Raw genomic sequence first — 41,072 nt, 5'->3', positions numbered from 1 at the left:
TATTTCAGCCATCTTCCTTGTGGATATTCCCTTTGAATACATGGATACAACAAGATCATCAATACCAGCATTCCTCTGGTATTTCTCAAATAGAGCTGTCTGGAATTCGTTATTTCGATCCCTTGGAATTCTCAGATCATTGATCTTTCCGTATCTTGTTCCAAGATCCCTTTCGTAATATCCATTCCTCGATCCCTTATTCTCTTCAAGGAATGCCTCTATCTCTCCCTTCATGAGAGATTCCATGAACTCCTTCACTGTCTTCCTTACAATCTCCGATATCTTTTTATCAAACTCTTCCATTATTCATTGCCTCCTGTGGTTGTTCTTAGGAGGCATCCTTTTATGTTTCATGAAATTTATCCATTGTTGATGGAGTTATTTCATTTGTTCTTACACAAGATTTGGGATACTATCTTTTTATATTTTTTGGAATACTTTAACATACACTAAATTAAACATATTATGATTTTTTAAGGAGAATATGAAACAAAATAAATTCAATTAAAAATCTATGAGGAACTTAAAAACCATTAAAATTTTTACTTTTTGACTGTCCTGAGAATTAATTATGCTAATAATAAAATGGGTTTTTGAATCATTTTATTTTAAGACAGTGCGAAAATATTTTATTATTTGTGAATTATTATAAATAAGTTCATTTAAGTCCATTTTCTTTCATTTCCTCTATTAACCTTTCACTGAGAACTTCAAGTTCTCTGATTAGAAATTCCATTCCGGGACTTTTGATTTCAGATAAGAGTTTTAAGGTTGAAATTTTTTCGGAGCTTGGTTTAACTTTGGGTGCATCTGACACTATGAATTCTAACACAACTCCAATAATATTAAAGAGTTTATTCCAAGGAATCTTATTAACCTGCTCTTTCAAATATTCGAAGTCCACAGAGGATAAAATTTTATTCAAGATCTCTAAAATGGTTAAAAATGTTGAAAATGCCTGCAATAATTCCATGTTGCTGGAATAATTGAATATCATATCCGATTGTTCGGATAAGGCATCAATGATTGCAAGAATCCCTGATTCTTGAAGTTTTTTCACTGTGATTATTGCCGGTTCAACTTCAGATAGTTTTTGAAGCAAATTTCTTATTCTTTCGTTTTGATTTTCATCCATCAATACCAACCCCCATATATGGAAGCAAGAAAATATTTTTCATAGATTGCATGTGCCATCTTCATCAATCTGTTTTTTCCCATTGATCTGCAATCTGGAAATGGAACGTTAGGCATTGTTATCTTATTCCTGAAATCACAGTAGGCTATCCAACCCGCATCTCCCGTATCGGATGCACACAATCCAACTGTATTGTAAGGAACTGGTTCATAGGAACCCAGAATGTCAGAGGCAACCATTGATGCAACAGTATCAGCCTGAAAATGAGCAAAAACTCCTGCCATTCCAAGACCGATGGTTGGTGAGATTGCATCCCCAATTCCATAAATATCGTCATATTTTCTCGTTCTGAAATTGTTAATGTTGGAGTCAAGCCATCCGTTCTTTGAGACAATTTCAGGGTTCTTGTTAATAAAATCATGAGGTTTGTGAGGAGGTGCAACAATTCCAAGATCATAATCAATTTGTTCCCCTGATTCTCCAATTAATTTTTTTGACTCACCTCTTATTTCAGATAGCTTGAATCCATTTATTGTATGGATGTCCCTCTCTGAAAGCCACTTTGTTACAGGATCTGAAATCACAGGGCCAAACATTGCCATTGGCTTTGGAGCCCAATGCGCCACAGTTATTTCTATATTTTTTCTAAGGCCCTTCTGTCTGAAATAATCATCAAGCATTAAAGCCATCTCCCATGGTACCGGAGGACATTTATACATCTGTGTCGTAACTCCTATAACGATTTTCCCAGATTTGAATTCTGAAATTTTTTTTCTTAATTTCATTGCATTGTCCATGTCCCAAAAATGATATACATTTTCATAACCTGGAAACGATGTAACATCAAATTTAACACCTGGTGAAAGAACAAGAATATCGTATGAAATTGTTTTTCCAGATACAACAATGGTTCGATTTTTTGCATCTATACTGGTTACTTCCCCCTTAATTGCATTAATTCCTGAGTTTGAAAAATTTTCTATACTCACACTTATCTGATTTGGTTCTCTGTTTCCAAGTGCCACAAGAGTATAGGAAGGTTGGAAGTCTGTTTTACCGTATTTATCTATTACCGTTATTTTTACATCTTGATTTTTCAGCAATTTATTGATTCTACTGGCTGCAATTCCGCCACCAGCTCCTGCTCCCACCACAACAATGTTTTTTACCATACTTAAAATAGTACAACTCAATTAATAAGATTTATCCATTACATATTCGTATTTATATGAAAAAGAATTAAAGTTAAAATATAGATTAATAAAATTTTAACCAGTTTATCTGGAAGTTTCTTCTGGCAGATCCTCATGGAATTTTTTAAGTTCTTCTAGCATTTGTCCTATTGCATAATCCAGCTGTGGGTCTTTTCCATTGTAATAATCAATTGGTGTAAAAAGAACCTCCTCATCAGGCTCTGCTCCCCAGTTTTCCACCCCCCATCCCACATCCTTGAACCAGTATGAAAATTCAGGCTGAGTTAGTGTTGTGCCATCAATAAGCTTCCTCTTTGGATATATTCCCACAACTCCTCCCCAGGTTCTTTCACCTATTAGCTTTCCCAGCTTCATCAACTTGAATGAATGACTGAAAATATCACCATCAGAAGCAGCATACTCGTTTGTTATGGCAATCATTGGACCCTTGACTGAATTTGCAGGATACGGTGACAATATGCCCCTTCTGGGTTTGTCATAGCCTATTCTTCCCTTATGTAGTTGTCTTAAAACCAGTTGAGATACGAATCCTCCTCCATTGTATCTGACATCTATTATTATTGCATCCTTTGATATTTCGCTAACAAAAAGCCTGAAAAATTCACGAAGACCGTTGATCCCCATATCAGGAATGTGAATGTACCCAACTCTTCCACCCGTCTTTTCATGAACATATCTTCTGTTGTTCTCAACCCAGCTTCTATATCTTATGAATTTATCGTCCTCCATTGGCTTGACAAAAACCCTTTTGGATTCTCCATTGCCATCCCTGAAAGTCATCTGAAGCATCTGATTATTCCTGTTAGAAAATATCTCATACATTTTTGAAAGAGAGGTTACCCTTTCACCCTCAACTGATTCAAGTACCCATCCTTCCTCAGGTATAATATTTGAGAGATAGAATGGACTCTTTTCATTCTCATTGGATGGATCACCCATGTGCAATTTTTTCAGAACACACTTTCCATTTTCCATAGTGAAGTCTGCACCAAACCTTCCAAATTTCAAAGGATTTATGGTTGTGTAAAAACCGTCATTTTCATATGAGTGGGAAGTGCCATATTCCCCCTGCATCTCCTGTATTACATTACTCAACTCAAATCTGGTGGAGCACCTTTCAGCAAGCTTTCTGTACTTTTCATAAATCCTTTCTGAGACGTTGTTTGCCTTTTTCTCATTCCAATAATTATCTCTTGCAAGCTGCCAAGCTTCATCGTACATTTGCAAAAAGTCTTCTCTCATATTGCTTGATATCAGTATTTTGTCCACATCAACACTTTCCTTTTCCTCTTTTTCAATGCTTCTAATGAAGTATCTTTTTTCTCCTGTTGAAAAGAATATGTCCTTTTTATCATATGAGAATTCCAATCTTGTTATGTCTCCCTCAACCTTTTTCATCTTTCTCTCTTTCAGATCATATTTGTAAAGTGTTCCTGGGTCACCCTTTGCTGATGAAAGAAATTCATTCTGATAATCTCTCTTTAATATGTAAATACCGGATTCATAAGATATAATTGATGCATAATCTCCGTTGTCCAGAGGTAGGGGTGAAGCTCTAAATATTGCATTACTCAGATCATATTCCTCTGCTTTTACATTTAATTCTGCTAATCCTGTAAATGGGTTCACATCATTTTTTTTCAATGGAATAACAAATGGCTTGGATATTGAATTAAATGCAAAATTAAAATTAAGATCGTCTCTTACAGGATCGAGAGACCTTTCAGAAAGATAATACAAATATCTGCCAGATGGATCAATTTCAGGTGAAAAATCTCTTCCTGTATCAGATGACAGATCGTATGTCTTTCTCTCAGAAATATTGAATATTCTGATCTTTGAGAATGAATAATTGGAATCTATCGCTTGTGCATGATGATAGGAGTAGGTAATGAATTTTTCGTCATCAGATATTGAGAAGTCGTTTAGGTATGAAACTCTGCTTCTGTCAACCATCACAGTGTTTCCGTTTTCAGTATTAATCATCATAAGCTCAAATCTGTCATTTGAAAAAACAATATACTTCCCCGATTTGGATATCTTAATTTTGTATATGTTTCCGAAATCGCCCCTGTATTCTTTACTTTCATGATTCTTGAGACTGAATGATTTCACCATATCTCCCTTTGTTGAGCCAAGAATGTAATATACCATATCACCAGAGATGACACTATTTCTAATCCTCAATTTTTCATCAATCTTAATTCTTGATTCCACCCTGTAATCTGTTACAAAACTCTGACCCCTTGAAACTATGGAAAGTTTTGATCTGTCATAGAAGTTAATATTCTCCAGAAATTCACTTGCCTTAAAGCTCAATCGCGCATCATCGGGTTCACCCATAGGAATATCGAGTTTCTTGCATTCTGAAGTTTTTACATTCATTAAATATATGTTTCCTTCCATGGAAAACACTATTAGGTCCCCATATGAATTGAGATGCCTTGGGTAATAATTGTGGAATGATGTGTGCCTTTTGAGATCCTTTCCCTCCAAATCAGTTGAATATATCTCACCAGAGCCCTCCAAATCTGTAACAAAATATAGTCTATCGTTGCATATAACAGGACTTGAAACATGTGTCCTAATATCAACAATTTTCCTGAAACCGGCGGAAATATTACCCCTCCATATTTTTCCTCTCTGTCCACCTTTATATCCCTTGAAGTGATAAAGCTCAATTGTGTTTCGTCCGATGAAGATGTCTCCATCCTTCTCCATATAATGGTTCACGGCACCAAGGGGCAGCTCTTTAAAATTTGTTTCTTCATTGTCGAAAACGTATGGAAATACCATCCAGGTAAATGGCTTGAACAAATCTGTAGAAAACACAATTTTACCATCGGAGGTGAATCCTGCGATATCAGTGAACATTCTTCTATTCACAGATTTTCCACCGAGATATGTGAGCCTTTTCTCTTTTCTCTCAGTAATGTCATATGTATATAGATCTGCAGAACTTATATCCCTACCTGATAATACTCTGTAAACTATTCTTTTTCCATTTTTGTAATATCTTACATTTGATGGTACACCTTCAGGCTTAACCAACAATGATAATTTTCCATAAGATATATCATATTCCCATATGCTGTCTTTTGATATGAAAACAACTTTGTTTTCATATATATCAGGATTCATCAGATATGATTGCATAGATCGTTATTTCATATTTATATAAAAACAATGAGTGATTTATATGCTGAATTCATCATTCAATACAACAACTCATCCTGTTTATATCTCTTATAAGGGACTGGGCTGCTGTTTTAATTATTTCCCCCCTTGTAGGGAAAGCAAATGGTGTGTCAATCAGTGATCTGTAAGTCTGATTTTCTGCAATTAGATGAGAAAGAATTGGTGCAAATTCTGAAGCACCCTCCATACATATCTCAGCCCCAAGTAACCTTCCATCACTTTGGGAGACAAAAATTGATGCATGCCCTTTTTCATTCATCATTGAAGATCTTACATTGGCTGACGCTGTAACAAATCCTTTTCTATAATCTATTTTTCTTTCTATTAGTTGCTTCTCTGAAAAACCTACAAGCAAAATATTTGGTCTGGTAAATATAACCTCAGGATAGGAAAGATGATTTATTTTAAAATTCCCTCCCATTATATTTTCAGCGGCAATCATACCCTCCCTTGCAGCAGTTGTCTCCAGGTATCTTTCCTTGCGTATGCAATCACCTGCCCCATATATATGGGAATTCGTTGTTTTCATTCCATCATCAACAATTATGTAACCATTACTGTCCAATTTAACTGATACTTTTTCAAGGTTTAGATTCTCAGTGTTTGGAATTCTCCCGGTTGCTACCATCACTGATTGTGTCTCAATGATATGATTCTTTCCTTCTTTTAAAATGTGTATTTTAGAAAGATCTTCCTGCTCCTCCACATATCTTATGGTGGAATTTTCATGAATTTTTATACCACACTGTTCCAGTGACTCCTTTATTGTGTTTCTGGTCTCATCTGAAAATTTCCCTAGTATTGTTCCTCTAGTAATAATTTGAACTTCAACACCTAGCAATGAGAGTGCCTGACCAATTTCACATGCAATATATCCACCACCCAATATAACCAAACTCTCTGGAAACCTTTTCAAATTCCATATGGTATCGCTTGTTATGAATTTCGAAAGGCCTTCAATTAGAGGAATTTTTGGGTGTGATCCAGTTGCAACAACATAATTTTCAGCTTTAATTGTGAATTCCTCATCATGATTATTAATTCTCAGACTTTCATTGTAATCAAATTTCCCAATACCTTCAATGTATGTAACATTACCATAATACTTCAAAACTTCCTCATATTTTGTAATTCTTGATCTCTCCTTAAAATCCTTAATTCTTTCCATTATCTCCTTAAGAGAAATTTCTGAATCCACCTTATTGACATTTGTCAAATTTGAATTTCGAAAACTATCTGCAAACGCAAGCAGATGTTTTGAGGGAACACACCCCCTGTTAACACATGTTCCTCCTATTTGACCATTTCCTATCATTGCTACCTCAATCTGGTTTTTAGTGATTTCAGAGATGTGAATTGCTGCTGAGAAGGCTGAAGCTCCGTTTCCAATTATTGCAACGTCAAAAATCTTCATATTATAATTCCCTCATTTTCATTGCCCTGTATCCTGTTTTTTCAGAAAAAACCGGATTCATTAGTATTTCATTTTCCCCTACTGTTTTATCATCATAGTATACCAAAGCCTCTCTTTTTTCATAGTTCACTTTTGCATTTACACCTTTCATAGAATTGAGTGACCTTTCAATGGTGATTGCACAATCATTGCAGTTCATTCCAAAAATTTTTAATTTCATTTCACTCATGAAAAATGATTTTCTTTATTTATAAAAAGAAATTGTTAATAAAAATTAACCACTTATAATTTCATGGACGGTATGTTTATTTCACCGGATGAATGATCGAAATATATATTCTTGATTTTAAGATATTCACTTATGCCATAATTACTACCTTCACCAGCCTGGCCAGTTAGACGGAAACCTGTGTGATACCCCTGACTTGCCTCTGGTCCAGGCATGTTTATATAAAGTTCACCAAACCTTATCCTCTGAGCTGCCTTCAATGCGTTTGTCACGTTTGATGTAAAAAGGTAGGAAGCAAGACCGTATTTTGAGTCGTTTGCTCTTTCCAGCATTTCATCAAAATTATTTACCTTCTGGGTTCCTATTATTGGCCCGAATATTTCTTCCTGAAATATTGGTGAATTCTGTGGAACATCTTCTATGATTGTTGGCTCATAGAAAAATCCTGAAGAAAAGGGTTTTTCCATTTCAGGTACCTTTCCACCCATGATTATTTTGAGGTTTTCCTTCTTTGCTATTTCCACATATCTGTTCATGTTTGTTACTGCACCTTTATTTATCAGTGGCCCCATCTGTGAATTCTCAGGATTTCCTGTTTTCATCTCAGCAACTAACTTTGTCCATATCTTCATAAATTTTTCATAGATTTCCTCGTGTACATAGAGACGTTCAGATGCTATGCAAGATTGACCCGCATTCCAGAACTTTGCCCACATCAATGATTTTGCAGCTCTCTCAAGATCCGCATCCTTCCAGATCATAAAAGGTGCTTTTCCTCCCAGCTCAAGTATAAGCTTAGCCATATTTGATGAACTCTTTTCCATGATTCTCTGACCAGTTTCAGTTGACCCTGTCATTGTTACAAGTGCTACATTCTTGTGTGAAACCAGATAGTCCCCTATTTCTGATCCTTTTCCGGTGATAAGATTCAAAACACCCTTAGGAATGCCGGCCTCTATGAATTTTTTTACTATCCATTCTGCAGTCTTTGGTGTGTCTGAGCTTGGTTTCAACACTACAGTATTACCGGTGATCAAAGCGGGAGCAAGTTTTCTTGCAACCATTCCTGCAGGAAAATTCCATGGGGTCAGGGCAAGTACAACACCATATGGTTCCCTGTACTGAAATATTATCCTATCTGAATTTGAACCTTCCACAACGTCTCCCGTGAGCTTCCGTTCAAAACCACAGTAATAAAAAATCTGATCAAGAACACCGTCAACCTCTTCTTTCGCCTGAGGTTTAACCTTTCCGCACTCCTCAAGTAATATTTTCTCGAGTTCTGACCTGTTCTTTTCTATAAGTTCTCCTGCCCTTCTTATTATTGCGGATCTTTCCTTTGAGCCGAGACGGTTCCATGCCTCAAATGCATCAAGTGCGGCATCTATGGCCCTTGAAGCATCTTCTTTGGTAGATGCTGGAAATTTGTCGTATATCTGTCCAGTTGATGGATTCAGATCGTCAAGTGTTTCACCATTGGAAGAATCCACCCATTGTCCATCTATAAAATTCTTCATGGATGAGGACTACTAAATAGAATTTATTTTTTTCCTATTTATTGAGGTAATTTTACACCCATTGTCTTCACATTGTAGGAACGAGCCACAAGGTCTCTTATCATCTTTATGTTTTTTCCGTCCTTTCCTATTGCCTTTCCTATCTCTGCAGGATCAACACTAACCTGTACGTCCATACCAGTTTCTCTCCATGTTACATGAATTTCATTTACCTTATATCTGAAAAATATGTTCCTAACGTATGTTATAAGGTCTGTGGAATATTCTGCTATGAGTATGCTTTTTTTCACCTTTTCCCTGAGCTCAGCCACCACGTTTTTATTTTTCCTGAACATCTCTGCCATTCGGTGTTCATTCACAATGAATATTACAAGGTCATCATTTTCTATTAGATCCTTAATGTCAACCCTGCTTATTTTTTCAAAAACCTTTCTGTATTCCATCAATTTGTTGTCTATTATAATTTCTCCAGAAGACATCTTAACACCCTAAGTTCATTCTTTTTTTATGTGTCCTTTGTACACAAGGTCTACTGCACCGGTCCCCAGAGTGATTGGCTGACCCACAATTATATTCTCTGCTACACCCCTCAGGCTGTCAGTCTCACCTATTATGCCAGCCCTGAACAGATGTTTTGTAGTTATTTCAAATGCGGCCCTTGCCAGAACACTGCTTTTAGTTCCTGAAATTCCCTGTCTTCCAACAGATTTTACATATCCCTCAAATGTCATCATGTCAGCAACAAGCATAAGATGTCTATCATCCACCTCAAGTGATTGCTCTGAAAGTGTTTTCTTTGATTCTATGTATATGGCATTTCTTGCTGCCTCTATACCCAGAACACTGGCTATTTCAATTATGTCATTTGTTATTGTTCTTGTTGCATCCACACCTTCAATTTCAAAAACCTGTTTCAGATTTGATCCCTGTGTCTGAATCACATATTTTCCATCTTTCTTAACTGCAACAGCCCTTTTAATTCCTGGCAGTCCCTTTATTGTCTTGTTTCTTATTTCCTCCAGATTTGAATAGAGTTTTTTGTATTTCTGTTCCGAGGCTCTAACTTCAATTGTTCCATCATCATTTTCAATTATTGTTGCTCCTTTGATTGTTGAAAGCGATCTTAATATGTCATCCCTTTTAATTCTTCTTCTCTCCATTTGTTCCTTTGATGGTTCAATTATTACCGTTAGTTCCTCAGGGTTTACAGATATGGTTGATATATCCCCTATTGTTATATTTTCAATCTCCTTTATTACCCTCTCCACCTCTGCCTCATTGTTTTCAATCTCCTTTTCCATATAAATTTCCATTGATGGGGTTGAGGGTGTTTTTCTTGCATCCACAATCTCAATTAGTCTGGGCAAACCTACTGTTACATCCACTTCCTTAACTCCAGCAAAGTGGAAAGTTCTCATGGTCATCTGAGTGCCTGGTTCACCTATGCTCTGTGCAGCTATAATACCTACAGCCTCATAAGGATCAATTTTTCTTTTATCAATTTCCTGCTCTACTCTCTTTAGAACCATTTCAAAAAAATTCTTTCCCTTTTCATTCTTAACTTTTAAAAGTTTTCTTGCATCTTCAATTGTTATGAAATAACCCTTTTCTCTTTCCTTCATTATAAGGTTGAAAACTTCATCATCGATTTCAGTCTCAAATTTTTCCTTGTGGGATGCAATTACTTTTTCATATTCTGCAACATAATTTGATACCACTTCAAGGAGTGGGTGCCCGTTCACATAGAATTCCCTGGGTGAAAGGTGAGGTGAAAGTTCATCTATTGAACTTATGAGAATTAATGATTTAAGAGTATTCTGCTTATCCTTGCTTTTCACCTTTTTAAAAATGTTTTCTACATCCTTGAATACCTCAACCCCATCTATTTTTACGTGATATCTGACCTTTGATTTTTCAACGCTTATGTATCCATCCCCAACGCCATCACTTACCTCAAAATCCACAGCATATTTTATTGGAACCATTTCTTTTAATTTTTTAACGTTTTGTGTGCTATCTTTCCATACAAGAACTTTCAAGATGAATCAGCCTCCATATCGAATATTATATGATCTATATCAATTGGTTCACCCTTATCACTTCTTGTTGGATCTATGGAATCTTCACCATAAGTAAATTGTACAACACTCCCTGTTGTATCAGTAACTTTTCTTTGTCTATCCACCTTAAGATCCTCAAAAGCATTTATGAGTCTTCTCTGCATGTAACCACTTCTTGATGTTCTTACAGCGGTATCCACAAGACCTTCCCTTCCACCAATACTGTGTAGAAAATATTCAAGTGGATTGAGACCGGTTTTATAAGAAGATGTAACAAATCCTCTGGAGTTTGCCCCAAGATCTCCCCTCTTAAAGTGAGGGAGAGTCCTCCCCTCGAAACCCCTGTTTATTCTCTGACCTCTTACTGACTGCTGCCCTACAATACCAGCCACCTGGGAAATGTTAAGCATCTTTGCCCTTGCTCCTGATCTTGCCATTATCACAGATGAGTTATTAAGTCCAAGGTACTGGGATGCTATTTTTCCTGTATTATCTCTTGCTTCTCCTGTCTCTTTCATTATTTCCTCTTCAAGTGTGTCCTCTACAGATTTGCCTTCCTTTGGTTGCAATGTTTTATTGTTGTAAGATTGAACGATTTCATTTATTTTACCCTGTGTTTTTTCTATAATTTCCTTTATATCTATGACTGCAGACTCAGGTATATCATAATCACCTATACCTGTGGAAAAACCTCTGTATGAGATGTATCCAACCGCAAGCCTGGTCATATTATCAATAAACCTCGCGGTCTCATCGGAACCGTATTTTCTGTAAATTTTATCAATTATTGCCCCCTCAAATGGGGAAATAGCATTTTCATCGATTGTACCATGAATCATTCTTCCCTTCACTATTACAACGTCAACATCCTCAGGAGTATCTTCGAATTCAGAGTGGTATTTTCCGTCTTCCCCTAGTTTTGCTCCTGAACAGAGCTTACTTCTGAATTTTACATTGAAACCCTCAGGCAATATAGCTGAGAAAATATCCCTTCCACTGTATAATTTAACGCCCTTTTCAATCTTCGTTGGTTTTATTGATATATTTTCAGGAAGGTATGAAGTTATGTGTATCATATCCTCCTCTGAAAACATGGGGTTGCCATGTGTTAGGAGGAAAAGAGCAGTAACATGATCGTGAATCCCGCCAATAATAGGTCCTCCATACCTGGGTGACATTATCTGTTCCTGTACCTTCATAATAATTCTTGCCTCTGCCTGACTTTCCTCTTTTTGCAGAACATGGAGATTCATTTCATCTCCATCAAAATCCGCGTTGTATGGTGTACATACTGCAAGATTGAACCTAAATGTCTGTTGATCAAGTATTCTCACTGTATGCCCCATCATTGACATCCTGTGCAACGATGGCTGTCTGTTAAAAAGTACAATATCACCTTCCTTGATCTGCCTTTCAACAATCCAGCCTATATCCAGTTTAAGGCTGTTGTCCTTTGCATTTTCCCTTGTAATTTTAATTCTTCTACCATCAGGTCTCAATATATAATTTACACCTGGTATATACTTTCCAAATTCGTCTACAGGATCTGGCCCTTTTTCAACCAACTCCCTCATAGCTTCCAGATTGAACTGGTTAACATTGACTGGTACTGTTAGCTCCCTTGCTGCCTTAACAGGAATGCCCACCTCATTTATTGACAGGAATGGTTCTGGAGAGATCACTGTTCTGGCTGAGAAATTTACCCTTTTACCAGATAGGTTTGATCTGAATCTGCCTTCTTTTCCTTTCATTCTCTGAACAAGAGTTTTCAATGGTCTTCCTGACCTATGCCTAGCAGGGGGAATTCCAGCTGTCTGATTATCAAAATAGGTAGTTACATGGAATTGCAGGAGATCCCACAGATCCTCTATTATCAATTGTGGAGAGCCATTATCCCTGTTTTCCCTTAGTCTCTGTGAGATTCTTATGATATCCACAAGCTTGTGTGTCAGATCGTCCTCACTTCTTTCACCGGTTTCCAAAGTGATTGATGGCCTTACATTTATTGGTGGAACGGGCAACACACTTAGGACCATCCACTCTGGTCTTGCATAATCTTTGTTCATTCCAAAAAATATTAGATCCTCATCCGGAATTTTTTCTAGTCTCTCTCTTATCTCCTTTGGCGTTATCTTTTTCTCTGCGGCCGCATTTTTCTGGGAAGCTTCTCTGAATGTTGTAGGCTTGTCCAGTACTATTTTCTTACTCTTCTCACCACAATAGGGGCATATCTCCCTTTTTGCAGCCTGATCTGTTATCCTTTTTATTGTAATTGTTAAAAGCTCCGGATCAAATTCCTCCAACTTTCTCTCCGTTAACTTTTCATAGAATACTCTTTTCTCATCTTCCGTTAGTTTTATTTTTCCACAATTCTGGCAGGAAGCTTCAATGAATGTTTTTATGTCTTTTACAAAACCCACATGTATAACTGGCATTGCAAGTTCGATATGGCCAAAATGTCCAGGGCATTCATCCACCCTCCCACCACAGGTTGCACATTTTAGACCGGGTTCAATAACACCCATGTGAAGATCCATCAAACCTTTTTCTATTGGATATCCATCATCATCATAGGTGTCAGGAGTTATTACCTTTACCTGAGAAATTTTCCTGATTTCATCAGGAGAAAGCAGGGCAAACTGAATATTCTTAATTATCTTAGATATATTATTACTCATTTTAAATCACCCAGAATTAATCTCATCATAACACCAAGAGACATAAGTTCGTCCCTCATCAGTTTAAATGCATAACTAGTTTCAACAGGATGTATGTTTCCCGTATTTCCACATACAGGGCATCTCATTGTACCCTTTTTCCTGTCAACTATTGCAAGATGACCACAATTGGGATTTCCACACACATAAAGAATGGTTCCATCGCTCTGATCAAGAAGCCTGTCTTTTATAACCATAGACGCACCATGAGCAATCAGTGTGTCTCTTTCCATTTCTCCGAATCTGAGACCACCCTGTCTGGATCTTCCCTCCGTTGGCTGTCTGGTGAGTATCTGAACAGGCCCTCTAGATCTTGCATGGAACTTTCCCGCAACCATATGGTGCAGTTTCTGATAATATATGACGCCTGTAAATATATCTGCCTTCAGTTTCTTACCTGTAATACCATCATACATCACTTCAGTACTGTCATAGGAAAAACCGTTATTGAGGAGATCCTCACGAAGGGCCTTTTCCGTCTCCCCCTTAAATATGGTTCCGTCTACAAAAGAGCCTCTTGCAGATGCTACTTTTCCACCGATCATTTCAAGTATATGTCCTATGGTCATTCTTGATGGAATTGCGTGTGGGTTGATTATAATGTCAGGTATTATCCCATCCTCTGTAAATGGCATGTCTTCTTGAGGTACTATTGCTCCTATAACACCCTTCTGTCCATGTCTTGATGCAAATTTATCTCCAAGTTCAGGAATTCTGTCGGATCTTACTTTTACCTTTATTATCTTACTGTTACTCTCACTTACGGTAATTATAACGTTGTCAACGTATCCCTTCTCATTGGGTCTCATTGTAAGTGATGATTCCCTTCTTCTCTGTGGACCCAGACGTTCTCCACCCTCCTCAAGAAACCTTGGAGGAGATGTCTTACCAACCAGCACATCTGAACCCTCAACATATGATTCTGGAGAAATTATACCCTCTGAATTCAGATTCTTATAATATGATTCCATCCTCGTTCCAAGAACGTCATGTGTTGGTATTTCAAATCTATCTTCCTGACCTCCTGGATATCTTCTCTCTTCAGTGCTGTATGTTCTGAAGAAGTTTGAACGCCCCAGACCTCTCTCTACAGCAGCCTTGTTGAAAATGATTGCGTCCTGAATATTGTAACCCTGATAGGAAAGTATGGCAACAACAAAATTCTGACCGGCCGGTCTTTTACCAAAACTTATATAATCCATTACCTGAGTTTTAACAAGGGGCATCTGAGGGTAATGTAGGAAATGACCTCTGGTATCTGTTCTCAATCTAAAGTTTGTTGATGACAACCCAAGGGACTGTTTCACCATTGCCGATGCCATTGTTATCCTTGGAGATGAATTGTGCTCTGGATAAGGTATCATGGAGGCAGTTACACCAAGTATCAAAGATGGATCTATCTCAAGATGTGTGTATTCCTTGTTCAATAAAGACTTGCCTTCAAACTCCTTTCCGCATTTATTGCACATTAAAATTGTGTTTTCTTCACCTGGGTTTAACCACTGTACAATTCCTCTGTACAGAAGAGTGTTACATCTTGGGCATCTTTCAGGGATTTCATACGCATAAAGGGCTATGTAAAGATTTTCCTCCTCCTCCGCATCTATCCATTCAAGATAACCCTTTGTGAAAAGCTCATCAAACTGCATCTCCTTTAATCTAATTTTTTCCAGAATCTTTGAATTGATTTTGGGTTTCCCATTTTCAAGAACGATAAGCGGTCTTCTTAGTCGTCCCATGTCACAGTTTATCCAGACCTCGTTTGTCATTTCTTCATATCTTATGTTCATCTCTGTGGAGATTTCACCTGATCTTCTTGCTTTTCTCAATTTTTTTACAAGTTCAACAGGATTTTCGTGATATCCCACTAGATCACCGTTGATATAAACTCTGCTTTTATCTCTCTCTTCCATTGTTGGTTCAATTAAACCTTCTGCAACGGCCCTATCCAGTATCTCTTCTGAATCGGTACCAATTGAAACAGACATGAGCAGGGAGGCATTTTTAACAAGTCCGCAGTTCTGACCTTCAGGCGTCTCGTTTGGACAAATCCTGCCCCATTGAGTTGGATGCAGGTCTCTTGCTTCGAAGTGAGGTTGTGATCTTGTAAGCGGGGAAATTATACGCCTCAGATGACTCAGTGTGCTTATGTTCGATACTCTGTCAAGAAGCTGTGAAACACCTGTTCTCCCACCTATCCAGTTACCAGTAGCCATGGCATGTAGGAATTTTTGTGTCATAAGATCCTGCCTGATAGATGGTTTTAAGTTTATTGTCCCTTTTTTCCTGTTAAACCTTTTTTCAACCTCTGATTTAAGATCCTTTACCACGGATTGGAAGGCATTTCTGAAAAGTTCATCCATAAGGTCCCCTGCCAGTTTTATTCTCTTATTTGACAGATGATCCTTATCATCCTCCTTTCTCATGCCAAGGTTAAGTTCAAGAACGGCCCTGGCCATCCTTCCCAGATACAGTGCTTTTTTATAGCGGTCCTCAACCGTATCTCCGAGATGTGGTAAAAGTGATTTATCAATTATCTGTGATATTTTCTTTTCCCTGAACTCCTTTGCCTGACCAGATGCAAATCTCCTCTCAAGGTAATTTATAGCGTCCTCTGTGTTAATAATTCCTGCCTTGGATGCCGATGAGGAATGCTGTTCCTGTATTTCCCTTGCATTTTCCAAATTATAATAAATTATTGGGATCATTCCATCAGAAGAATATATGGCATTGAAAATATCGTTATCCTTCTCCATCCCCAGAGCTTTCATTATAATGACTAGGGGTATATTTCCAGGAACTGTAGGTATTGAAACGGTCAATAACCCATCTCTTCCCTTTTCCACAGAGGTCATTGCCCTGTAACCATTTGATTGTGAGAATACTTTGGCTATTTCAATGAATGTTTCATATTTTTCCTCTTTTTCAACAAGTATTTTGTTTGGTGCCAGATCCTCCAGTGACACTATTACTCTTTCACTGCCCCCAATTATAAAATAACCTCCTGAATCTGTGGGATCCTCTCCCACAAATCTCAGTTTTTCAATTCTGCTTCCATTAACAGGTCCACCGTTTCTTGCAACATAATTGTCAAGATTTGATCCGTAAAGTGTACATCTGTTTGACCTTACCATTATCGGGATTTCACCAATCTTTATTGTCTGTGGTTCCCTTTCAATTCCATCTTCCACTATCCTTACCTTAAGAAAGATTGGTGCCATGTAATTGAGATCTCTCAATCTCGCCTCCTGAGGTGTAATTTGGTTTGTTGCTCCTGAAGCTTCTTTTATTTCAGGATCTCCTATTTTGATTGTAGGTTCTCCTATGTACCTCCCTTTTTCCTTTTGTCTACCAAAATATATACGAATGTCCCTTCCTCCGGTTTTTGTTTTATCAAGAATAATTACTCCCGGCTCATCTTCATCTGAAACTCTTGTTTCATCAACTATTCTCTGTATCTGGCTTTCGTTTTTATCAGGATAACCCATGAAGGAATTCATTGAATCTATCTGGTGCTGTACTATACTATTATTCTCAAAAAAAGCATCTATTATTTCTTTCATCTTAAAACCTCATTACTTACAACTCTATAATATTCCACAGGACCTATTTTTTCGTTTCTTCTCACTATTTTAATAATTCTACCCGGCTGTATTTCACCATAAATCTCCATTAAAGCCTTTATTGCTGGATCATTTATGCTAATCTTGGGTAGAAGATCTTTCGTAACATTCAATTTTAAAAGAATCTTGTTTTCCTCTTTTACTTCAACCAAATAATGTTCGGGAACCACATTATGATGTAATATATCAAATTTACCCATATTTTTCACCTTTTTTGCGGGCCCAAGGGGATTCGAACCCCTGACCCTCTGGTTAAAAGCCAGATGCTCTACCTAGCTGAGCTATGGGCCCATTATGCCGGCAGTAGTTATGTTTTCAACATTAATAAATATTGTTTTAATTGAATTTTTCCAGTTATACAAAGATAAATCATAACAACTTCAATCAGTTATATCAATTGGGTTACACTTTAATTTGAAAGATAACATACAGGATGAAAACTTTTTTTCAAGTTAATTGATAATATGATTTCTAAAAAAATGATGTGTTAATGTAATATAAAATAGTGAAAGTAATATTTTTAAAATTTTTTATAATAATGAAGATTGATCATGTTTCATTTCATTTTTAATAATATAATTTTTTTATTTTCTAAAAAATATTGTTCGCACAGGTAATTTGAAATAACTTTGTGATTTACGGCAAGATTTTGGTTACAATTTTTAATTAAAAAGTTCTTTCTCATGTTTATAAAAATCAAATTTAATTAATAAATGAAAATTACTGAGTGATTGTCATGAAATATAATGTTGATGGGAATGAAAGAAAACTAAGAGCAGTATGGTTTGAGAACAAGACGGTAAGGATGATAGATCAGAGGAAATTACCTGAAGAGATGATAATTTTCGATGCAAAAAATACTGACGATGTATGCTACGCCATAAAAGAAATGGTGGTAAGAGGGGCCCCTGCAATAGGAATCACAGCTGCATATGGACTCGCAATGGCAAAAATGAACAATGAGGATATGAATAAGGCTGTTGAAAAAATAAGAAGTACAAGGCCCACAGCATATGATCTTTTCAGAGCGATAGAGTATATGAAAAACAATTCTTTCCTGATCAATTCTGCAGAAAGATATGCACAGGAAATTACAGGAAGATGCAAGAAAATAGGTGAATACGGCAACTCCCTAATATCCAATGGAAGTGGAATACTAACTCATTGTAATGCAGGCGCACTAGCAGTGGCTGAATGGGGTACTGCCCTGGCCCCAATGAGGTATGCCAAAATGGAGGGAAAAAATATATTTGTATATGTGGATGAAACAAGACCTAGATTGCAGGGTGCAAAGTTAACGGCATGGGAACTTTCACAGGAGGGCATAGATCACGCCATAATAGCAGATAATGCGGCTGGATACTTCATGAGGAAAGGTGCAGTTAATATTGCAATAGTAGGGGCTGACAGGATCTGTGCAAACGGAGATTTTGCTAACAAGATAGGCACATATGAAAAAGCAGTTCTTGCCAAGGAAAATGAAATACCTTTCTATGTTGCAGCCCCGGCAACAACATTTGATTTCAATCTTAAAACTGGCGATGACATTCCTATTGAAGAAAGAGGGGAGGATGAAGTACTGATTGTAAATGGAAGGAGAATAGGCCCTGAGAACAGCAAAGCCAGAAACCCAGCCTTTGATGTAACACCAAATAAGTATGTTACAGGATTCATAACTGAGTATGGAATTTTCAGACCAAACGAATTGAACGAACTCAGAAAAAAAATGTCAATTGATCTTTTTATGAGATAAAATTTTTTTAGAATTAAAAATATTAGAATTCAGAAACTAGTTCTGAATTTTCTATATTTCCCTCTTCTTTAACTTTTCCGGTTGCCATGAAAATTGCGTGTATGACTAGAACAACAAGAATATTCAATAGGAGACCGGCTATGCCTACGTATATGAAGTCAAATGGCTTGTATAAAGAACCACTGAATTTTAACTCAAAGAGCATGTACAATGTAAGAAGAAGCCCAGCAAACCATCCCAAACCAATTGAGTATTTATTGAATTTTCTTGTGTAGAGTGAGAAGTAAACAGCAGGAAGTGTCTGGAGAATGAATGCACCTCCGAATGTCTGAAGGTATATTATTTCACCAGAAGCTGCTGGTGTAAGGGCAAATATTAGGGATGCTGCAATTACTACGATTACAAGCACTCTCGAAAGCAAGGATTGTGATCTTGAGCTTGCATTGGGATTTATATACTCCACGTAAACGTTCCTTGTGAGAAGATTTGCGGAAGCTATTGCCATGATTGATGCTGGTACAACACTGGCAACCACTATTGCAGCATATGCAAAAGCAGAAAAGGTAGATGGGAAGAGATCCTTTATTAAAAGTGGAATTGCTTCAGATGAATTTGCACTTGTGAAAACTCCGTTGTTTGCAACAACTGCAGCTATTCCAAGGATAGCAACAAATAACAACAGAACATTGTATATAGGAAGAATGGAGGCGTTTCTTTTTATTGTTCTTACATCCTTGGATCCAAGAGTTCCAGTAATTGCATGTGGATAAAGGAACAATGCAAGGGCTGAACCCAAAGCCAGGGTTGTATAACCCAGGAATAGAGTAGGTGACTCAAATAGTGGTGTGTTTGGACTTCCACCTTTGACAGATGCAAACAATGATGATGCTTTTGAAAATACATTACCGTATCCTCCAAAGTGTATTGGAATGTATATAACCAGAGTGAGAACTACCAGCCATATGAGGGCATCCTTTAATATTGCAGTAAGGGCTGGCCCTCTCAGACCACTTACGAATGTGAATATTGCGACCAAAGCAAAGGCGATTATCAAAACAAGAGAAACTGGAAGTGTTAATTCCTTCAGAACATATTCTATACCTGTAATCTGAAGGGCGATGTACGGAAGTTCTGCAACGACTCCTGTTAATGCAATCAATAATGCCAAAAATCTGGAATTAAATCTGTCCTTTACATAATCTCCAGCAGTAACATAATTTCTCTTTTTTGATATGGTATAAAGCCTGGGCATTGTGGCATAAACAATTGGGTAAATCATTATACCATATGTTATGGCAAACATTGCGAGGGCTCCAGAACTTGATGCTGCCCCTGGAACCGCTATCACAGTGTATGCTGTGTAAAGATCACCCCCAAGAAGAAACCAAACCACTACTGTACCGAATTTTCTTCCTCCAACTCCCCATTCCTGGATATCAGACATGGTTTCAGGCTTTCTCCACAGATATGCAATAAACCCTATGAAAAGAGCAATAACAACCACTATGAAGAACACAACCACATCAAGGGTAGAAAAGTATCCCATTATTGACCAGCCCCCTTCTTATTGTATTCTGATCTTTCGATCATGTATACAGAGAATGTCAGTGCCGCAGCCACGAATATCCACACCAGCTGATACCAATAAAAAAACGGGAATCCGCCAAGTGTGGGACTATTTCTGTCATATATTGGATACCCAACCACCATGAAAATATATGGAAGGGCAAGCAATATAAATTTCAAAATGCTATTCATTATCATATCAATAATTAATTATATTTAAATTTTTTTAAAGTACTTATTTAAAAAATAATAGCATGAATGAAATAAAATAGAAATAAAATTTTAACGATATAATTTAGAAAATAGAAATTGTAAAAATAGGTAAAAGTTATCATTAAAAATATGATGGATAATTATTTATTTAGTAATATAACGTCCTTCAATTTCTAAATCACCCATATCATCATAGGATGGGATAATTTCTCTCTAAAAGCCATTTAGTCTTTTTATAAAACGATTTTCAATAATATCTTTAACCATAATTATAACCAATAAATGTGACAGTTAATCACGCTTCCCATCCCCTCGCGGAAGATAGTACACACGTGAAACGTGCCGGGCTTGACCGTTGGGTTCGGAATGAGACCAGGTATTACCCCGGTACTATGACCGTCACGAAAGGATATTTATGTGATTTATTTAAATTTTTATCTATATGCATATTAAGTTTAAAAATAAGATTTCTGCTTAAAGCAGGAAAAAGTGTTTATTCCATTAATATATAAAAAGATATGACGTCTTTGATCATGGTGACAAGCAGAGGCCCTTATTCATATGAAAGGGGTAGAACTGGAACAGTAAAAAAATTTAATGTTGGAGGCGTTGCAACAGGATTAAAGGCAGTGATGGAGAAATATGGAGGAGTCTGGGTGTTCTGGGGAGATGGTTCCATGGACAAGGAGCATCTTGACGAAATGGATGGAAATTACAGAATAAAAAGAATAATGCTGGATCTTAAGGAGAGAAGAGGGTATTATGATGCATATTCAAACAGTACACTCTGGCCTCTTTTTCATTACTTCAGGGAGAAAATAAAGTACAATTCATCCTCATTCAAGGACTATAAAAGAGTGAATAGGAAGTTCTGTGACGAGGTATTGAGCACAATAGAGGATAAGGCTCAGGTGATCTGGATACATGATTATCAACTTTCATTACTCCCGGGAATGCTCAGGGAAAGAGGTGTAGAAAACAAAATAATATTTACTTGGCATATACCATGGGTGTCATCGGAATTTTACTCCAATTTACCTGAGAGGAATGAAATAGTGAGAAGTATTTCAATGTCAGACTCCGTCACGTTCCATACGGAAGAATATGTTAAAAACTTTAAAGAGTCCTATTTCAGGATAGTGGGCAGAGATAAAAATATAGAAAATAAAGTTCATGCTATTCCATTGGGAATAGATTTTATGGATTTTCAAAATTTTAATGAAAAGAAAGAAAATTTAAAGGGTCAAATGAGAATAATATTTTCCATAGATCGGCTGGATTATACGAAGGGATTAATTCAGAGGCTTCTTGCCATTGAACATTTTATTATAAATTATCCTGAATTTAAAGGTAAGTTTACATATGTAATGATAGTGACACCAAGCAGATCAAATATAGAAGGATACGCTGAACTTAAGGATGAACTTGAAAAAAATGTTGGGAGAATAAATGGACTTTATGGAAGTGTGGAGTGGGTACCAATCATATACATGTATAGAAAAATAAACAGGAGGCAGCTTCTTTCATACTATTCAAGCTGTGACATAGCACTGATCACTCCTCTAAAGGATGGCCTAAACCTGGTTGCTGAGGAATTTATAGCTTCAACAAAAAATGGAGTTCTAATAATATCTGAATTCACAGGTGTTAGCAACTATTTGGATGGAGTTTTAAAGGTGAATCCAAACTCACCTGAAGATGTTGCTGAAAAGATTTGGAGAGCAATGCATATGGATGATTCTGAAAGACAGGAAAGATTGCAGTCCATGAAAAAATTTTTAAAGAGACATGATTATGAGTGGTGGGTAAAAAAGGTGCTCAGCACAGTGGGAATTAAAGATGTTAATTTATAATATCTTAAAAGAGTATTTAACCGATGACACAGTATTTTTTATTGATTATGACGGAACCCTGGTAAATTTATCAAATGATCCTGAGAAAACATTTCTTGATGAGAATGGAAAAAAACTGCTTTTCCTTCTTGATAAAAAATACAAACTATACATAGTTTCAGGGAGAACAATAGAGGATCTTAATAAATTTATTGACCTTGATTTAAATTACATAGGTTTACATGGTGCCGTATTAAAAATGAAGGGAAAAGAACCGGAATACCTAATCGATAAGAATGAATATGCAAAAATTGCAGAGGAAATAATTGAAAAATCGAAATTTATAAATGATCCTTGTCTAAGGATTTATAACAAAGGGCTCGCTGTTGTTTTCCACTTTGGTAATTGCAAGGAAAACAGTATTACTGAAATTAAAAAGTTCATAGATAATTTAATTGTTAATTATGAAGATAGAATGGAGGTTTACAACGGAATAAATCTTTACGAAATAAGACCGAGAGGGATAAATAAAGGTCTTACAATAAAGAGGCTTTTAAATAAGGAAAAATGTGTAATAGCAGGGGATGAGAAGACAGATGAGGATGCATTCATTCAATGCAATAATTGCCTGACAATAAAGGTGGGTAGTGGCCATACTTCTGCCATGTTAAGGGTCAGTACTCCCGAGGAGTTTAAAAAAATATTGTGGGAACTTGTATCATAAACCCATCACATCATAAACATCCAGGCGTCTTGATTTTAGAACTGGTACTGTTTTTCTGTATTCTTCAATTAATTTTAGATCGATTGATGCATTTATTATGCCCTCTTCATCTCCAAGACTCTCCATTATGGTTCCATCAGGAGAAATTATCATTGAGTTCCCGACAAATTCTTCACCCGGCTGGTTACAGGCAACCACGAAAACCCCGTTTTCCATTGCCCTTGCTCTTAGTAGTGTTGACCATGTTTCCTTCTTCCCTTTTCCAGAATAAAATGCTGCATTTACAAATATTATGTTTGCTCCCTGAAGTGCATATCTTCTTGAAAGTTCAGGGAACCTGATATCATAACAAATCTCCATTGCAGATTTTACCCCCCTCACCATAAACGTATCTGGATCTCTCATTCCCTTCTCAAACAGGGAACTCTCCCTGTAACCATAACTATCGAAAAGATGAAGTTTAGAATATGTTCCTGAAATCATACCAAATTCATTTATGTAAACTGATGTGTTAAATGGTTTTTCAGCCTTACCTCTTCTCTCCGTAAAGTTGATAATTATTCCAGTTTTTTTTTCAAAGGCGGCCTTCTTTATAGTGGAAATAAATTCACCATCCATTTCCTCTGATATATCATTTATTTTTTTTGGATTTGAATAGTCTGGTTTGAACATTGAATACTCTGGAAATATAATTAAGTCTGTATTTTTTCCATGGTTTTCCACAACTTCAGTTATCTTAGAAAGGTTTTCTTTGACGTCACTTACAGTTTTAATCTGAGCCAGAGTAATTTTCATAGATAATTGTTCATCCATATTACCGTTTCCTCATTGATTTTAGAATTATATTTTTTTTCATAATATCATTGCCTATAGATTTAGCTTCTCTGGCAGATATGTATCCGTTACAAAATTTAAACCATATTTCGCAAGTGCCTGCTGCTCTGCCTTTTTTCCTATCTTTAACATTGTCTCTATTTCTGAAATCCAGAATTCAGAGTTGAATCTCGGATCGGAAAGTTCTGCCTTAAGTGCTGCAATATCCTTATCATTCAATTTGTCCGTTGGCAGGTCATAATTGAGTATATCTGATGCTGAAATACCCACAAATTCTGCTGTTGGAACTGCGAGCCACTGTGAAATGTGGGCTGTTTTTATTGCTCCATATGCGATGGAACCAAATATTCTAAATGACCAGGGATCGCCATCTGTGAATACATATACTGGGAGATTGAGTTCCTCGTTCATTCTTTTAAGCAGCCTTCTTGTACTCCTTGCAGGTTGTCCTTTTAGATGTACTAAAATTGTATCATAATTTTCATCAAACTTGTTTTCAACAAGCCTATCAAACATTCCTCCCGTTTCAAGTGCCAGTATTCTTTTTGCATTATGAGATACAAACCTGAGTTTTTCATTCTCTACGTTATAAGGTATTGTGTAACCGGCGTCTCCAACATCATCCTTGCAATTAATTTTTTTAAATTCATTCTTCCTGTTTTTTTCCTCTATTGTTATGTCTCCGATAATACTTGCTCCATTCTCTTCAGGTCTGAGATGAAAATCCTCTCTCATAAGATTGGTTATTATCTCCATGTCCTCTGTCAGCATATTTGATTCGTCCTGGGTCTGAAATTTAAAATCGGCCCATCCTTCTGATATATAATACATCTCTCTTAATGTTGATGATTTATTCTGTGAAAGCATCTCATTTATAAAATCAATGGTGTAAAGATATTTCGCTATAAACATTGCTCCGTCAATTTTTTTTGAAGATCTGGTTGTTAACTGTTCTCCATATTTCCAAACTCCGTAAAAATCATCCATCACTATATTTTCCTTTGTCCTTGATTTAAGGCTTATTTCCGGAGGTAGTCCTTCCTTAAGCATATTGTATATTTTCAAAACCTCATTTTTTAAGGTTTCCTGAATATCAACCTTCTCATTCATTTTTCTCACCTTTTTTTACATCCCAATCTGCAGGGAGTTCATCTGCACCCTGGATGAATACTGGATTTATTCCCGTAAAATAGTACTCTGCTCCAGGATACTCTTTTATTGAAGTTTCAATGGTAACATCTATCCTCTCAGAGTTCGCCGGCTTTAAATTGCTGATTGTATAGTCATTTTCAAAATCAGGGAATACAATCTTTAGTTTGAACGATACCGGTTCCGATCTGTAATTGAATATTTCAGTTATTGAAAGAGTCTTTCCCTCACGATTTTCAATTCTCTCCTGGATGAATACAACATTTGCAATGGCACTCATTACACTGTTTATATCAGGTTCCGGTAATTTTAGAATTTCTGAACACTTTTTTGAAATCTGTGGGATTATTGTGTTTACGAGTCTGAATCTTTCACCCATCTTCCTGTTTCTCTCAACCCTGTTATTGAATTTTCTTAACTGTCTAAGCTGACCTTTTATGACATCCTTAATTTCCTCAACAATTTCATCAACCTGAGCTATTGCCTCCTTTGATTCAGAGGTGTAAGGTATCTTCGGTCCAAAAACGTGCACAAGAATGATTGCAGGCCCTATTGGAATCCCCTTTCCCAATTTTTGATCAAAATTATATGGCCTCCAGTCTAAATCCCCAATGGCCTTTGTTATTGCGCATGATCCAGCCTGAAACAATAGAGGGACCTTATTAGCATATCTCACCACCCTTATCTGTTCCATTGCCTCAAGTTCTCCACCATAGACCATTACCGCTTCAACTGAAAACGGATTTCCCTTGTATATCCTGACCTTTCCTCTCGTTGGTTTACCAAAAAAGGCAGGTCTGAGATCATCGTATTGTGAATATACTCCAAGTCTTAGAAAATTTTCACCAATTGGAGAAATTGAATCCGGGGGAGGAGGTAAAATTTGAACTTTGTAGAATGACTGAAGTATTTTTTCCCCTTCTTCTCTTGTGATACTGGAAGACTTTTTGTCCACGGGTATTCCAGAATTCTCAAGTATTTTTTCTGCAGTTCCCATACTCATTCGGGAGAAACCCTGAAAAAGGGTTTTGTTTATAGGTTCGTCTCCACCTGAATAAATTATATCCAGTAGCTCCCCAAGTTCTATTCCATGGGGATGAGGTTTCATCACTTTAGGAGGCTCCGGAGCCTCTTCAGTTTTTCTTTCCCATATTTTATACGTTCCGTCAGGTGCATTAAATGTAATTCTTGCATCTGGATTTATTATAGATATCTGGTTTAAATATTCAAAAACTGACTGCTTCCCTGAAATATATTTACCCTTAGCTTTTATTTTTATAGATGTGCCGTTTTCCCTGTCCCAAATATATGGTTCTTCATTTTTAATATCGGCTTCATTGCTTTTTACATTAATTCCCAACACTATTCTGTAGGCAGTAAGATCGCCATTTCTTTTTGTAATGATTTCACTTGGTTCTCCAGTGGTTATCTGTCCGTAAAGAACGGCAGCAGTAATCCCAATACCCTGTTGACCTCTGCTCTGTCTGATTACATGAAATCTTGACCCATATAAGAGTGAGCCGAATACCTTTGGAACCTCCTTTCTTTCTATCCCCGGACCATTATCCTGCACCGTTATCTCATACACATCATCTCTTATCTTTTCTATATTTACGCTGATATCTGGAAGTATACCAGATTCCTCACAAGCATCAAGTGAATTATCAACCGCCTCCTTAACTATCATGAAAAGTGATTTTTGTGGTGAGTCAAAACCCAGCATATGCCTGTTTTTTTCAAAGAATTCTGAAATAGATGTCTGCCTGTACTTTTCAACTTTTTTCTGCTGAGCCATTGATTACATAAAGGTAATTTTTATTTAAACGTTAAAATGAATGCAAAACTTAAAAATGATTGGAAAATAAATTTTAATATTAACCATTTATTGGATTACATTAATTTTACCCTGAATTTAGAAAAGAATGATATTTAGTTTTAAAAAAACATGGATTGGTTTTCAATTCATTATATAAGTTTTTATACAAAACATATTAAATTGATTAATAATACATGCTATTATGGAAAATGGAAATATCAAGAATAAAGATGCAGATATTGAAGACGATCAAAACGTAAGAGTTATTCTACCAAACAAGAAAAAAGGTGAGATGTTTGGAATTGTGGAAAAACTTTCTGGAGGGAATCATCTGACTGTTATGTGTGAGGATGGTTATACTAGGTTTTCCAGAATTCCAGGAAAAATGAAAAAAAGGATGTGGATAAGGGAGAATGATCTGGTTATCGTTAAACCATGGCAAATACAGAATGAAAAGGCTGATATTGTTTACAGGTATACTCAGACACAGGTGAATAACCTGAGCAGAAACGGGATGCTTCCTGAGATCATAAACATATTTAAATGATAAATTATGGAAAAAGACGAGCAAAGTGCTTTAAAGAAACTCATTGAAATGGATGAATTCAGATTCTCAGAGAGTTTGGATAAAAAAACAGAATCACTTGTTTTTGACAGAAGGACTGTTTCTACTGTTTATGAAATGATGAAACAGTGGAATATACGAATGATTGATTTTCCAATATCAACTGGGAAGGAGGCCAGTGTTTTCAGGGCATCTGGAAATGGTAAGTTTTACATATTCAAGATATACAAGACTGCAACACTCAAATTCAATAAGATTTATGATTACATTAATGGTGACCCAAGATTTGAGAATGAGAAAAAATCCAGGAATAATATAATCAATATTTGGGTAAGAAAAGAGTTTGTAAATCTTAGGACTGCAAGGGAAGGGAAGGTTAATGTCCCGGAACCATTCAAGGCTTTCAGGAATGTAATAATGATGTCATATGTAGGTACAAGTAAAAAAGCAGCTCCTATCCTCAAGGATGTAAAAAAAGATGTTGAACAATATTTTTTTTCTGCAATTGACCAGTACATAAAACTTGTTTTTAAATGCGGAATAGTTCATGCAGACCTAAGCGAATATAACATATTATGCCACAGAAAAAAGGCATATCTAATAGATCTTGGCCAGGGATTGTCAATAAAGCATCCAAATGCAAAATATTTCTATGAGAGAGATATTATTAATATGAAAAATTTTGCAAGAAAAAATGAAATAGATTTGAAGGAAAACACTTTCCCAAAATTTGAGGAAGCCATGTTTACCGGTGATGAAGATGGGAGATAGGAATATCACGGTTATAAGAATACCAAAGGAAAGAATTGGAGTTCTTGTTGGTAAAAATGGAGAGGTAAAGAGAGCCATAGAGGAGAAAAGTGGGACATTTCTCACCATAGATTCGGAGCAGGGAGATGTTATAATAGGAGAAAATCCAGAAGACGCACTTCTTTCACTGAGAACCACAGAGGTTGTAAAAGCAATAGGAAGAGGATTCAATCCTGAAAAGGCAATGAAGCTTTTTAATGAAAATTATGAACTGATAGTGATTTCTCTTAGGGATATAGCAAAGAAAGGATCTAATAGAATAAATGAGATAAAAGGCAGAATAATAGGAAGAGAGGGAAAAACAAGAAGAATAATAGAAGAAATAACTGAGACGGATGTGTGCATTTATGGTGATACGGTTGGCGTTATAGGTGATTTTATCTCAATAAGGTATTCTCTTCAGGCACTACAGATGCTCATTGGTGGAAAAAAACACAGGACGGTTTACAGCTTCCTGGAAAGCAAGGCAAAAGAGCTAAGAGAGCAGAAATTTGCTGCGGAATTTGGAGATTAATTAATATCCACTAGTTTTTTTATTAGTAAGGTGAAATCACTCTCCCCTTCCATTATGATGTTCTTATAGCCCAATAGTTCCAAAGTTTCACGGGTTGGCCTTCCTATTGCCACTACACGTGATTTCAAATATCTGGACTCTGTGTTTTTTTTAAATACTTTCACCTGTAGGCTTGAACTAAAAATAAATATGGTATCATCGGGATCAAAGTTATTCAATTTCCCATGGACATCCAGCTCCTCATAACAATAAATATTGTAAGAAAAAAAAGGTATTGATCTTGAACTAAGTTCATTGTCAATAATTTTATTATGGATTTCGCTTCTCAGTAGGAATAATCTTTTGTAAATTTCCCTCTTATCCAATATTAGTTCAACAAGACCCCTAGAATCCTTAATGTCAGGGATCATCACTTTCAATCCTTTTTTTATCAATGGTTCTGCAGTCTTATCCCCTATGGCAAAAAAAAATAAACCATGGGTTTCACCATTGAATCTTTCTGTGAAATCTCTGCTTCCCTCTGAACTTGTGAAAACAAGTGCATCTCCTGGTCTTAAATTCAAAGAGTTATAATTGAAATTGTTTTTCCTTATTTTCACAAGAGGAATGTTAATTATGTCTGAATAGGAAATGATCTTTTCTGAGGGTCTGAAAGAAACAATTTTTACCATTTTAATCCTTCCAGAAATGATTTAGCTTCGTTCACTGCATTTTCCATTGAATCTACAATAGTCTTTTTAAAACCTACTTTTCCATTCCTTTCAAGAAACATGTATAATATCTTTTTTTCAGGCTCGTAGAGTATACCTGATGGTTCACTGCAACCTGAGGCAATTAATTTTCCGATCTCCCTCTCAATATTAAATCGTTCTCTTGCAAGTTTATCTTCAGCCAAAATAATTTTCTTTTTCGTCAGCTCATTCGTATCTTTTCTGGAAACAACAGCTATCATACCCTGATTTGGACTTGGAACTGATATCTCTGGCCTAAGTACCTCAAAATCTTCATTAATATTCAAGCGTTTAATGGCAGCTTCCGAAAGAACAATGCAATCATATTGTCCATCCTTTAGCTTTTTTATTCTGGTCTCTATGTTTCCCCTTAAATTTTTAATTATACATTTTCTGTAAATAAGCTTCATCAATGCCTCCCTTCTTGGAGATGAAGTTCCTATTACCGGATTTTCAATATAATCAAAATTACTATTCTTTATCAAAACGTCATGATAATATTTCCAGTCAAAAACTGCCGATACTTCAAGCTCTTCTGGTATTATAGAAGGAAGGTCCTTGGCACTATGAACAGCACAATCCAGATAACCGGATATGACCATTTCATTTAATCTAGAAGTGAAAATGCCTGTACCACCGTAATCTCTCAAAGATCCTTCCGTGTTAATATCACCAGCACTTTCAACACCTATTATATCATTTTTGCCACCAGTGATTGATGAGAATAATTCAGCCTGAATCATTGCAAGGTTACTTTTCCTTGATCCAATCCTCATTCATGTCATACTCCATAACATAGGCCATCTTAAAAATTGCCGACTCAACCTCCTCAGGTGTGTGAGAAAAACCTATAAAGGATGCCTCAAAAGGTCCAGGAGAAAGAAATATCCCCTTTCTTATGCAATGCCTGAAGAATTTCATGAATTTTTCCCTGTCTGAAGAGGCTGCTGTTGAGTAATCTGTTATGTTTGTGCTGTTAAAAAATGGAGTGAACATGTTGTAAAATCTATTAATCTTCAAGCCAATATCACTGTATGCACCCAGCTTATCCTCGATCCATGAAGCCATTTTGAATGTGTAATCATAATCCTTTCGCCTCAGAAAGTTAAGTGTGGAAATTCCATAGGCCATTGTGTAAGGGTTTCCAGAGAAAGTTCCTGCTTCATATATGTTCCCTTCCGGTGATATCTTTTTCATTATTTCTGCCCTGCCTCCAAATAGACCTACTGGCATTCCTCCTCCTATTATCTTTCCTAATGTAATTATATCTGGAATGACACCCTCCATATCTGAGTAAATTCCAAATTTGAATCTGAAACCTGTTATAACTTCATCCATTATCAGCAAAGCACCATATTGATCACATATCTCCCTCAAAAATTTTAGGAATCCAGGTTTGGGGGGGATTACCCCCATGTTTCCAAAAACAGGTTCTGTTATTACAGCCGCTATTTCATTTCCAAATTTTTTAAAAATTTCTGATATGCTTTCCTCGTGGTTGAATTCTCCCACAAGCACTGTATTTGATATTTCCTTAGGAATTCCTGCACTTGTTGGAACTCCAAAATTTTCTGCCCCACTTCCGGCGTTTACCAGAAGATAGTCGTGTGCACCATGGTAACCTCCATTCATTTTTAGTATGTATTTTCTATTGGTATATCCCCTTGCCAGACGAATTGCATGCATCGTTGCTTCTGTTCCTGAATTAGTGAACCTCATCATTTCAATTGAAGGTGCAGCCTTATTTATGATCTGTCCAAGCTCAACCTCAAGTTCTGATGGAACGCCCTCAGGAACTGACCTCGATATGTATGAAAATGTTTCCTCAACTATTTCAGAATTTGAATATCCGGCTATAATGGCACCGAATCCAGTATTAAAATCCAGATATTCATTTCCGTCTACATCAAAAAGCCTTGATCCATTAGCACTTGAAAAATAAATCGGATAAGGTTTATAATATCTTACAGGTGAATTAACACCTGAGGGAAATAAATTCTTTGCTTTATTAAAAATTTCCTCTGATTTCACATTACTAAATTTCAACCACTCTTTTATTTTTTTCAATTTTTTAATTCTCTGATACCTGAAAATTAAAAATTTTAAATATAGTTTATATTTTTATTATTTATAAAAATTATGATTTCTTATTAAAATATCTGAAATTCTAATCCTAAACTATGACGTATGAAATTATTATTTTTTACTATGAAAATATTTAATTTTATCTCAAAATACGTTTGCATTAAGTTGAGTATCACTTGATAATATGAGAAGAAAAAGAAAAATGTTTGAATTTTATCAATTTAAATTTCACTTTTTTCATAAAAATTAATTCTTTTTATTTAAAAGCACGTTAAGAAATTCAAATCCATAAGAATGTTGTTGAAAATTACTATTAATTCACAAGTCAATTAAACTTTAACATAAAATATTTCATTTAATAACAACTTTTGTTAAAAATATGAAAAATCATTTAAAATTAATATCAATCAGTGATTGTGAGCTCGATAAATCTGGTGAGTTTTTTAAAATCAACTCTCAATGAGAAGGATTACAAAAAAGGATGGCATAAAATTGGTGATGCCATAATTTTTCCTGAAAATTTTAAAAACTCATTAGAAATTGGCGACAATATTGTTAAAACTGGCCTGGCTGGCCAAGTATATGTGAAACTTGAAAAAATTGAAGGTAGGGAAAGAAAACCTTCACTTTTATTGATAGGTGGTAATCCACACATCACTTATTATAAAGAAAACGGAATTTACTATGCAATTAACCCTACTAAAGTTATGATCAGCAAGGGGAATATAAATGAAAGAGCATACCCCACAAAAAAATTGGAAAAAATTACCAGTATCCTTGATCTATTTTCCGGCATAGGATACTTTACATTTCCGTTACTAAAGAAGTTTTCAGATGCAAAGGCAACCTGTGTAGATATAAACGCTGAGGCTTTGAAATTCCTTAAACTTGGAGCAGAAAAGAATGGCTTTGCCAAAAGAGTTAGTATTAAATGCCAAGACGCAAGGAAATACAAGGGTCCAGATATTTACGATTTGATATTAATGGGAAATTTCAAATCCATGAATTATTTACATTCTGCAATAAAGAATTCAAGGGAAGGAACAATGATTAATTTGCACGTCCTGAGTGATACCGGTGGTATCCAGGGCCTCACAGATCAGATATTTTTAAGGTTCAGGGAGATGGGCGCCTTAATTGACATCATGGATTTCCATAAAGTTAAGTCCTATTCACCCCACATGTGGCATTATTCTATTATTATAGAGATAATTAAATTAATCTGATTATAAGAAAATTTATAGAACATAAAGGAATACAATAATGAAAATATAAATGAATAATGGTGGAAATAAGTATAGAGGGAGAAATTTTAACAACAGAAAATATGATAGAAGAGATAACAGATATGATAATCAGGAAGAGCGCAAAAAAAGGGTTAAAAAGCTTGACATGAAAAGAAGTGAGGAGTTTAATTTTATGCTTAATAAGGCACTGACAAACGTAGCTGAAAGCTTGAGAGGTTCACTTGCGGGCAGCATATATTCAATGTCCAGCAGACACGGTATTAACATGGCGAAGGAATTTGTTATAAAAAAGAAAGAAGAGGGTCTCCTTAACGAGGAAAATGTAAGGAAAATAATGAATCTTTTAAATGAATATTCTATTTACAGGTAATGAACCTTGAGGAAAAACTAACTGAAAAAGTCCAGAAATACATAGAGATTGAAAGAAAGGCGCTTGAAGCCATATCAATTCTTCCAGATAATGGAACTTTTTTAAGTGATTTTGGAAAAAATGCCATGGAAATGATTACTGCGTATTATAATGATGCAATTCATTTCAAAGAAAGTGGTGATTTAATAAACGCATTGTCCGCACTTAACTACTCTTACGGCTGGATAGATTGCTGTGCAAGACTTGGGATAATAAGGACAGATAGGGACGGTGAAAAATTTACCCTGTGAGTGAAAAATAGCAAAAAGACTATATATATTTTTAAAATGATCGGAGACCTGATTTCATTAAAGGATGTGGGTATTGATGCCTGAAGAAAAAAATGATGAGAATTTCCAGTACATTGTAAGGATTGGTAACAAAGACCTGAATGGAGAAAGGAACATAGTGTTAGCCCTTTCTGATCTAAAAGGTGTAGGATTACGACTTGCTGAGTCTATAGTGAAAAAGCTTAACTTTGACAAAAGCAAAAAATTGGGAGAACTTTCTGAGGATGAGATTGACGAATTGAGAGATTACATAGAAAGTTACGAGTTAGAGGGATTACCAGATTGGATGAAGAACAACAGAAACGATCCCGTAACAGGAAAATCATTGAATCCTGTGAACAATGATTTGGAGGTACAGATACAAGATAATATTAACCTGATGAAGAAGATCAGGTCTTATAAAGGTATAAGACATGAGACACGACACAAAGTCAGAGGACAGAGAACAAGAAGCAATGGAAGAAAAGGTCTGACTGTGGGAGTTCAGAGAAAGAAGGAGTGATGATTTAACATGGGAGATCCTAAATTTCAGAAGAAATTATACTCAACGCCAAGGCATCCTTGGGAAAAAGTTAGAATTGATGCTGAGAGAGAGATAATAAATAAATATGGTTTAAAGAATAAGAGAGAGCTTTGGAAGAGCGAGACTTTTCTCAAATCAATAAGGGCTCAGGCACGGGACCTTCAGGCTAAAATTAGAAGGAATGATGAAAACGCCATCAAACAGCTGAATCTTCTTGTTAACAGGTTGAACAGATATAAGATTATATCAGGGAATCCTACATTAGACGACATATTGTCATTAAGCATTGAAAATGTACTTGAAAGGAGACTGCAGACAGTTGTTTTTAGAAAAAATATGGCGGTGACAATAAAACAGGCCAGGCAGTTGATAGTTCATGGACATATCAAGATAGGAGATACAAGAGTTACCATACCATCATATATGGTTGAGGAGAAGGATGAGGAAAACATAACATATACAGAAAAATCCCCCTTAAGCGATGAAAAGCATCCGGTGAGGATTTTACTTGAAGGAAAGGAACAGAAAGAAGAGGAGGCTGAGGTAGTTGAATAAGACAGGTATTGCCCATATTTATTCATCCCAGAACAATACAATTATTCTGGTTACAGACCAAACAGGTGCTGAAACATTAGCTAAGGCAACCGGAGGAATGGTTGTAAAAAATGACAGGGAGGAATCAAGTCCATACGCTGCAATGAAGGCAGCGGATCTTGTTTCAGAAAAGCTAAGAGAGAAGGAAATAACAGATCTCATAATCAGGGTAAGAGCGCCAGGTGGAAGCAAATCAAAGATACCCGGACCAGGAGCACAGTCAGCAATCAGGGCACTTTCAAGGGCTGGTTTTAAGATTGTTAGAATTGAAGAGGTCACTCCAATACCCCACGACGGTACAAAGAAAAAAGGCGGAAAGAGGGGAAGGAGAGTCTGAAGATGGAAGAGCCTAAAATAGAGATTATTGAAACTAGGGAAAAATTTTTAAGATTTAAGATTAAAAACATAACTGAGGGAGTTGCAAACGCAATAAGAAGAACTTTAATAAATGACATTCCAAAACTTGCAATTGATAAGGTAATATTCAGACATGGACAGATAAGAGATGCTTCTGGTAACACATATGATTCTTCTCTCCCGTTATTTGATGAAATTGTAGCTCACAGGATTGGTCTTATACCAATAAAATCCGACCTAGGAATGAATTTTAGGGAAGAGTGCCAGTGTGGAGGGAAGGGCTGCTCTCTATGCACAGTTTCATACAATCTAAATAAAACAGGTCCTTGTGAGGTTGTTAGTGGTGACCTCATAGTTTTTGCAGGAAATCCGGAGCTCGTTCCAGCTGACAAAAACATCCCAATAGTAAAGCTGGGCCCAAACCAGGCACTACTCATTTCAGCAGAAGCATATCTCGGAAGGGGTATGGAACATGCAAAATTTCAGGCTACTTCTGGAGTTTCCTATAAATATCACAGAACATATACAATAAACAAAGAGATCCACGGACATGTGGATGAAATTTTAAATCACGGTGGAAAGTCCATAATATCCAGTGATGACAAAAACATAACAGTAACTGATGATTATGGAAACAGAGAATTAAAGAAAATTATTAACATAATTAACAAGGAATCTGTGGATAAAAATGTTGAACCTCCATTGATGAAAGAGGAGAAAAACACGTTTGTTTTTAAATTTGAAACTGACGGCTCTCTTGATCCTCTTGATATACTAAAGTATGCTTTGAAAAGAATACCTGAGAGATTCAATGAACTTGTAGAAACGATGAGTGCTCAGGAATAAAAAAATTGCATATTTTATTATAATTATTTATCATTGTTTTTTTGAATGTTGTCTCTGGAAATTTTTATTGAAACTGGATTACGAATTAAGAAAAAACTTGAGTTAATAACAGACCAGGTTGATAGAACTGGTATAATTGGTATAGGCGCAGATGGTACCGCAACATCAAAACTGGATGAACTATGTGAAAAAGAGATATTCAAAACTATTGAGGAAAAATCGTTCAAAGCGAACATAATAAGTGAGGAGGCAGGTTTTATTGATAGAGGATTTAAAGAAAACCTATACATTGATCCTCTGGATGGCACATTCAACGCGGAGCATAACATTCCAGCATTCACCTTTTCAATAGCATTGGGAAATGAAAATACAAACAGTATAAGAGAATCCATTGTTTATAATCTTGCCACAGGGAATTATTTTCATGCCATCAGAGGTGGAGGAATTTTCAGAAATGGAAAGATTGTGAAGCCATATGCAGAAAGAAGTTATGCGGGTGTAGTTTATTCACTTGAAAATAGTGTGATGGCTGAAAAGCTTGAAAGGACAGTCACAAGAAAAAGAATTATGGGTTGTGCATCATTTGAAATGGCCCTTGTATCAATAAATTCCATTGACTTTGTTGCCTATTTGGGGGAAGGAAAAAAATTAAGAAACATAGATGTTGCCGCAGGTCTACTTCTTATAAGAGAGAGCGGGGGAGAGGTGTATGAACCAGACGGCAGAATATTTTCAATGGAAATGGATGTTAAGGAAAGAAAAAATATGCTTGCAATTGGGAGAAATTACAGGGATGAGCTGGAGATGATCATGAAATGAGGGTTGCTTTTATAATCAAGAAAAACTGCCCAAGATGCGCCAAGATTGTGGAAAGAATTGATGCAATTCTTCCAGAAAACTGGGAAAGAATATATGAGAGAGAACTGTCAAATTACATAAATAGAAATTCTTTTGCTGATCTTGAAAAGATCAAGGCAGATATACTAATAACCATAGGAGGAGATGGTACAGTTCTGCTTGCAGCTCAGAAGGCCGAGGGAGCAATATTGGGCATAAACATGGGTTCCCTAGGATTCCTTAGTGAGGTTGAGATAGGAAGAGTTGAGGAGACCATTTACAGACTTATAAGGGGAGAGCACAGATATGTTGATTTCATGAGGCTTGAGGTCAGCATTAATGGAGAGACCTCAGGATATGCAATGAATGAGGTAACTCTTCACAGCGATCATGTTGCCAAAGTGAGAAATTTCAAGCTCTATCTTGATGGAAATTTTGTGGAAAGAACCAGGGCAGATGGTGTAATTGTTGCCACACCAATAGGATCAACATCCTATTCCCTCAGTGCAGGCGGACCCATAGTAATGCCAGAGACCCAGGCAATGGTTGTATCATATATTGCACCAGTTACCCTGAGAATAAGACCTCTTGTGGTACCCTCAAGCTCACTGCTTCAGATAAAACTTTCTGGAAAAAATCAGCAGTGTAAGCTTATTTTGGATGGACAGAGGGAAATTGATTTTTCTGAAGACGATACCATTACAATAACAAGATCAGTAAAACCTTACAAGTTCATTACACTGAGAAGAGATTTTTATTCAAAATTAAGGGAGAAGTTGCTTAAGGATGTGGTCAATTAGATCTAGGGTGTTGAGCCTTATAATGGAAGCCTCAAAGGATTCCTATCCTAATGAATTTGGGGCCATGTTAAGAGCGGAGGACAAGGTGATATATGAAATAGCGATCCTGCCAGGAACTATTCAGGGGGATCATCACACAATAATGTGGATGGGGGCCAAACCCATTGACTTTTCAATCGTTGGTTCTGTGCATTCCCATCCATCAGGAGTTTTGAGACCATCGGATGAGGATCTTCATATGTTTTCAAATACAGGGCCAGTTCACATAATAGTAGGATGGCCATACAGAATTTCTGATTTTAAGGCTTTTGACAGAAAAGGCCAGCCAATGGATTTAACTGTTATTGGTAAAAAATAATTTTTCTTTTAATCTAGAAAGATGTGAGAAATAAATGATTAGAAGTAAAAAACATGTTAAGCCTGTTAGAAGCTCTATTATCATTATGTAAATAAAAAAATTATTTTCAAAAGATGAGTTTTTTGTAATATTAATGGCATATAACCAGTTCATACCAAACATTGAAAATTCAAGTGGAGAATATATTATTGATTTATAACCTGAAAAACTTATCAGATAAAATAAAATCATAACCATAAGATATATTGAAAGAGAGATCGTTCTTATTTCTCTTTTTTTTATTATATATAGAAATGAACTTAAAAATGATAAAAACAGGGAAATTATTAATGTAAAAAGGGAATATATTATGGAATAGCTTATTGTTGTAGTATAATTAAAATTAAAAATGGGGAAATTAATTTGAGGATTGTATGAATAAAATAGAAATTGAAAAAATATGTAGGAAAATAAAAAATTGAAAATTAATATGGGAATACAACCCACCATGAATGCCATCAATGCCGATTTCAATATTTTCTTTTCCTGAACCCCAAGATTTCCCATAATGTAGAAAGTTCCGAAAAGATCATTTTTTAAAAGTGTAATTTGGAGAAGAAAAAATGAGTATGATATTGATAATAATGAAAATAATGGGACATAATATTGGATAAAATATTTCAACTTTGAAATGTAAAAAAAATGATTTGTAATGAGAGAAAAATAGAAATGTAATACGATTATTGAAAATGAGCATAAGATTGAGTAAATTAATACACTTATAATAAAGAAAAAATCAGAAGTAAAAATTAAAAATGAATTTAAAAAAGAATTTTTAATCTTTAATCGCCTCCCATTACCTTAATCTCAATTCCCAATCTTTCGCATATTTTCATGATTTTCTCTGTTTCATCTGGATTTAATGAACTTTCGAAGAATATCTCAGTGAGTGTTGAATTGCTAATTTTTATTGATTTAATATCACAAATTTTTTCAGTTTTGCTTAAAAATTCCTTAAGCTTCAATTCATCGCAAGAGATTGTTATGGTACTTCCTGCCTTAATTGTAAAACCTTTATCAACTTGTAATTTAAATTCTTCATTTTCGATCTTTATCTTTTTATCCTTTAGAATTAGGCTGTTATCAAAAATGTTGTTTATTTCAGTAATTTCATTGTCACTTGAAAATATGACAGTAATTTTTTCCATTTTCATCAAATGTAATAACTTATTAAAAGAAGATTTTTGAAAAATATTATGATCTGAAATTTCAATATATAAAAAATTTGAACCTGTTATTATTCCAATGTATATTTGAAAAAGAAACCGACTTTTAAAAACTTCCTGAATATCAGAAATGTTAAAATAACTTTTAAGTTCTCTCAATTTTTCAGAATTTTCTTTTGTTTTAACAATGTGCCTAAATTTTAAATCATAAAATTTAGGAAGATTTTGCTCAATTTCATCATCGGTAGAAAAAACACACCACGGAAACGGAATTTGGCTTTCATTTATATCAAATAAATCTAAAATTTTGTAATTTTTATCCTTAAGATACCCTAATAAAATCCTTCTCTTTTCCATTGTTTCCCCATGATAAAAATATATTTTACCAAATTTAAATTTAACACGTAAATTCGAATCGACATTATTTTCTGAACTAATGTTCATTCCATCTCCTCGATTATAGTTTATTAGTCAAATTTTATATTTAAAATATATCAATTTTTTTAAAATATTGACTTTAAGAAAAATTGAGTGCTTGATACTCCAATTTTTTTGAATTTATCAAAATGCGAGGGATGGGATTTGAACCCACGAACCCCTACGGGACAGAATCTTAAGTCCTGCACCTTTGACCATGCTCAGTAACCCTCGCATTCTGAAGGATAATACCTCAGTGTGAATAAATTTTTTTAAGTGAATCGTTCGGTTTTAAATAATCATTAAGCATACTTGATATATGGAATTCCCTGGAAAGTTACCTGAGGATGGAGAAGTTGTGAATTTTGAAATTGAAGAGGAACCTAAGTGGGTGAAGATCAAACTTTCTGACGGATCAGTTATTCAGGTTAAAATGGAAATAATGGCAATTCTAAGGGCAGGAAATGATCCAAATACTGGGTTGCCTGTATACATGATTCAGGCAACCAATATAATCAGGCTAAATCAGGTACCTAAGGAGCTTATCAAAAAAAGTTCTGTACAGAGAGGTGCCGGAAATGATGGGGCAATCTACAGATGAGAAAGAAATAGACAAAATAGATATCACAATAGTGGACATGCTTAAAGAAAACGGAAGAAGATCATTTTGTGACATTGGCAGGGCTTTGGGAATAACAGAGGGGTCTGTAAGATACAGAGTCAGAAAGTTGATAAAAAAAGGGTATCTTAAAAGATTTACGGTGGAGGTTGAAGATAGAACCAGGGATGCAATAGTATTGATTAAATATGAACAGAAGGAAGCATCTTATACATTACCTGCTTTAAAAAGAAGGTTTTCAAGGGTATATGAACTTTCAGGAAAAAACGATATAGCAATACACATAATGTATGAAAGACTTGACGAATTAAACGAAAAGATTGATTTTATCAGATCACTTAAAGGAGTTAAAAACACTGAAACCTTAATAAGATTAAAATGAATAAAAAATCTTTAGATATGGTTAAATATGTTTAATAAATTAAGGCTGTCAGTGATACAAATGGCAGAAGAAAACGTTGTCTACGTAGGAAAAAAACCAACAATGAATTATGTGCTTGCTATAGTGACACAGTTCAACAACAATGTTGACAAAATAGTCATAAAGGCAAGGGGAAAAGCCATAAGTAAGGCTGTTGACATAGCAGAGATAACCAAGAATAAGTTTGTACAGGACATAAAATATTCAAAAATAAACATAGACACTGAAAAAGTAGAAGGAGAGAGAGGAGAATCAAACGTTTCTTCAATTGAGATAACTCTCACAAGATAATTTTTATTTTTGTAATTTTGAGGATTTCGAATAACCACCCTAATTCTGCTATCTTCGTTCTGTAGTTCGTGATTTTCATTGCAATATGAACAATAACAGCATTTTCAAGTTCTATTTATCCAGATTTCCCTTGTATTTCATGTAAATCTTCATAGCTAC

General features: G+C 35.7%; 40 protein-coding genes, 2 tRNA genes and 1 rRNA gene. 19 read left to right on the top strand and 24 right to left on the bottom strand.

What is annotated here, in order from left to right; genetic code table 11:
• The 13 genes from ACNF4Z_RS06710 to ACNF4Z_RS06650 all read right to left on the bottom strand — a co-directional run.
• Positions 1 to 303, bottom strand: a 303-nt coding sequence (locus tag ACNF4Z_RS06710; protein ID WP_458328470.1) for a transposase, incomplete at its 3' end; no start/stop codon positions are given.
• 355 nt (positions 304 to 658) lie between these two features.
• Positions 659 to 1,135, bottom strand: a complete 477-nt coding sequence (locus ACNF4Z_RS06705; protein WP_458328469.1) for a hypothetical protein — start codon at positions 1,133 to 1,135, stop codon at positions 659 to 661.
• Complete coding sequence (locus tag ACNF4Z_RS06700; protein ID WP_458328468.1) at positions 1,135 to 2,307, bottom strand: NAD(P)/FAD-dependent oxidoreductase; 1,173 nt, start codon at positions 2,305 to 2,307, stop codon at positions 1,135 to 1,137. Before ACNF4Z_RS06700 ends, ACNF4Z_RS06705 begins: the two co-directional genes overlap by 1 nt.
• A 105-nt stretch (positions 2,308 to 2,412) precedes the next feature.
• Positions 2,413 to 5,490 (bottom strand): S41 family peptidase, encoded by a 3,078-nt coding sequence (locus ACNF4Z_RS06695; protein ID WP_458328467.1) that lies wholly within the window; start codon positions 5,488 to 5,490, stop codon positions 2,413 to 2,415.
• A gap of 70 nt (positions 5,491 to 5,560) precedes the next feature.
• Entirely contained in the window at positions 5,561 to 6,961 is a 1,401-nt protein-coding gene (locus ACNF4Z_RS06690) for a dihydrolipoyl dehydrogenase family protein (RefSeq protein ID WP_458328466.1), read from the bottom strand.
• A 1-nt stretch (position 6,962) separates the two neighbouring features.
• On the bottom strand, positions 6,963 to 7,190 hold the full coding sequence (locus ACNF4Z_RS06685) for a heavy-metal-associated domain-containing protein (RefSeq protein ID WP_458328465.1): 228 nt from the start codon (positions 7,188 to 7,190) through the stop codon (positions 6,963 to 6,965).
• A 53-nt stretch (positions 7,191 to 7,243) separates the two neighbouring features.
• Positions 7,244 to 8,707, bottom strand: coding sequence for a D-glyceraldehyde dehydrogenase (locus tag ACNF4Z_RS06680; RefSeq protein ID WP_458328464.1), 1,464 nt, complete (start codon positions 8,705 to 8,707; stop codon positions 7,244 to 7,246).
• Positions 8,708 to 8,745: 38 nt separating this feature from the next.
• The gene (locus ACNF4Z_RS06675; RefSeq protein WP_458328463.1) at positions 8,746 to 9,186 is read right to left on the bottom strand and encodes a NusA-like transcription termination signal-binding factor; all 441 of its coding nucleotides are present in this window, start codon (positions 9,184 to 9,186) and stop codon (positions 8,746 to 8,748) included.
• Positions 9,187 to 9,201: 15 nt separating this feature from the next.
• Complete coding sequence (gene rpoA2, locus ACNF4Z_RS06670; protein ID WP_458328462.1) at positions 9,202 to 10,746, bottom strand: DNA-directed RNA polymerase subunit A''; 1,545 nt, start codon at positions 10,744 to 10,746, stop codon at positions 9,202 to 9,204.
• Entirely contained in the window at positions 10,743 to 13,445 is a 2,703-nt protein-coding gene (rpoA1, locus tag ACNF4Z_RS06665; RefSeq protein ID WP_458328461.1) for a DNA-directed RNA polymerase subunit A', read from the bottom strand. Before rpoA1 ends, rpoA2 begins: the two co-directional genes overlap by 4 nt.
• A complete protein-coding gene (locus ACNF4Z_RS06660; protein WP_458328460.1) occupies positions 13,442 to 17,047 on the bottom strand; it encodes a DNA-directed RNA polymerase subunit B in 3,606 nt (1,201 codons plus the stop codon). The genes rpoA1 and ACNF4Z_RS06660 overlap by 4 nt, the downstream gene beginning before the upstream one ends.
• Entirely contained in the window at positions 17,044 to 17,307 is a 264-nt protein-coding gene (locus ACNF4Z_RS06655; RefSeq protein WP_458328459.1) for a DNA-directed RNA polymerase subunit RpoH/Rpb5 C-terminal domain-containing protein, read from the bottom strand. Before ACNF4Z_RS06655 ends, ACNF4Z_RS06660 begins: the two co-directional genes overlap by 4 nt.
• 17 nt (positions 17,308 to 17,324) lie before the next feature.
• Positions 17,325 to 17,398, bottom strand: a tRNA-Lys gene (locus ACNF4Z_RS06650).
• A gap of 445 nt (positions 17,399 to 17,843) precedes the next feature.
• Between ACNF4Z_RS06650 and mtnA the strand changes: the two genes are divergently transcribed.
• Complete coding sequence (mtnA, locus tag ACNF4Z_RS06645; RefSeq protein ID WP_458328458.1) at positions 17,844 to 18,860, top strand: S-methyl-5-thioribose-1-phosphate isomerase; 1,017 nt, start codon at positions 17,844 to 17,846, stop codon at positions 18,858 to 18,860.
• Positions 18,861 to 18,882: 22 nt separating this feature from the next.
• Here the strand turns inward: mtnA and ACNF4Z_RS06640 are convergent, their stop codons facing one another.
• From ACNF4Z_RS06640 to rrf, 3 genes are all read right to left on the bottom strand, one after another.
• Complete coding sequence (locus ACNF4Z_RS06640) at positions 18,883 to 20,406, bottom strand: sodium:solute symporter family protein (RefSeq protein ID WP_458328457.1); 1,524 nt, start codon at positions 20,404 to 20,406, stop codon at positions 18,883 to 18,885.
• Positions 20,406 to 20,618 (bottom strand): DUF3311 domain-containing protein, encoded by a 213-nt coding sequence (locus ACNF4Z_RS06635; RefSeq protein WP_458328456.1) that lies wholly within the window; start codon positions 20,616 to 20,618, stop codon positions 20,406 to 20,408. The genes ACNF4Z_RS06640 and ACNF4Z_RS06635 overlap by 1 nt, the downstream gene beginning before the upstream one ends.
• 303 nt (positions 20,619 to 20,921) lie before the next feature.
• Positions 20,922 to 21,043, bottom strand: a 5S ribosomal RNA gene (gene rrf, locus ACNF4Z_RS06630).
• 114 nt (positions 21,044 to 21,157) lie between these two features.
• Between rrf and ACNF4Z_RS06625 the strand changes: the two genes are divergently transcribed.
• Positions 21,158 to 22,492 carry an alpha,alpha-trehalose-phosphate synthase (UDP-forming) gene (locus tag ACNF4Z_RS06625; protein WP_458328455.1) on the top strand — a complete coding sequence of 445 codons (1,335 nt, stop codon included), beginning with the start codon at positions 21,158 to 21,160 and terminating at the stop codon, positions 22,490 to 22,492.
• The gene (otsB, locus tag ACNF4Z_RS06620) at positions 22,479 to 23,195 is read left to right on the top strand and encodes a trehalose-phosphatase (RefSeq protein ID WP_458328454.1); all 717 of its coding nucleotides are present in this window, start codon (positions 22,479 to 22,481) and stop codon (positions 23,193 to 23,195) included. The genes ACNF4Z_RS06625 and otsB overlap by 14 nt, the downstream gene beginning before the upstream one ends.
• Here the strand turns inward: otsB and ACNF4Z_RS06615 are convergent.
• The 3 genes from ACNF4Z_RS06615 to ACNF4Z_RS06605 are packed head-to-tail and all read right to left on the bottom strand — an operon-like array spanning position 23,190 to position 26,973.
• Positions 23,190 to 24,008 carry a carbon-nitrogen hydrolase family protein gene (locus tag ACNF4Z_RS06615; protein WP_458328453.1) on the bottom strand — a complete coding sequence of 273 codons (819 nt, stop codon included), beginning with the start codon at positions 24,006 to 24,008 and terminating at the stop codon, positions 23,190 to 23,192. The two genes, otsB and ACNF4Z_RS06615, sit on opposite strands and share 6 nt — an antisense overlap.
• 54 nt (positions 24,009 to 24,062) lie before the next feature.
• Positions 24,063 to 25,139 carry a DNA topoisomerase IV subunit A gene (locus tag ACNF4Z_RS06610; RefSeq protein WP_458328452.1) on the bottom strand — a complete coding sequence of 359 codons (1,077 nt, stop codon included), beginning with the start codon at positions 25,137 to 25,139 and terminating at the stop codon, positions 24,063 to 24,065.
• Positions 25,132 to 26,973 carry a DNA topoisomerase VI subunit B gene (locus tag ACNF4Z_RS06605; RefSeq protein ID WP_458328451.1) on the bottom strand — a complete coding sequence of 614 codons (1,842 nt, stop codon included), beginning with the start codon at positions 26,971 to 26,973 and terminating at the stop codon, positions 25,132 to 25,134. The genes ACNF4Z_RS06610 and ACNF4Z_RS06605 overlap by 8 nt, the downstream gene beginning before the upstream one ends.
• A gap of 223 nt (positions 26,974 to 27,196) precedes the next feature.
• On the opposite strand from ACNF4Z_RS06605, the gene eif1A reads away from it, so the two are divergent.
• Genes eif1A through ACNF4Z_RS06590 form a run of 3 tightly spaced genes read left to right on the top strand, consistent with a single transcriptional unit; the run spans position 27,197 to position 28,883 of the window.
• Entirely contained in the window at positions 27,197 to 27,541 is a 345-nt protein-coding gene (gene eif1A / locus ACNF4Z_RS06600; RefSeq protein ID WP_458328450.1) for a translation initiation factor eIF-1A, read from the top strand.
• Positions 27,542 to 27,547: 6 nt separating this feature from the next.
• Positions 27,548 to 28,330, top strand: coding sequence for a serine protein kinase RIO (locus tag ACNF4Z_RS06595; RefSeq protein WP_458328449.1), 783 nt, complete (start codon positions 27,548 to 27,550; stop codon positions 28,328 to 28,330).
• Entirely contained in the window at positions 28,320 to 28,883 is a 564-nt protein-coding gene (locus ACNF4Z_RS06590) for a KH domain-containing protein (protein WP_458328448.1), read from the top strand. The genes ACNF4Z_RS06595 and ACNF4Z_RS06590 overlap by 11 nt, the downstream gene beginning before the upstream one ends.
• On the opposite strand, the gene ACNF4Z_RS06585 is transcribed toward ACNF4Z_RS06590, so the two are convergent.
• From ACNF4Z_RS06585 to ACNF4Z_RS06575, 3 genes are read right to left on the bottom strand one after another with little or no spacing between them, the layout of a single operon-like run.
• Complete coding sequence (locus ACNF4Z_RS06585) at positions 28,880 to 29,554, bottom strand: uroporphyrinogen-III synthase (RefSeq protein ID WP_458328447.1); 675 nt, start codon at positions 29,552 to 29,554, stop codon at positions 28,880 to 28,882. The two genes, ACNF4Z_RS06590 and ACNF4Z_RS06585, sit on opposite strands and share 4 nt — an antisense overlap.
• Positions 29,548 to 30,390: a hydroxymethylbilane synthase gene (gene hemC, locus ACNF4Z_RS06580; RefSeq protein ID WP_458328446.1), complete on the bottom strand. Its 843-nt coding sequence runs from the start codon at positions 30,388 to 30,390 to the stop codon at positions 29,548 to 29,550. The genes ACNF4Z_RS06585 and hemC overlap by 7 nt, the downstream gene beginning before the upstream one ends.
• The gene (locus tag ACNF4Z_RS06575) at positions 30,365 to 31,645 is read right to left on the bottom strand and encodes an aspartate aminotransferase family protein (RefSeq protein ID WP_458328445.1); all 1,281 of its coding nucleotides are present in this window, start codon (positions 31,643 to 31,645) and stop codon (positions 30,365 to 30,367) included. Before ACNF4Z_RS06575 ends, hemC begins: the two co-directional genes overlap by 26 nt.
• A gap of 470 nt (positions 31,646 to 32,115) precedes the next feature.
• Here ACNF4Z_RS06575 and ACNF4Z_RS06570 point away from each other — a divergent pair, with 470 nt between their 5' ends.
• The 10 genes from ACNF4Z_RS06570 to ACNF4Z_RS06525 all read left to right on the top strand — a co-directional run bounded on the left by ACNF4Z_RS06570 (position 32,116) and on the right by ACNF4Z_RS06525 (position 37,960).
• Positions 32,116 to 32,925, top strand: a complete 810-nt coding sequence (locus tag ACNF4Z_RS06570) for a methyltransferase domain-containing protein (RefSeq protein WP_458328444.1) — start codon at positions 32,116 to 32,118, stop codon at positions 32,923 to 32,925.
• Between the two features lie 49 nt (positions 32,926 to 32,974).
• Positions 32,975 to 33,316 (top strand): hypothetical protein, encoded by a 342-nt coding sequence (locus ACNF4Z_RS06565; RefSeq protein ID WP_458328443.1) that lies wholly within the window; start codon positions 32,975 to 32,977, stop codon positions 33,314 to 33,316.
• A complete protein-coding gene (locus tag ACNF4Z_RS06560) occupies positions 33,316 to 33,606 on the top strand; it encodes a DUF357 domain-containing protein (protein ID WP_458328442.1) in 291 nt (96 codons plus the stop codon). Before ACNF4Z_RS06565 ends, ACNF4Z_RS06560 begins: the two co-directional genes overlap by 1 nt.
• Positions 33,607 to 33,682: 76 nt before the next feature.
• Positions 33,683 to 34,147: a 30S ribosomal protein S13 gene (locus ACNF4Z_RS06555; protein WP_458328441.1), complete on the top strand. Its 465-nt coding sequence runs from the start codon at positions 33,683 to 33,685 to the stop codon at positions 34,145 to 34,147.
• Between the two features lie 9 nt (positions 34,148 to 34,156).
• Complete coding sequence (locus ACNF4Z_RS06550; RefSeq protein WP_458328440.1) at positions 34,157 to 34,723, top strand: 30S ribosomal protein S4; 567 nt, start codon at positions 34,157 to 34,159, stop codon at positions 34,721 to 34,723.
• On the top strand, positions 34,716 to 35,099 hold the full coding sequence (locus tag ACNF4Z_RS06545; RefSeq protein WP_458328439.1) for a 30S ribosomal protein S11: 384 nt from the start codon (positions 34,716 to 34,718) through the stop codon (positions 35,097 to 35,099). The genes ACNF4Z_RS06550 and ACNF4Z_RS06545 overlap by 8 nt, the downstream gene beginning before the upstream one ends.
• Positions 35,100 to 35,101: 2 nt before the next feature.
• Positions 35,102 to 35,965, top strand: coding sequence for a DNA-directed RNA polymerase subunit D (locus tag ACNF4Z_RS06540; protein ID WP_458328438.1), 864 nt, complete (start codon positions 35,102 to 35,104; stop codon positions 35,963 to 35,965).
• Between the two features lie 45 nt (positions 35,966 to 36,010).
• Positions 36,011 to 36,784 (top strand): inositol monophosphatase family protein, encoded by a 774-nt coding sequence (locus ACNF4Z_RS06535; RefSeq protein WP_458328437.1) that lies wholly within the window; start codon positions 36,011 to 36,013, stop codon positions 36,782 to 36,784.
• On the top strand, positions 36,781 to 37,602 hold the full coding sequence (locus ACNF4Z_RS06530; RefSeq protein ID WP_458328436.1) for an NAD(+) kinase: 822 nt from the start codon (positions 36,781 to 36,783) through the stop codon (positions 37,600 to 37,602). The genes ACNF4Z_RS06535 and ACNF4Z_RS06530 overlap by 4 nt, the downstream gene beginning before the upstream one ends.
• Positions 37,589 to 37,960 (top strand): Mov34/MPN/PAD-1 family protein, encoded by a 372-nt coding sequence (locus tag ACNF4Z_RS06525; RefSeq protein WP_458328435.1) that lies wholly within the window; start codon positions 37,589 to 37,591, stop codon positions 37,958 to 37,960. Before ACNF4Z_RS06530 ends, ACNF4Z_RS06525 begins: the two co-directional genes overlap by 14 nt.
• Positions 37,961 to 38,781: 821 nt before the next feature.
• Here ACNF4Z_RS06525 and ACNF4Z_RS06520 read toward each other — a convergent pair.
• Positions 38,782 to 39,609: a hypothetical protein gene (locus ACNF4Z_RS06520; protein WP_458328434.1), complete on the bottom strand. Its 828-nt coding sequence runs from the start codon at positions 39,607 to 39,609 to the stop codon at positions 38,782 to 38,784.
• Positions 39,610 to 39,732: 123 nt separating this feature from the next.
• A tRNA-Leu gene (locus tag ACNF4Z_RS06515) sits at positions 39,733 to 39,817 on the bottom strand.
• An 84-nt stretch (positions 39,818 to 39,901) separates the two neighbouring features.
• On the opposite strand from ACNF4Z_RS06515, the gene ACNF4Z_RS06510 reads away from it, so the two are divergent.
• The 3 genes from ACNF4Z_RS06510 to albA are packed head-to-tail and all read left to right on the top strand — an operon-like array spanning position 39,902 to position 40,913.
• Entirely contained in the window at positions 39,902 to 40,183 is a 282-nt protein-coding gene (locus ACNF4Z_RS06510; protein ID WP_458328433.1) for a hypothetical protein, read from the top strand.
• Positions 40,161 to 40,583, top strand: a complete 423-nt coding sequence (locus ACNF4Z_RS06505) for an Lrp/AsnC family transcriptional regulator (protein ID WP_458328432.1) — start codon at positions 40,161 to 40,163, stop codon at positions 40,581 to 40,583. Before ACNF4Z_RS06510 ends, ACNF4Z_RS06505 begins: the two co-directional genes overlap by 23 nt.
• A gap of 60 nt (positions 40,584 to 40,643) precedes the next feature.
• The gene (gene albA, locus ACNF4Z_RS06500) at positions 40,644 to 40,913 is read left to right on the top strand and encodes a DNA-binding protein Alba (RefSeq protein WP_458328431.1); all 270 of its coding nucleotides are present in this window, start codon (positions 40,644 to 40,646) and stop codon (positions 40,911 to 40,913) included.
• Positions 40,914 to 41,072: the final 159 nt, after the last annotated feature.

The sequence above is a fragment of the Caldiplasma sukawensis genome, from assembly GCF_052315375.1.
Classification (GTDB): Archaea; Thermoplasmatota; Thermoplasmata; order Thermoplasmatales; family Thermoplasmataceae; genus Cuniculiplasma.
The sequence above is the reverse complement of the archived record's forward strand: the minus strand, read 5'-3'. Positions and strand labels throughout refer to the sequence as shown.

Coding starts and splice junctions, on each gene's coding strand:
- ACNF4Z_RS06705 (WP_458328469.1), bottom strand. CDS start 1,135: ATGGATGAAAATCAAAACGAAAGAATAAGAAATTTGCTTCAAAAACTA.
- ACNF4Z_RS06700 (WP_458328468.1), bottom strand. CDS start 2,307: ATGGTAAAAAACATTGTTGTGGTGGGAGCAGGAGCTGGTGGCGGAATT.
- ACNF4Z_RS06695 (WP_458328467.1), bottom strand. CDS start 5,490: ATGAATCCTGATATATATGAAAACAAAGTTGTTTTCATATCAAAAGAC.
- ACNF4Z_RS06690 (WP_458328466.1), bottom strand. CDS start 6,961: ATGAAGATTTTTGACGTTGCAATAATTGGAAACGGAGCTTCAGCCTTC.
- ACNF4Z_RS06685 (WP_458328465.1), bottom strand. CDS start 7,190: ATGAGTGAAATGAAATTAAAAATTTTTGGAATGAACTGCAATGATTGT.
- ACNF4Z_RS06680 (WP_458328464.1), bottom strand. CDS start 8,707: ATGAAGAATTTTATAGATGGACAATGGGTGGATTCTTCCAATGGTGAA.
- ACNF4Z_RS06675 (WP_458328463.1), bottom strand. CDS start 9,186: ATGTCTTCTGGAGAAATTATAATAGACAACAAATTGATGGAATACAGA.
- rpoA1 (WP_458328461.1), bottom strand. CDS start 13,445: ATGAGTAATAATATATCTAAGATAATTAAGAATATTCAGTTTGCCCTG.
- ACNF4Z_RS06660 (WP_458328460.1), bottom strand. CDS start 17,047: ATGAAAGAAATAATAGATGCTTTTTTTGAGAATAATAGTATAGTACAG.
- ACNF4Z_RS06655 (WP_458328459.1), bottom strand. CDS start 17,307: ATGGGTAAATTTGATATATTACATCATAATGTGGTTCCCGAACATTAT.
- mtnA (WP_458328458.1), top strand. CDS start 17,844: ATGAAATATAATGTTGATGGGAATGAAAGAAAACTAAGAGCAGTATGG.
- ACNF4Z_RS06640 (WP_458328457.1), bottom strand. CDS start 20,406: ATGGGATACTTTTCTACCCTTGATGTGGTTGTGTTCTTCATAGTGGTT.
- ACNF4Z_RS06635 (WP_458328456.1), bottom strand. CDS start 20,618: ATGAATAGCATTTTGAAATTTATATTGCTTGCCCTTCCATATATTTTC.
- ACNF4Z_RS06625 (WP_458328455.1), top strand. CDS start 21,158: ATGACGTCTTTGATCATGGTGACAAGCAGAGGCCCTTATTCATATGAA.
- otsB (WP_458328454.1), top strand. CDS start 22,479: ATGTTAATTTATAATATCTTAAAAGAGTATTTAACCGATGACACAGTA.
- ACNF4Z_RS06615 (WP_458328453.1), bottom strand. CDS start 24,008: ATGGATGAACAATTATCTATGAAAATTACTCTGGCTCAGATTAAAACT.
- ACNF4Z_RS06610 (WP_458328452.1), bottom strand. CDS start 25,139: ATGAATGAGAAGGTTGATATTCAGGAAACCTTAAAAAATGAGGTTTTG.
- ACNF4Z_RS06605 (WP_458328451.1), bottom strand. CDS start 26,973: ATGGCTCAGCAGAAAAAAGTTGAAAAGTACAGGCAGACATCTATTTCA.
- eif1A (WP_458328450.1), top strand. CDS start 27,197: ATGGAAAATGGAAATATCAAGAATAAAGATGCAGATATTGAAGACGAT.
- ACNF4Z_RS06595 (WP_458328449.1), top strand. CDS start 27,548: ATGGAAAAAGACGAGCAAAGTGCTTTAAAGAAACTCATTGAAATGGAT.
- ACNF4Z_RS06590 (WP_458328448.1), top strand. CDS start 28,320: ATGGGAGATAGGAATATCACGGTTATAAGAATACCAAAGGAAAGAATT.
- ACNF4Z_RS06585 (WP_458328447.1), bottom strand. CDS start 29,554: ATGGTAAAAATTGTTTCTTTCAGACCCTCAGAAAAGATCATTTCCTAT.
- hemC (WP_458328446.1), bottom strand. CDS start 30,390: ATGAGGATTGGATCAAGGAAAAGTAACCTTGCAATGATTCAGGCTGAA.
- ACNF4Z_RS06565 (WP_458328443.1), top strand. CDS start 32,975: ATGAATAATGGTGGAAATAAGTATAGAGGGAGAAATTTTAACAACAGA.
- ACNF4Z_RS06560 (WP_458328442.1), top strand. CDS start 33,316: ATGAACCTTGAGGAAAAACTAACTGAAAAAGTCCAGAAATACATAGAG.
- ACNF4Z_RS06555 (WP_458328441.1), top strand. CDS start 33,683: ATGCCTGAAGAAAAAAATGATGAGAATTTCCAGTACATTGTAAGGATT.
- ACNF4Z_RS06550 (WP_458328440.1), top strand. CDS start 34,157: ATGGGAGATCCTAAATTTCAGAAGAAATTATACTCAACGCCAAGGCAT.
- ACNF4Z_RS06540 (WP_458328438.1), top strand. CDS start 35,102: ATGGAAGAGCCTAAAATAGAGATTATTGAAACTAGGGAAAAATTTTTA.
- ACNF4Z_RS06535 (WP_458328437.1), top strand. CDS start 36,011: ATGTTGTCTCTGGAAATTTTTATTGAAACTGGATTACGAATTAAGAAA.
- ACNF4Z_RS06530 (WP_458328436.1), top strand. CDS start 36,781: ATGAGGGTTGCTTTTATAATCAAGAAAAACTGCCCAAGATGCGCCAAG.
- ACNF4Z_RS06525 (WP_458328435.1), top strand. CDS start 37,589: ATGTGGTCAATTAGATCTAGGGTGTTGAGCCTTATAATGGAAGCCTCA.
- ACNF4Z_RS06520 (WP_458328434.1), bottom strand. CDS start 39,609: ATGAACATTAGTTCAGAAAATAATGTCGATTCGAATTTACGTGTTAAA.
- ACNF4Z_RS06510 (WP_458328433.1), top strand. CDS start 39,902: ATGGAATTCCCTGGAAAGTTACCTGAGGATGGAGAAGTTGTGAATTTT.
- ACNF4Z_RS06505 (WP_458328432.1), top strand. CDS start 40,161: ATGATGGGGCAATCTACAGATGAGAAAGAAATAGACAAAATAGATATC.
- albA (WP_458328431.1), top strand. CDS start 40,644: ATGGCAGAAGAAAACGTTGTCTACGTAGGAAAAAAACCAACAATGAAT.